This window comes from Shewanella hafniensis, assembly GCF_019655335.1.
GTDB classification, from domain to species: Bacteria; Pseudomonadota; Gammaproteobacteria; order Enterobacterales; family Shewanellaceae; genus Shewanella; species Shewanella hafniensis.
Window position 1 is genome coordinate 1 of record NZ_BPFD01000040.1, and the last position, 43,917, is coordinate 43,917.

Genomic DNA, 43,917 nt, shown 5'->3' on the forward strand with positions numbered 1-43,917 from the left:
TAATTGACTGATTGTGTACATTTGGGCCTTGCTCTCCGTACTTAAGTACGGTGGATTGTAATCCTAAAGCAGATAAACCCCAATAAAACCTTAACGTACGTTTTCGTTCTGTTGGACTTCATACCCCAAATAGCCGTTAATTTATCGACAAATGGATGGATTAGCGTTAACGCCTTAATGGCGCGATGCTAGAATACAAACAAGTTTAAGGCCCCAGAGTTTATCTACATCAATGGGGCCTTTTTATTCGGCGTAAGGTGTGTTCAATGAGTTTTAGTACATGGTTAGGTTTATTGGCTATTTGTTGTTTGGGGGCTATGTCGCCGGGCCCAAGCTTAGCTATGGTGGTGCGCCATACCTTAGGCGGTGGACGGGGCAAGGGTATAGTGTGTGCGTGGGCACATTCGATAGGCATTGGGATTTATGCGTTGGTGACGTTACTCGGCTTAGCGGTTGTACTTAAAAAGGCGCCCTTAGTCTTTAATGGCATTGCGATTCTCGGTGCTTTGTATCTGGCTTGGATGGGAGTTCAGGCGCTGCGTTCCAAGGGCGGTATGCAAGCTAAATTGGCCGCAGGGGAGGCGACAGATACCTTGACCGCCGCCCGTGATGGTATCGCCATTTCCTTATTTAATCCTAAAATCATGCTGTTTTTCCTCGCGTTATTCAGCCAATTCGTGATGGTGGCCGACAGCATGACGGCTAAAGCTTTAATCGTTTTTACCCCTTTAGTGGTCGATGGACTTTGGTATACGCTTATCGCTTTATTGTTATCCCACTCAAGCGTGTTGCCTAAACTACGGGAAAAGGCAGGGTTAATTGATAAGTTGTCCGGCGTGGTGTTAATACTGCTGGCGTTCCGCGTGGTGTACACGCTTTAGTTATTGATTGCAGGTCATCTGTTTCAACAAACAAAAACGCCATCAATCGATGGCGTTTTTTATGTTTTCGCTATGCATGAAAGGCGTGCTTAGCCTTTAAACGTTTGCACTGAATTGTCGGTCTCTTCTGCCACCGCTTCTTGGAGAATCGGCGGATTCGCGATGTGATCGTCTAAGTTGTCACTCAGCATTTCTTTGAATTCACTGCTAAACCATTCTAATGCGCTTTCTTTCTCGGCGCCGAGATCCGCTGATTTAATCGCGGCTTCGAAGGCGTTAAAACGTGCCGCGGCAAAACGCAGTGCCGTGCCAACCTTGCCTACATCTGCTTCTTGTTGGCTTAGCTGATTGGCTAAGGCAATAAACTGATCGGCAAGTTCGTAAATGGTGGTGTTGCTCGTGTCGGTCATAGCGTTCACTCTAAAAAGTAACAGATTAAAGTTGGATTCTAACTTAATTGACGTAAGAAGGAATCGTCAGGCATTAACTATTGGGATCTGTGTCGGTAATGACGACTCCGGTTTGGGAGTCATAACTGATCGAGAGTTTGTCGTTGGTTCGATAGAAATAAGTGCACTTGCCAGGGTTGGTATAGCTGGCTTTGTAGTCGGTTTCAGTCGTATCAACATTTAGGCGTGAGACACTCGGTTGGGTATTTTGGAATAATACTTCCCATACCGAGATACAGTCTTCGACATTATCGAGCGCCGGTGAGGCTTCATTACCAAAGATATAGTGTTGTGCAGGCCAGCCGAAGGCGTTGAAATCCACTTGTTCAGATTGCGCCGTGCCAAATACCGGTAAGTCTTCTTTTGGACCTGAACCCACTTTTACCGCCCAAACGGATCGCGCCAGATTGATAGCTGACTTAAAGCCACCGCCTGCGGCTTTGACTGTGGCGATTTGCGCATCTTGCTGCACATTGATAAATTTTGGCAGGGCCACTACCGCTAAAATACCGAGCACTATGATGACCACCACAAGCTCTATTAAGGTGAAACCCGTTTGATGTCGTTGCATCAATTTATCAGAATGTTGGATCATCATGGCGTATTAGACTGTGCGAGAATGGGCGCACTATAGCATTTAAATTCGAATGTTTTAAATTGAAAGTCTTAAAGCGAAACACAGCAAGCATAGTCTTATCAATTATCGACAAGCATAACCTTCAAACTTGCCATTCCACAGTAGGACTTTTAAGCTAACCCGATAATAAAATTGAGGAAGTAAAATCGTGACTCAGGCGACATGGCAAACATTTATCGATGAGCAAAGGGCTTTGCCTTATTTTCAGCAACTAAGTGCGTTTGTAGACAATGAACGCAGGGCTGGAAAAGTGGTTTATCCTCCCGAAGCCGATGTTTTTAATGCTTTTAGTATGACTCCGCTTGAAAAGGTCAAAGTGGTATTGATTGGTCAAGATCCCTATCACGGCCCAGATCAAGCCCATGGTTTATGCTTTTCGGTCAAGCGCGGTATTAAACCGCCGCCTTCCTTAGCCAATATGTACAAGGAATTAGCGACGGATATTGATGGCTTTACCATTCCATCCCACGGGGATTTATCCGCATGGGCGGAGCAGGGGATATTAATGCTCAATACGGTATTAACCGTTGAGCAAGGTAAGGCACATTCCCATGCCAAAGCGGGCTGGGAAGTGTTTACGGCTGCAGTGCTGGAATTATTGAATCGCCAGACACAGCCGATTATCTTCGTGCTTTGGGGCAGTCATGCCATCAAAAAAGGTCAAGTGATTACTGCACCGCAACATCAAGTGCTTACTGGGCCGCATCCTTCACCTTTATCGGCTTATCGGGGGTTCTTTGGCTGTGGGCATTTTTCTCAAGTGAATCAATTATTACTTGAGCGAGGCAAAGCGCCGATCCGCTGGCAGGTTTAATCTTAGGGTTGCGGGTTTGAGGCAATAAAAAAGGTCTTACTGAGTAAGACCTTTTCTTTGGGCTAAAAACGAATTAGCGAGTTTTCAGTGATTGCGGTCTACAGAAATTTTTGCAAGCGCAACTAAGGCTTGCTTGTAGTCACTATCGGGCAGAATCGATAATGCCTCGATGGCTTTCTCTGATTCTTCAATCGCTTTTTGCTGGGTGTAGTTTAACGCGCCGCAATGGTGTAGTGCTGCCACTATTTTATCTATGGCTTGTGTCCCATCGCCTTGCTCAATTGCTTGACGTATGAGGTGTTTCTCTTCGTCTGTGCCATGGGCAATAGCATAGATGAGTGGCAGAGTCGGTTTACCTTCAGCCAGGTCATCACCTATGTTCTTGCCTAGCTCATCACTGTCGGCGGTATAGTCGAGTAAATCGTCGGTAAGCTGGAAGGCGGTACCAAGATACTTACCATAGTTACCTAAGGCGGTTTCTTGCTCTGGCGTTGCACCCGCTAACACGCCCGCAAGCAGGGTGGCTGCTTCAAACAACTTAGCGGTTTTGCAATAAATGACCCGCATATAGCTGTCTTCTGTGGTATCAGGATCGTTGCAATTCATCAGTTGCAAGACTTCGCCCTCGGCTAACACGTTCGTGGTATCCGCCAACACTCTGAGCACTTTCATGCTGTCGAGTTCGGTCATCATCTGGAATGAACGGGTATAAAGGAAATCCCCGACCAGCACGCTGGCGCTATTGCCGAATAGTGCATTGGCGGTTTCTCGTCCGCGGCGCAATGTCGATTCATCAACTACATCATCGTGGAGCAATGAGGCCGTATGGATAAACTCAATAATCGCCGCTAGCTTTAGATGCGCTTCGCCTTCGTAGTTGACCGCACGTGCGGCTAATACCGACAGCAGAGGACGAAGACGTTTACCACCACCATTAATAATGTAAAAACCTAATTGGTTAATTAGGGCGACATCTGATTCAAGCTGTTTATATATCAGCTGATTGACTGCTTGCATATCAGTGTCAGCCAGTTGACGAATAGCGTTTAAATCCATAGTAGACTCTGGTTGTGGGGTCATTACGTACCGGCCCCTGTTTAGGCTCACGTGTTATAATGAAATGAATTTTACCTAAAATTCTGACATATGACAGCACTAGCTCAACTAATGTGAGAGTTAATCCGGTCTTTTTTTATTCTTTCCTAATTAGGGCTTGCCAGAGTTAGATTCTTCGCGTAAACTCCGCGCCCATTGTCAATAAAGTTTTTATAGCACCCTGCCTCATCCAAGAATGAGCCCGCGTGTTAGGAATTGGAGTAAAATAGCTATGTACGCTGTTTTTCAAAGTGGTGGTAAACAACACCGTGTAGCCGAAGGCCACACTGTTCGTTTAGAAAAGTTAGAAGTTGCAACTGGCGAAACTATCGAATTCGATCAAGTTCTTTTGATCGCTGATGGCGAAACAGTGCATGTTGGTGCTCCTTTAGTAGCTGGCGGTAAAGTCGTTGCTGAAGTTGTAAGTCACGGTCGTGGCGATAAAGTAACTATCGTTAAGTTCCGTCGTCGTAAGCATCACGACAAGAAAATGGGCCACCGTCAGTGGTTCACTGAAGTTAAAATTACTGCTATCAACGCATAATAGGAGTCTAACTCATGGCACATAAAAAAGCTGGCGGTTCTACTCGTAACGGCCGCGATTCAGAAAGTAAACGTCTAGGTGTTAAGCGCTTTGGCGGTGAATCAGTTCTAGCTGGTAACATTATCGTTCGTCAACGTGGTACTAAATTCCACGCTGGTGTAAACGTAGGTATTGGTCGTGACCATACTCTGTTTGCTCTGACTGACGGTAAAGTGAAATTCGAAGTTAAAGGCGCTAATAACCGTAAGTTTATTAGCATCGAAGCTTAATTTTCGAACCTAGCTTATACTGTTAAAGCCCCGCCATTGGTGGGGCTTTCTGTTTTTTGTGCTTCTATTTACGCCGTGTAGATGCTTGAGTTGGTAAATGATTACCAAGAATGAGCATTGACAGGTAAGATTGGGAGCAAAGTATCTCGAGTTTTTTGGCGACCAATGAAGTTAGACGGTATAATTGCTTCATTCAGTGGTGCCAGGAGTAAGTATGAAGTTTGTCGATGAGGCAGTAATTAGGGTCGAAGCAGGCGACGGCGGTAGCGGTTGTGTTAGCTTTAGGCGCGAAAAGTATGTACCTGATGGTGGTCCTGATGGTGGTGATGGTGGCGACGGTGGCAGTGTTTTCCTGCAAGCTGACGAAAACTTCAACACTTTGATCGAGTTCCGTTTTGAACGTTTTCACATGGCTGAGCGTGGCGAAAATGGTCGTGGCCGTGATTGTACCGGTCACAGCGGTAAAGATCTGATCTTAAAAGTTCCTGTTGGTACTCGCGCGGTCGATCATGATACTGAAGAAGTCCTTGGGGATTTAACGACCCACGGTCAAAAGCTATTGGTTGCCAAAGGTGGTTTCCATGGTTTAGGTAACACCCGTTTTAAGAGCAGTACTAACCGTGCCCCACGTCAAAAGACGTTAGGAACACCCGGTGAAGTGCGTAGCCTTAAATTAGAGTTGTTACTGCTGGCTGACGTTGGTTTGCTTGGCATGCCTAACGCGGGTAAGTCGACATTCATTCGTGCGGTTTCCCGTGCAACGCCGAAAGTGGCTGATTATCCGTTTACAACACTAGTGCCTAACTTAGGTGTGGTTAATCCACGTCCTGGTCAAAGCTTTGTGATTGCGGATATTCCTGGTCTCATCGAAGGTGCTGCCGATGGTGCGGGTTTAGGTATTCGCTTCTTAAAGCATCTTGAGCGTTGTCGTATTCTACTGCACATCATCGATATTGAGCCGATTGACGGAACCGATCCGGTTGAGTCTGCGCGCGCTATTGTTGGTGAGCTTGAGAAATATTCTCCAAAGTTGGCGAGCAAGCCGCGTTGGTTAGTCTTTAACAAAACCGATTTGCTGCTCGAAGAAGAGCTGCAAGAAAAGGTTGACCGTATCGTTAAAGAAATGGGTTGGGAAGGTGACGTTTACACTATTTCTGCCTACAACCGCGACGGCACTAATGAGTTGGCATTAAAACTCCTCGATTATATTGCGAGCCTGCCACCAGAAGACAATGAGGTTGACCCAGATAGTGAAGTCGAGTTCAAGTGGGATAATTATCATCAAGCCAACCTTGATTCATTAAATGAAGACTATGTTGATGAAGATGATGACGACGACTTTGATGATGACGACTACGACGTAGAAGTTATTTACCAGAGATAATCTTAACGTCCTAATTTTGAGAGTTCAGTGTACGCAGATACTCAAAATGATATTACTCGGCAAGTTGTGCGTGCTGCACAATTGCTACTGGCCTACGGCGCAGAATCTGATTTAGTTGAAGAAATCAGCCAGCGTCTAGGTCAGGCTTTAGGTCTTGCCAGCGTAGAACTCTCCATTTCCTCCAATTCTCTCGTATTAACCAGCTTGGTTCATGGTCGATGCATCACTACGACTCGTCGCATCCGTGAGCATGGCATTAATATGACCATAGTTTGTGAATTGCAACGCATCTGTTTATTAGCTGAAAAAGGGCTGTATGGCCCCAATGAAGTGCGTAAACGTTTGGCGCGGATTGAGCCTAAAAGCTATCCTCCAAGCTTAGTTGTCTTCATGATTGGCCTGTCTTGTGCTAGTTTTTGTCACCTGTTTAATGGTGATCTTATCTCGTGTGTGATTACCTTTTTTGCCGCAGCAGTGGGTATGTCTGTACGTTTAGCGATTGCTAAGCGGCATTTTAATTTATTGATTAACTTTGCCGTCACCGCTTTTGTCACCAGCATGTTGGCTCAGACGGGCTATGTGTTTGAATTGAGTGAAACCCCTAAGGCAGCTATGGCAGCGAGTGTGCTAATGCTAGTGCCTGGTTTTCCGATGATCAATGCGATATCGGATATGGTGAAAGGGCATATGAATGTCGGCATTTCCCGTTGGGGCCATGCGACCTTGTTGACCGTTTCTTCGGTCATCGGGATTACGATCGCGATGCAGATCGGCGGGATTTTCCTATGATGGAATTACTGATAACGCTGTTGCACGATGCTTTTTTCTCAGCAATCCCCGCCGTAGGATTTGCTATGGTGTTTAATGTTCCTAAACGATTTCTTCCCTATTGCGCTATAGCGGGAGCCATTGGTCATAGCTCGCGCACCTTAATGCTACAGTTTGGTTTACCAATTGAGTGGGCCACCTTTGCCGCGGCTGCTATCGTCGGGATTATTACCATAGGGTTTGGAAAACGCCACTTAGCCCCCCCTTTAATGTATGCTGTCGCCGCCATTATTCCTATGATCCCAGGTACTTATGCTTTTAATACTGTCATTGCCTTAGTGCAATTGACTGCCCAGTCGCAGGTGAGTCCTGAGCTGACGGCACAAGTGATTAGTAATGGCCTCAAAACCGTCTTTATTCTCGGGGCGTTAGCTGTGGGGCTAGCCATGCCGAGCTTGCTGTATTTCAGAACCCGCCCCGTCATTCAATAATTCTATTTCAATAAAACAGGAGTGAGCATGCGCATTGCTATGATAGCCGCGATGGCAAACAATCGAGTCATCGGAAAAGAGAATAAAATGCCATGGCATCTTCCAGAAGATCTACGTCACTTTAAAGCCATGACTTTAGGTAAGCCCGTGGTGATGGGCCGTAAGACCTTTGAGTCCATTGGTAGACCCCTTCCTGGCCGACATAATATAGTGATTTCGCGTCAAACGGATCTCGTTATTGAGGGCGTGACCTGTGTGACTTCTTTTGATGCCGCCAAACAAGCCGCTGGCGAGTGTGAAGAATTAGTGGTGATTGGTGGTGGACAGCTTTATGCCCAATTGCTGCCCTGCGCAGATACCTTATATTTGACACAAATCAAGCTAGAGGTAGAGGGAGATACATTTTTTCCCCACTGGGATGATGGAACTTGGAAAGAAACGGAATCTTTGTCTAGTATAAATGCGGATGGTTTGGAATATCGCTTTATCAACTTGGCAAAAAAATGTTAAATTGCAGCCTCTGTTGTGTACCCTGTGTGTATGGGGCGTCATTTTATCTAACGTATTGCATCATATCGGACATTTAGTTTTCACGGAAAGAAGAGATAGCCTATTTCGTTATCCTAGATTTCGAACGAGAGCTAAAGCCAAGAGGTCAATACCCTTTAGAGACGAGATGCAGCCCATACAAAATTGATAATAAAACTATAAGAAAGTATTAAGGAGTATCGGATGCGTCTTATGCCTGTAGCCTTGGCTACGTTAATTGGATTTAGCTATATTGCTGTACCAACCCCAGCTGTAGCGGGTGTTGACCCACTTGTAGCGAGTATTTGCGATTACGTAAAAGCTAACGATAAAAACCGTCTACGTAAAAAATTAAAAGAAAGCCGTGTTAAGCTACGTCAGATTTACAGTGGCATCAGTTGCGATGGTGCAAGTCTATTGCGTACTGCCTACGGCGCGAGTGCGAATGACGCTGGTGAGTTTGTTGCTAAACGTTTGTCTGTGACTGAACTGAGTGTCGCAGAGGCCGATGGTATGACTATTCAAGCTTGGGCCGAAGCAAACGGTCATGCAGATAGTCCTATCACTGCAGCAGTGAAAGAGCGTCTTGGCGCTGCAGCGGGCGGCGAAGAAGAGTAATCGCTGAGCTGAACTTGTTGCTCCGAACCAGCGGCACTTTAGCCCATTTTGCTGCTTAGTTTCATTCAGTGACGAGTATTAAGCGCTTTGGATTAAACGCTTTGCCTTGAATTAGATAAATGCCGAACTTAAGTTCGGCATTTTTTATGGCCTTAATTTGTGTAAAGTCGGTCAAGCTGGATGTTCGGTAAGATCGGGGAAGTGAATTATGCTCAAAAGAAAGGGCCGCTAAGCGACCCTTGGTTTAGAGGATTTTAATCATTAAAATTTAGACTCTAAATTCGCCGACTGAAGCTTGAAGCTCTTCGGCTAGCTTGGCAACTTGATGGCTAGATTGAGCCGTTTGATCTGCGCCGATAGCGGTTTCTTCCGAAATGGCTGCAATATGCTCTAGTTTTTCAGACACTTGCTGGCTGACTAAATTCTGCTCTTGAGCAGCATGGGCGATATGAGTGCCTGAGTCATAGGCCTTATGCACTGATTGACTAATTGTTTCGAGGGCAATATTGGCTTGCTCCGTTTTTTCAACGCAGGCATTGGCCTGAGCGCGTCCCATATCCATGGCGGCAACGGCTTGTTCTGCACCTTGCTGCAACACTTCGATCATCTGTTGGATCTCTCGGGTCGATACCTGAGTGCGTGAGGCTAAGCTACGGACTTCATCGGCAACTACTGCAAAACCACGGCCTTGTTCGCCGGCTCTAGCTGCTTCAATGGCGGCGTTGAGGGCGAGTAGGTTAGTCTGCTCTGCAATGCCGCGGATCACATCCAAGATTGAGCCAATTGATGCGCTATCAGACTGCACTTTATTGATCACTACTCCTGCCTTGGCGACTTCATCGGCTAAAGCCAAAATAGTCAGTTTGTTCTCTTCGGCAATGGCGCGCATATGCTGAGTTTCTTGGTCGGCTTGCTTGATTTGCTCAAGGGCTTGATCTGCACTTAACGACACCTGTTGCGCGCTAGAGCTCAGTTCTGTGGTTGCTGTGGCCACTTGGTCAACTTGGCTTTTTTGCTCTTGAATGCCCGAGGTGGTTTGCGCTGTGATTGCCGACGTTTGTTCAGCTGCCGCGGCCAGTTGGTTCGACCTATCCAAGATACCGATAATCAAACTGCGTAAGCTATCGACGAGACGATTGCAGTTTTTCGCCAGCTCCGCAAATTCATCGTGTCCAGAGTCATCCAGCTTATGGGTAAGGTTGCCTGAGGCTAAGACGTTAAGGGCATTGTTCACTTGGCTGAGTGAGCGTTTGAGCGGGTTCACTACAGCAAAACTCACAATGACAGCGACAATAATGGCAACTAACACCACAATCATGGTTTGTATGCTAGCAGAGTCAATCTTAGCTATGGTGTCGTTGCTCATATTGGCGGCAACAAGTTCGATGTTATTGCTCACGTCCTCCATGTTGGAATTAATAACTTTCACGTCTTTTTCGATAATACCGAGTTTGATTACGGCTTCTTTAGCATGGGAAAGTTGGCTCGATTTCAGCTGTAACATAGATTGCGGGCCAGTGACGAGTGCTAAAACTTTTTCGATATCTTTAGTGACTGAACTTAAGGTATCCGCATTGACGATACCTTGACCGTGACGATTTACATATTCAAGCTTGTTCTTAGTTTCGCTTATAATGTAGTCCAGTTCTTTAGAGATCAATTCGTGTTTATTGTCTTCTTCATTAGTCACTAAATCTGCAATAGTGGTGATGATATTCCCGAGGCTAGTATCAATCGCGCTGGCTGACGCGGCCAGGCTCTGTTCATCGGGATTTTGACTGCTTTCTAAATCAACAATATCGAGCAGTTCTGATGAGGCATCATCGGCAGCATTTTCGAGTTTTTTCTTTAGATTAATTAATTGTTCTTGCTTGCTTAATGAAGCCTCACGTTCGGCGATCATCGCAAGGCTGTCTCGCTCAAAGCTTGAGAAACTACCGTTTAGTTGGCTGATTAAGGTGGTGAGTTCTGGCTGGCTTTTCACTAATTGGGTGATGTTGGCTATTTCGTTTTTGAACTGAGTGCCATGATCATCGAACACTTTACGAATACTGGGAATATTGGCCGATTTAGGGGTGTGATAAGCAATCAGGATTTGTCTTTGCTGCTCGCTCAAGGTTTCACTGAGGTGATTGGTCGACTTAAGCGCAGGTAAGCTTAATTCTTGCATCATCGCCGAGCTGGCTTTTAGGCTGTTGTTGGTGAGGTAGGATGTAAATCCCAGCACCACGAGCAAAAGCGTGACAATACCAAATCCGCCAATCACTCTGGTGGCTACGTTAAATTTCATAGGATACTCCGATTTTTATTATATTTTTCCAAATGAAAACAGGGCGATTTCAGGGTTAGGCGGCTCAGTCTGTTATCGACTTTAAGCTGTTTTAGTTTAACTCTTTTTTAACTTTTTTTGGGTAATTTTTTGGTCTTTTTCAAGATGCCATAGGGTTAAGTGTTCACCCCAACAACAACCTGTATCTAAAGCCTTTAATTTAGTATCGCCAACCTTGCCCATCAGTGCTGCCCAATGGCCAAAAACTAAGGTGTGGCTCTGTCGTAGAGGCGAAGCAAATTCAAACCAAGGTTTGAGTTGTGGATTAGTACAGTTTTCAGGAGGTTGTTTACAATCAAAATCGAGTCTGCCATCGACATAGAGGTAGCGCATGCGTGTTAATGCATTGATGCAGTAACGTAAGCGTTCTATGCCAATTGCACCTGGGTCCCATTGTTCGGCGCTATCCGAATACATTTGTGCTATCAGTGCCTCAAGATAATCATCTTGTTTGAGTGCACGGCTGACGAGTGCGGTTTCTTCTCTTAATATCTCAAGCGACCACTGCGGTGGCACACCCGCATGACTCATGATGAGCTGGTGTTCGGGTAATTCACGCATTAGGGGTTGCTGTCTCAGCCAGTCAATTGAGGCTGAAATATCGGGTGATTCAAGAATGTCAGTTAAATTATCGCTGGGCTTTGCGCGTTTGAGCTTGCCGTGCAACGCCATTAAGTGGAGATCGTGATTGCCTAAAACCGTTTTTGCAGAATCACCTAAGGAGCGAAAAAAGCGCAGTGTAGCTAAGGAGTCTGGTCCGCGAGCAACAAGATCACCTACAGCCCAGAGTTCATCACGGGAGGGAATAAAATCGACCTTAGCGAGTAATTTTTGTAATTCAGCGAAACAGCCTTGAATATCACCAACAAAATAATGCGCCACAGTGCCCCTTTCCTAATGATATTAATGTAGTAAGCCTGGGGTCGCTAAACGGAAGGGACGGATCGTCGCTTGGAAACGCTCACCCGATTCGCTGACCATACCATAAGTGCCATGCATTATGCCAAGTGGCGTATCGAGCACAGTGCCACTAGTGTATTGATAGGCGGTATTTGGCGCTATGGTGGGCGTTTCACCGACAACTCCGGCGCCTTGGACTTCACTGGTATTGCCATTGGCATCTGTGATTATCCAGTGACGGGTCTCGAGTTTTGCCGCCTGCTCCCCTAAATTGATGATAGTGATGGTATAGCTGAAGAGGTATTTTTCATCCTCGGGTGAGGATTGCTGCTCTATATATTCAGTTTTAACTTCAACCCGAATGGAGGTGTCCAATGCGCTCATTCTTGTTCCTAGGCTTTGGTATAAGGGCACCTAAGTGCCCTGATATATTTATGCTTTTTTATCACAAACCATGTTAGCCATAGCAACATACTGCTGCACGCTAATCTGCTCTGGTCGTTGACTTGAGTCAATCCCTAATTGCTCGAACTCATCGTCAGATAACATGTGCTTTAAGTTATTACGCAGAGTCTTACGACGCATGTTGAACGCCGTAGTACAAAGGTGACGTAGTACGGTCACATCTTTGCAAGGGTATGGCTTGACCGCGTATGGTAGCAAGCGTACGACTGCTGAGTCGACCTTAGGTGCGGGCGTAAAGCTGTGGGGTGGCACTTCGAGAACCGGAACTACTTGGCAGAAGTATTGTGCCATTACCGTTAATCGACCATAGGCTTTACAGCCAGGGCTTGCCGATAAACGTAGCACCACTTCTTTTTGCAGCATAAAGTGCATGGTTTCAATCTGTTCGGCAAATTCGAACAGGTGGAACATTAGCGGCGTTGAAATGTTGTAAGGTAAGTTACCGAACACTTTCATCTTTTTGCCAGGCACACTCAATTGGCCAAAATCAAACTGCAGAGCATCACCTTGGTGAATGGTCAGTTTATCTTTAAGGACTGGGTGTTGATGCAAGCGTTCAACCAGATCGCGGTCGAGTTCGACGACGGTCAGATTATCCACTGCATCGGCTACAGGTTCGGTTAAGGCGCCAAGGCCAGGGCCGATTTCGACCATCACATGGTGATTATCGGGGGCAATAGCACCCACAATGCGGTCAATCACATTGCCGTCGGTAAGGAAGTTTTGTCCGAAACGCTTTCTGGCCGTGTGGCCTAAATGTACTTTGTTGCTCATTAATAATGTAATCGTTTAGTTCTTTGAGGATAACTCAATGGCTTTATTCAGAGCACAGACAAAACTGCCAATATCGGCTTTGCCTGTACCCGCGAGTGTGAGCGCCGTACCATGGTCAACCGAGGTACGAATATAAGGTAAACCTAAGGTGATGTTTACCGATTTGCCAAATCCTTGTGACTTGAGAACGGGAAGTCCTTGGTCATGGTACATGGCCAAGACGACATCGGCGTCCTGTAAATATTTAGGTTGGAACAGGGTATCGGCCGGTAAGGGACCGACAATATTCATTTGAAACTCTTCTCGTAACTCGTTGAGTGCGGGAATAATCACGTCGATTTCTTCACGCCCTAAATGACCGTCTTCACCTGCGTGTGGATTGAGTCCACAGACATAAATTTTCGGCGAAATTATGCCAAATTTGCTGATGAGATCGGCATGTAGAATCTTGATAATATGCTGTAGGCGCTGACGTGTTATCGCCTTTGCAACATAGGCCAGCGGGATATGAGTCGTGACCAGCGCCACTTGCAAACCCGGCGTTGCCAGCATCATCACTACATCGGGGCAATTTGCTTGATGGGCAAAAAACTCAGTATGGCCACTAAAGGAAATACCTGCTTGATTGATAATGCCTTTATGCACGGGGCCTGTCACGACAGCATCAAACTCGCCGCTCATGTTTTTCTCACCCGCATAACGCAAGGTTTCAACTACATAAGTGCTGTTTTGCTCATCGAGCTGACCACAAATCGATTCGCTCACTAACTTAAAGGGCGCTATGGTTAATGTGCCCGCTTCTTGCGGTTTAGGCGCTTGATTTGGCTGGTAAGGACGGAAAGTCACTTGCAAACCGAGTTGTTTAGCTCGGCTCGCTAATAATTCTGGATCCGCACAAACGACTAACTCAGCAGGCCAAGCCTGCTGAGCGAGTTGTACGACTAAATCGGGGCCGATACCTGCGGGTTCACCCGGGGTAACGGCAATACGTTTAGTGCTCAATTAACATTAACCTCGATTGGTCTCTGGCTGGAAGATTTCAATGTATGCGTCTGAGCGCATTTCGTCTAGCCAGTTTTGCAGTTCTTCGTTAAATTTGCGACGGAAGATCAACTGGTGCGCACGGTTGCTGTTGAACTGATCCGTGGCATCGGTTTTTCTGCGTTCTTCTAACTGAGTGATATGCCAACCGTGGGTGGTACGGAACGGCTCGCTGATCTGGTCGGTTTTTAAGCTATTAAGAGTTTGAGCAAACTCAGGCACATAAATGCTTGGTTCTGCCCAACCTAATTCGCCGCCTTTAGTGGCTGAACCAGGATCTTCAGAATATTGACGCGCAAGATCCTCAAACTTAGCTTCACCTGAGCGAATTTGCTTCAGGAATTGCTCAAGCATAGCTTTAGCACGGTCTTCCGACAGAATTGGTGATGGCTTAAGCAAAATGTGGCGCGCTCTGACTTCTTCGATTTCTTTGGTTTGTAGGCCACGAGCATCCATGATCTTGATGATATGGAAACCTGCACCACTCTTAATTGGACCGATAATGTCGCCTGTTTTCGCGCCGTTGATCACTTCGGCAAACAGGGTTGGCATTTCGTTGATGTTCATGTAGTCCCAAATACCACCTTCGAGTGCTTTAGGACCCGAAGAAGACGCAATAGCAGTGCGGCGGAAATCTTCACCACTCTTCAAACGCTCCAAAACGATATTGGCACGTTTACTCGAGGATTCCAGCTGTTCACTGGTTGGATTACTTGGCACGTCAATCAGGATGTGGCCAATTTGATATTCCACATCTTTCATCCCTTGTTCTTGGATGAGTTTGACTAGGCTGGTAATTTCCTGTGGTGACACTTGGATACGGCGTTGTACTTGAATACGTTGAATTTCACCTAAGGTGATTTCTTCGCGTAATTGCTCGCGGTATTGGCTAAAGCTTAACCCTTCGCTTTCAATTTTCTGTTGCATCTGGGCCACAGACATTTTTTGTTCGCGCGCGATGTTTTCAATCGCTTGGTCTAATTGTAAGTCACCGATATGCAGGCCGATACGATCTGCCATTTGCAGTTGTAAACGGGTCAAGATCAAACGTTCGATCACCTGAGTGCGCAGGGCACTGTCGGAAGGTAACGATTGGTTTGCCGTTTTGGCATTGGCTTTAACAGTGTCAATCATGTTAGCGATTTCACTTTCGAGCACTATGCCGTCGTTAATTTGGACCGCAACACGGTCGAGTGGCTGAGGTGCGGCCAATGTAGGTTGGCTGATAGCGAGTGCAAATAAAGCAAAAATCAGATGTTTACTGGGTTTCATCCACAAAATCCTTGGCACGTTCTAAGGTCAGGTTCGACGGCTTAATTGAAATAACTTTACCATTTATATCGAAATTACAGCGAGTTGCCCTAATGTAATTTTTTGGCGATGCATTTGAGTGCATGGTTAACCCTTTAGATCCGCTTTTATTAGCGTTAGCAAAAGGCAAACGGTAAGGCACTCATTAACCTGTTTGGACTCTCAGTCCTTGTTGAGGTTCAGCAATCTATCACAATTCTTTGCTAATTCCTCAGATAAAGCGGTTTTCTGTAGTTAAACAGGCCGTCATTGAGCATATCTGATACGCCTAATGGGCCAGAACCACCGAGTCCTTTAATGACTAAGTTCAGGTAGAAGCCGCTTTCAAATTGCTCACGGGAGTCGATAGCAGCAGAGCCTATGTTGTCGTCATAATTGGTTTTAATGCGGTAGTGATAACTAAATCGCACCGCATAACAGCATGATTCGTATTGAATACCTGTGTAGGTTTCAATGCCGCGGCTTTCGTTTAAGTCATAATACCAATTACCCACGAAGTAGAGATCGTCACTGATAGGCCAAGCACCACGAACGCCCGCTTGGGAGATGTTCACAGTATCATTGGTATTGGAGTTCAATAAATCAGGAACGTAACGATAACTAAATTGCAGTAATTTGTTTGCTTCGGGTCTGAAGTCTAAAGTGACTTCCGTTTTTTTATTTTCGCTGGTGTTGGTGTCGTACTGAATTGCCGCACCCATGTACCAATTATTCGTTAAACGTGTATCTAACTCGGCGGCTAGTACTGATGTAGATTGATTTGATTCAAAAATATTGTCTTCATAACCGACTTTACTGTCTTGCAAGTAAAAAATTTGCCCTAGGCTAAATTTAGTCGCTTCTTGGTTGTGATCGTCGAACAAGCGAGTTGTTAAACCAAGCGTAATTTGATTCGCATCGGAGATCCGATCCAGCCCCGAGAAGCGGCGATCACGGAATAGACCAAAATAGTCATCCTGCAATTGGGCCGTATCATAAATACCTATACCACGTTGGTCTTCGTAGCCGACATAAAGATATTGGAATTGTGGCTCGAGTGTTTGGCGATAGTTTTCATCGAAAAGCTCAGTAAAACGCTCGAAATTAATCTGACCATTAATCCGTACCTGTGGAATGGTTCGGCTTACTGTGTCGTCCAGATCTTCATTAGGATCGTTATTCTGTTGCCAATAATTGGTCTGCATTAACTTCACTTGGCTGGTGAGTGAGCCCGAAGGTCCGTGAATCGGCAGAGTCACGCTCGGTGCCATATGTAAACGCGTTGCCGTATTTACATTGTTGTTTTGATGGGAAAAATTAGTCAGCTCCGAATTAAAACCAAAATCTAAATTGTTCCAAAAATCAGCAGCACGATAGTTAAAGTTGACCTGAGGCATCACCTGATACGGTTTTTCATCTTCACCAAGTACTTTAATGTCTTGGACCCGAGTGCTGATATCCCAGTTACTTTCGAAGTAGCTGATTTCACCTATGCGCGACAATTGGTTGTCGGTAGCACGGTTCACATCTGACTTTAAATCATTGAAATAGTTGTTGTCTGACACGTCAGTAAAATTAGCTAAAACACGCCAATTTTTGTCGATAGCCCCTTGATGTTGCCAGTTATACAGGTAGCGATTAGGACTACCACTGATCAATTGATCGTTGCCAAGGTATTCAAAATTGACTCGGCCTTTCTGGGCATCACCGGCTAGATAACCAAACTCAGTCTTAGTGAATAATCCACGGTTAGACATATAGTTAGGTGTAAAGGTTAAATCATATTCAGGGGCAATATTCCAGTAATAGGGCGCTGAAAATTCGACGCCATTGGTAGTACTGGTGCTAAAGCTGGGGTAGAGGAAACCCGACTTACGTTTATCAGAAACCGGCACTGTCATATAGGGAATGTAGAATACCGGCACACCGCCGACTCTTAATTTGGCATTCCAAATTTCGCCCCATTCTTCTTCACTGTTGATCTTAATTTTTTCGGCTTCGAGCAGCCAAGACACATTGTCGGGAGGACAAGTCGTGAAGTTAGTATTGGTTAAAATTAAATTGTTATTGATGGTGATCTGCAGTTTTTCGGCATCGCCGTGAACTTGTTGGCCATGGATCCAATATTGTGCGCCTTTAAGGGTGGCACGGTTTGTCCGCATTTGAGCTTGTAAGGATTCGGCTGTAACGGTGAAGTTACTGTCTTGAAAGACTAAATTACCATTGGCATCAAACTGTTCAGTAGCTTGATCTAAAATCGCCTCATCGGCTGCTATGTGCCTATCGCCTTGGCTAAAAACCACATCCCCGCGGAAAATGGCTTGTTTGCCCATTTCGGCATCAGAGTTATCAGAGACAATACGAATTTTGTTGAGTTCAGCCGCACTCATCCCTTGGGTTTGAGATACGATACGGGGTACTGGCGGTTCGATTAAGCATTGGGATGCCGAAGCGGTTAGAGAGTCGTCTGCCAGGACTAATTGCGGTAACAGGCTCAGGGCCAGAAGGTATCGGATCTGCATCTTTAGGTCAGTAATTATGATTTCTTATTCTGGACAAGTATGGATGGGGAAAGTTGCAATTTACAAACGCAACGCCGCTTAATAAATCTCTCAATTTCTTAGCTGTTTCCAAATTATATGCCAGCTATAATAAAGCAATTTTTCTTTAAGAGCCATGAAATGACTTTATCCGATCCGAGATTTCTTTCCCTAAATCAGTGGCTGAATGGTTATTTTTCCGATGAGGTGACACCTGTATTGATTTCCGGTGACGCAAGTTTTAGACGTTACTTTCGGATCACTATGCCCGATGCCACCTTTATCGCCGCCGATTCACCGCCACAATTGGTACCCATCGCGCCTTTTATTGCCTTATCTAATGCCTATGCTGCCGCGGGACTGACAGTTCCAAAAGTGATCCATGCTGACGCCGCTCAAGGTTTTATGCTGATGAGCGACTTAGGCGATACCCAGCTGTTATCAGTGCTTAACACGCATAATGTGGCTGATTACTATCGTCAGGCGCTTGATTTATTGCCGCAGGTGGCCTCTGTGGTTACAAGTCAGCATTTTGTTAGTGGCCTAGTTGAGCCCTTACCGCTGTACGACGAAGCCTTTGTGCGCCGTGAATTGCACATCTTTACTGAGTGGCTTCTCGGCACTCATCTTAATTTGTCATTGGACGAGTCAGAGCTGCAAATGCTAAGCGATAGCTTCGATCTGCTTGTCGACAATGCGCTATCTCAGCCTAGTGTGGGGATGCACAGGGATTTCCATAGCCGCAATCTTATGCTGCAAGCAGGCAAATTGTGTGTGATTGATTTTCAGGATGCTGTCGTCGGCCCTGTGACTTACGACGCGGTATCACTATTGCGTGATTGTTATATTCGTTGGCCGCAGCCGTTAGTCGCAGACTTGATGCAGTACCATTATCAGCAAGCACTCGCGCTAGGTTTTATTCCCACACAGACCCCCGTTGAGCAATATCAAACTTGGTTTGATCTCATGGGCTTGCAGCGACACATCAAGGCGGTGGGGATTTTTGCACGGTTAAATTATCGCGACAGTAAACCTGCGTATATGGCGGATATTCCACTGACATTAACGTATATTGTCGACATTGCCATCCAGTATCCCGAACTCGTGCCATTTGCACGCTGGTTGACTCTTCGCGTGTTGCCTGCGTTTACAGCTAGCCAGTCTTTATCTGAGGTTAAGCAATGAAAGCCATGATCTTGGCCGCCGGACGAGGTGAGAGGTTAAGGCCGTTAACGGACAATTTGCCTAAACCTATGGTGCCAGTATTAGGTAAACCGTTGATTGTTTACCATATTGAAAAACTTGCCGCGTTAGGCATAGTCGATATCGTCATCAACCATGCTTGGCTAGGGCATAAATTAGTTGAGGCGCTGGGCGATGGTAGTGCTTTTGGGGTGCAAATTCGCTATAGCGCCGAAGAGAGTGCGCTCGAAACCGGCGGCGGCATTAAACGGGCTTTGTCTTTGTTGCGTGAGGGTGAAGAGGGTGAAAGTGATGAGCCCTTTTTGGTTATTAATGGTGATGTGTTTATTGATACCTTACCGCCAATCACGCAGCTTGCTGCCGATACGCTCGCTCATTTGTGGCTAGTGCCTAATCCTGAGCAGCATCCGCAGGGGGATTTCGCCCTGGATGGCAATCGAGTGCAGGAGCTTGGTGAGACTAAGTACACTTTTTCTGGCATAGGTATTTATCGGCCTTCGTTGTTTAATCACACGCCGCAGGGCGCGTTTGCACTCGCTCCGTTGCTTAGAGCGCAAATGGCTCAAGGCCGAGTCAGTGGCGCGCTGTTTGAGGGACTTTGGTGCGATGTTGGCACGATTGCACGCCTGCAAGGGCTCGAACTTAGATTACAAAGCAATACCTAAATATCCGTGTTGGCTTATCCATAGGATTTCGCTTACACATCAAATACATAATAGAAATCAGGAAATAAGATGCGGCTTTGGGGTAAGTTTTTTGGATTTGTCATTGGCTTTATGTTCGGCCGTATTTTTGGTGCACTGCTAGGTTTGTGGCTCGGTCATCTTTACGATAAGCGCGCGGCTTCGGGCGTGGGGTTTCGACAAGTGCTAGGGCAGGCTAAGAATCGCCAAGCGATCTTCTTTAATACCACCTTTGCGGTGATGGGGCATGTGGCGAAAGCGTCGGGACATGTGACTGAAACCGATATTCGCATCGCGACCTTGTTAATGGATCAAATGCGCTTAACCGGTGAAGCCCGTAAAGAAGCGCAGCAGGCGTTTCGCGAGGGGAAATCGGCGGATTTTGATCTGCGTAGCAGCCTACAAGCTTTCCGTGTTATTACCATGGGCCGCAAAGAGTTAGTGCAGATGTTCATCGAAATTCAGATCCAAACGGCATTGTCCGACGGTGAACTGGATCCCGCTGAACACGCTATCTTGATGACGATTGCCCAAGAGTTAGGTTATGGTCGAGCACAGTTAGATGAATTACTGAAGCGCTGGCAGGCGGAGTTTCGCTTTCATCAGACCTCAGGTGGCAACAAAACATCGATTACCGATGCTTACAGTTTGCTGGGGATTACTAACGAAGCCAGCGACCAAGAAGTTAAGCGAGCTTACCGTAAGTTGATGAACGAACATCATCCCGATAAGTTAGTCGCTAAGGGATTGCCGCCGGAAATGATGGAGCTGGCAAATCGTAAGGCACAGGATATTCAAGCGGCCTATGACAGAGTCAAGTCTGAGCGCGGTATGCGTTAGTCTTGATTGCTTTGGATTGTATAAAAGATAAGGAATTCATTATGAAACACACGCAAAGCCTGTTGCTGTTGGTGAGTTTGTTACCTGTGACTATGTCCACGCAGGCCGAGGTGTTTGTCGCACCTTTTGGCGGTTATAGTCTGGGTGGCGGTCAATTTGATGTTAATCAAATTGACGTCAACGCAGATCAAGCGGGCGACAAGAAAAATGTGAAGGTCGAGGAATCGAGCCATTACGGCCTGATGCTGGGTATTGGCACGAATGATCCCGGTAATATTTATCTTTTATACAGCCACCAAGCCTCTGAACTCAAAAGTGGCGGTTTGTTTACGCCCGATCGTCTTACCTCGTTAGACTTAGATTATATCCACTTAGGTGGCACTTTATATTTTCCCCGTGGCGATATTCGACCCTACGTCACCGCAAGTGCAGGGATCACCCGCATGCTGCCTGACGCTTGGTCGAGTGAAACGCGTTTCTCTATGGGGATTGGCGGTGGGGTAGAGTATCAAGTCACTCAACACTTTGGTTTGTTTGCAGATATTCGCGGTTACGCGACGTTTATCAACAGCGACAGCTCACTGTTTTGTAATGAAGATGAATGCCTATGGCACATTACGTCGGATGTGATGTGGCAGGCGCAGGCTAACCTTGGGCTCAAAGTCAGCTTTTAGCACTAACACATCGTTTTAAAAGGAGATTTAGCGGCATGAAGATAGTTGTACTCGATGGCGAAACTTTAAATCCTGGCGATCTCAGTTGGCAATCCTTGACTGAACTAGGCGAGTTTAGGTGTTTCCCCCGCACTGCGGGCGCCGATGTTGTCGTACGTGCTCAAGGTGCTGAGGTCATTCTCACCAATAAAACGCCGCTCAATGCCGAGACTCTGGCGCAACTTCCCGCACTTAAATATATAGGTGTACTGGCAACGGGCACTAACGTTGTCGATATCGCGGCAGCTAAAGCGCAAGGCATAGTGGTGACAAATGTGCCTGCCTATGCGCCCGATGCCGTAGCGCAGATGGTGTTTGCCCATATACTGCATCACACCCAAGCCGTGGCTGCCCATCATCAAGCTGTGGTCGATGGTCAGTGGGTGAATTGCCAAGATTTCTGTTTCACCTTAATGCCGCTGCAATCCTTAAAAGGTAAGACTTTAGGTTTAATAGGTTACGGTGATATTGGCCAGCAGGTTGGGACGCTCGCCCTTGCATTCGGGATGAAAGTGCTCGTCAATACCCGCTCAGTGATTAAAGATTTGCCCCAAGGTGCCACTTGGGTAACGCGTGAGACTGTGCTGAGCGAATCAGATATTATTTCGCTCCATTGTCCGCTTACTCCAGAAACTGAGCAATTTATCAATCAACAAACTCTCGCCTTGATGAAGCCTAATGCGCTGCTGATTAATACGGCGCGCGGTGGATTAATTGATGAGGCCGCACTTGCTGCAGCGCTTTCGCAAAACCGCCTATTTGCCGGTGTCGATGTATTATCGACCGAGCCGCCCAGCGCGGATAATCCCTTATTGCATGCACCGAATATCAGCATTAGTCCCCACAACGCGTGGGCGACTAAGGAAGCCAGACAAAGTCTACTCAATATTGCCGTGGCGAATGTGCACGGTTATTTACAGGGTGACGTGATTAACTGTGTGAACAAGTAAAGCGGTATGCGTCTTTCTCTCTTTTCATCATATCGACGTTAAGAGAGAAAGACCTGAATGGTTAGTTATGCTTGAGCCTTTCTTCTACGCATCCACCACACACCCAATAAACCCGTGATGGCTAATACGCCAAATACAACCGGCTTTTTCAGCTTGTGGTACAGGGCGTTCCATTCAGCAATTTCATTGGCCTGTGCTCGTTTTACTGCACCGTCAAAATCGGGTGCTTCACACTGCATACCAAAGTTTTCTGCCCAAGGCACAAAGGGGCCGTTGGCGACGTATTTTTTGTAATAGCGTAGGGCAAGTTCTTGATCTCGATACAATACCCAACCCGTGGCTTGGCAGAGTAGCGCGGCATAGGCTTGGCTGTTGTGGGGAACATGCTCCGATGCCTTGTTGGCCAGTTCTGCTGCTGTGTAGCGATAATGGAAGCGTTTATCGGGAACGGCTTGGCTGGCGTTTAATCGCAGTTGTTCTTTCTCTGCTAACTTGCTCGGTTCATTCCAATCGCTTAGATCGAATACCCCTTGGTAGATAGCGTAATCTGGAGCTAATTCAAACCCTAAGATTTCCATACCTTGGTGGCGGGCAAGTTCTGCCGCAGCCCAATAGGCCTTAGCGCTATCTATGCCTGTTGCATTTTTCGCCGCGTTCAGCTCAGTACCGTAGGCGAGGGCGCTGGCATTAAGATTCGGGTTAGGGAAATAAGCAGGCGCTTCAGCGATAGCCCCTTCACGTAATAATCTGCGACCTAACAAGTAGCGTAAGCGATTGTTAATCGGTTCTATATTATCGTACCAGTCGCTATCTTTAGGATATTCGAAGGCGATAAGCGGCACATGCTCGTCGATAAATAACTTAAGCTCAGCCGTGGTGAGCACGCGCTCCGCCACATAGGCTATGTCTTGCCAGTATTCGTCGCCGCTGGCGAGTAAGTGATTGAGCGCATCGACATATTCGCCGCGCTCTAGGGATAACACCCCTTGCTCGGCGCGAATACGGCAGTAAGTGGCTTTATCTTCATCGGCATTAATGGCTTGCTGCTGAGTCTCTTTGGCATCAACTGTAGCTAATGCTTCATCGGATTGTTTGGGGAAGTGACGCGCCGCCTGAGCATAGGCCTTGGCCGCCTCTGCTTGATCGCCCTTCTGTAGCATTAATTTAGCGGTTAGCCACCAAGTGAGGCCGCTGGGTTTCGCGAGCGTCAATAGGCGCTCAGCACTAGCGTAGTCCCCTAGCTGGTAATAAATTGCCGCTAATTTATCGCCATGGTTGAGCTGTAAACCATCGGTTGGGAACACTTTGAGGATTTCAGCTACCTTTGAGCCCATTTCCGAAAGCTGGCCATCGTAGGCAAATTCATTGGTGCTGCTTTGCCAATAGGCAATCAATAACTGCTGCACGCTTGTCTGTTGCAGCAACGGTTTCAGCTCAGCAATGTCTTTCCCCATCAAGGTACGGCTTAACATCAATAAAGAATCATAACCGCCGCTATCGCCCTGTACTGATTGGGTGGCATAGAGCTCAATAGCCTTATTCAGTGCATCAGGGTTAAGCATCATTTGTAGCTCAGTACCATCTGCACCTTGATTGGCAACTTGTGGGCTCCGCTGGCCTTGGTGCAACAGGATATAAGCCTGCTCACCTAGGCTTGCTAAGCTCAAGCGCAGGGGATCGGCGGCGCCTTGGGCGACTTCGGTTTGCAATTGAGTCAGGTAAGCGTTGGCACTATTAAAGTGCTCAGGATCCGCTGAGGTTTTACTTAAGATAAGCTCAATACGCGACAGCGAATAGAGTGCCCACAGGCTGCGAGATGCGCGTTCGCTTTCTGGTAATTTAATGATTTTGCTAAAATAGTTACTCGCTCTATCGTAGTCTTTTGCCTCAAACGCCACGGCGCCTAAGGTGTACCAGGTCAGCGCTTGGGGCAGATCTTTATCCAACTTGGCGGCCATTTGTTCGGCCTCGATTGGGCCTGTCGCATCCCTTAGTGTGTTCACTAAGATCAAATGGGCTTCACTTAATTCGCTGTTTTCAAAAGCACGAGTTTGTGACAGATAACGGCTATGCACTTCATCCCACAGATATTCCTGCGCAGCTGGCGCATCTTGATACTGCCAAGGCAAAGGTTTTGCGAGGGCGGTTAGCTGCTGGCTGAAAGAGGTTTGCGGTAAATAACTGAGATTACTCTGTCTGTCTTGAGTCAATTGCAAAGGGAAGTCGGGGCCGCAGGCCAATAGCATTGGCGAAAATAGGCTTAAACAGATAAGCGTGGTCTTTTTAAGCATAAAAGCCCGATTGGATTTTGCCATTGTGGACGATGATGTTGGCTTATGGCGCATAAATTCCCTGTAAATATAATGACTCACAACGTGCCCAGCCTATCACTTTCTGGCCGACAGGGTTGAGCATGTGTTTTTGAGTTTGTTTGTGTGCTTGCGGCATTGGCATGTTCGTCGCGCTTGGAGCAGTGTCAGTCGGCGCCAATGTGGCGGTATTTTCAGCTCGCCACTGCCAGATTAACAGCCCATTTTTTTGTTTCACGCGATAGCCATTTTGCGCATCATACCCGCTGCAAGCTTGTCCCGCTAGGGACAAACTCGCGGGAATGTCGCCAGCAATATTACCGCGATTAATTAAGCTCAATTGGAAGAGCTGTGGCTTGAGGATTTGTTGGCTTTTAGCCTTATTTTCAGTGGCTAATGTTGTTTGAATATCGTTATCGCTTGAGATCACTAATTCAATCTTGGCGGTAAGCTCACCTTGCTGCGCCACAGCGATTAAGGTATCAAGTGGCCAAACCCTTTTATCTCCTTCCAGCGGCAGCCTGAACCAGATAATGCCTTTAAGCTTGGCATCAGTGCGGCTTTGCAGTTTGTGCACAAAAGCTTGTAACACTTGCGGATCTGCCATCAGTTCCTCAACAGCATGGGAGTCATTGAGTTGACCCCGTAGCGGTGTTTCACTCTCCACTTTATAACCTGAAGCTGTGCTGATGACCGCCGAGCCGTAAGCGGGGAGCGCAATAAGGTAAGGCACAGTGCTGATATTTGAGAGTTGCTGCACCCACTGCCAACCTTGAGTCGCATCGAATAGCCCGAGGCGTGGATCGCTTACGCTGTGAATTTGCAGCACGAGTTCATCAATATAAGTGAGCAATGCGGGGAAATCGGTGCTATTGAGCCAAGCGGGCAGGGCGGTAATGCTGAGTTTGAGCTCTGCGGGTAGCTGCGCTTTAAGCTTCTTAAGAAAATCCCGATAGGTGGGCAGTTTGCTGCTAGCGCTGTCGTGGTCGATTTCAACACCTGTGATGTGTGTGCCTTTTGCTTGCCAACTGTTAAGTACTTGGCTGATTTTATGGATCACTGCTTCATCATTTAAATGGCTCAGCTGGCCATCTAAGCGGATCACGGCGACTTTAGGTCTAGGATCGGCCTGAAGCCAAGCATGATTGACCGCGACTTCAAACCAAATATCTGCGCCATTGGGTTTTGGGTGCGCTTGCAGCGCTAGAATGCGCAATCCTTGGAATACCCCTTGGCTTTGCGCTAATGCCGTTTGATTAGCGGGGCGCCATTGGCGCTGCCAGATATAGACTTCTTGCGCGAGTGGTTCGCGAGGTATTGCAGTTACGGAGGTGACTTCTGCTATATGACTGGCATTTAGGTTTGCTATGAGTTCACTCGGTTCCGATGCGGGCTGACAGGCGCTCATGAATACGGCGGCGCTCAGCAAAGCGCTTAAGAACCCTTGATTTCGGCTAATGTTTTTAACCAGATTGCCTATACCCATACTACTGCTATCGATTCCGTTTTGAGTGAGGCATTACTATGCCCGAAAAAGCCCGCTTTTACATCGCGGTCAAACTTCTGATAATGCCCATTAAGCTTGGTTTTCCTTTTGCTGCCTTGTTAATCAATCAGAACTCAGATCTCAAAAATCAGGATCGACTTGAAAACGCATCTGCTTACGGGTAACGGGATGCAGAAGCATCAATAAATCGGCATGCAGATGCAGGCGATTGGCGCGAGTGCCGTAGAGGTCGTCACCGACAATCGGTGTATTTAGCCCCTCTGAGTGGGCGCAGTGAACCCTGAGTTGATGGGTTCGGCCCGTTTTAGGATAAAGATACACGCGGGTTGTACGTGCCATTTCATCAAGTTGGCTCAATTCCCAATGGGTTTCGGCTGCTTTACCAAACTCATGGCAAACGAGTTGTCTCGGTCTATCGTCTAAATCGCCACGTAAGGGTAAAGAGATGTTACCCGTCGCCTGCGTATTTGCCATGACGGTAGGAATTCCCGCTAACAGCGCCACATAACGTTTAGTTACAGTGCGCTGGATAAATTGTTTTTGCAGCTGTTTATGGGCGTCTTTTGTCAATGCGATCACCATTAATCCCGAGGTCGACATATCGAGCCTGTGGACGATTAGCGGCCCTGTGGCATGGGGAAAGGTTTGGCGGATGCGCGAATACACTGAGTCTTCAATCTCTTTGCCGGGCACGGATAAAAACTCGGCGGGTTTGTTCACAATCGCCATCGCCTCGTCTTGATAGAGGATACTTAAGGTTTTGCCTTCGGCGGGGTTGGTCAGCAGCGGATTATCATCGACTACGAGTCCTTCGAGCATATGTCCCAAGATGGGTTGGCATTTTCGCAGGCAGGCGGGATAAAACTGCTTATGCTGGCGAATTTCTGATTTTGGCGGTGCGCCCCACCAAAACTCGGCAATCGCTAATGGCTTAAGGTCATGTTTAAAGGCGTAATGTAACAACTTAGGGGCAGCACATTCGCCCGAGCCTGCGGGCGGTGTTAACTCAACCGTGCCGTTAAATATGCCGTTAAGGCTTTTTTCTGCGCCGCGAATATTCAAAAAACGATACTGCTCAAACAGCTTTTGCTGCAGCGCCGCTGAGAGCTGTTTACGCTGTAGTCTTAACGCGTCGCACTTATCAGTGAGCAGCGTTAACGCTTGGCTGATGGCATGGATACGTTCATCCCAATAGCGTTTAATATCTCTTAACTGATTCTTTTCGTTAATGCTTTCTTGGCTGAGTTTGGCTTCAGTTATTGCGTTTTCACGCAAGGTCTCATCAGTCGGATTGGTAGCCAATTGGGCTGCGAGTTGATTGCGCTGCGCCTTGCGGGACTTACGGCCAGCTATCATCACTTGTCTGTGGGCGGCAAGTTTGACTTGCGCTTGAGCTTGTTCAGTTTCTAGCTCGGTTGATAGCCTCGGAATATCGGGATGGTTTTCTACTGCAAGTAGCTGCTCGTTAATTTGGTTGATTTGCAGGTTTTCAGCGTGGAAAAAATTGTCCTTAGCCAGCATATCAAATACAGGTGGAACGAAGCGCGGCCAATGATTTTGCTCGGCCAACTTACCCGAAAATGCCGACAAATAGCCCACTTCACCTTGCGGATTTTGTACCAGCAATACGCCGAACATCTTGCCAATGGCGCCGGTTAACTCACCCGTTAGGCCAAAGTTATGTTGCCAATCACTTTGAGTCTCAAGGTGTTGTTGTAATTCGTTGGCTGCAAGCACGCATAATGGATGCGGTTCGTAATAGAAAGGAAAGGTAAAACGTTGCGGCAGGGCATAGGCATCAATGGCTTGTGTGAAAGAGGTAAAGCAAGAAGGCTGAAGCTGCATTGGTTTCTACTACTTTTGGTTTCTATTACTAATGGTTTTTTGTTGCTGGAGTTTACTTAGATCACGCTCGAATTAAGCCACTGCTCGAAATCAATCGTCTTAATAAGCGCTCGCAATAAATTGCTTTGAACAACTCGCCCAAAATTAAACTCGTACCACAGGGCTTGTTTTGCTTGGCGTGCAATCTTAGGCCACAAGACAAAGGCGCTAGTTTACTCTGTCGGTTGGGGTGGGTCACTTTTTATTGGTAAAGGTTCTTGATGATGTACTGTGTTGGAAAAGGGAAATGGCGTTGCAGCGCATTTCCCTTTGATGTGTCGCTTGTGCTTGAAGCCAATTTAAAACCGATAAAACAGTTTAAAAGATGACCTTCACTTTACTGGCGCTATCGAGTGCTTTATTCAAGGCGCTGTCGATATCGATATCACGGGCAAGCGCGACACCTAAGCGGCGGCGGCCATCAATATCGGGTTTGGCGAATAATCTCAGCTGAGTGTTGACCGCCTCTAATGCGGCGGCAATCCCTTGATAGCGGATATTGCTTGAGGTGCCTTCGGCCAAAATCACTGCCGAGGCACTTGGACCATGCTGATGGATATTGGGAATCGGCAGGCCGAGAATCGCTCTAACATGCAGGGCAAATTCCGATAAATCTTGGCTGATGAGTGTCACGAGCCCAGTGTCGTGTGGCCTTGGTGAGACCTCGGAGAAATACACTTCATTGCCTTTAACAAACAGTTCTACGCCAAATAGTCCATAACCGCCAAGGGCTTCGACGACTTTGCTCGCGATCGCTTGGGATTTTGCTAACACTTCATCTGACATGGCTTGTGGCTGCCATGACTCACGGTAATCACCATCTTCTTGTCTGTGGCCAATGGGCGCACAAAAATGAATGCCATTGACTGCGCTGATGGTTAACAGGGTGATTTCATAGTCGAAGGGAATAAAACCTTCGACTATTACGCGGCCGCCGCCAGCGCGGCCACCTTCTTGAGCGTATTGCCACGCTTTATGACTGAGGGCGATATCGCGAATAACACTCTGACCTTTGCCCGATGAACTCATCACAGGCTTAACCACACAGGGCACGCCTATTTCGCTAATCGCTTGATTAAATTCGGTTTCAGTATCACAGAAAAAATACGGAGAAGTCGGTAAACCTAAGGTTTCAGCGGCGAGGCGACGAATCCCTTCTCTGTCCATAGTGAGCTTAGTTGCCCGAGCTGTGGGGATGATATTTACCCCTTCGGCTTCCATGTCCACTAAGGTTTGGGTGGCGATGGCTTCAATTTCTGGGATGACTAAGTGCGGTTTTTCTAACTCGATAACGGCACGCAGGGCTTTAGCATCGAGCATATTGATCACATGGGAGCGATGGGCGACTTGCATGGCGGGGGCGTTGGCGTAACGGTCAACGCCAATCACTTCAACGCCTAAGCGTTGCAGTTCAATGGCCACTTCTTTGCCAAGTTCACCGCAGCCGAGCAACATGGCGCGTCGTGCGCCCTCAGTGTAGGGAGTGCCTATCATGTGTGATTCCTTTATTCGCAGTTGTAGGGATTGCGTCATGGCGCGCAATTTAGCCATGAGTTTAACGCGAACGGCACATTAGAGCATGATGTAAATAAACAAGTGTGCTTTAGATCACTGGGTTTGGTGTTAACACGATTCAATTTGACTTGGCTGGAAGTGATTGTTTTTTGTTGTTCTATAATGTTGTTTAGTTGTTAACTTTAGCCTTGAGATATTCAACTGTGTTTGTTTGATTAGTGATCATGATGATTGAGGGGATTCAAATGTTTTTAGATTACTTTGCGTTAGGGATTTTATTTTTTGTGGTTGTCGTTATTTTTTATGGTGTGATTGCTATCCATGATATTCCATACGAAATTGCCAAAAAGCGTAATCACCCACAGCAAGATGCCCTGCATATTGCGGGGTGGGTGAGTTTATTTACGTTACATGCTATTTGGCCATTTTTATGGATCTGGGCCACCTTATATCGAGAAGATCGTGGCTGGGGATTTGGTACTGTGATGAAACGAGAGCAGGCGTTAGAGGAGGATGTGGGCACTTTACGTCAGACAGTAATAGCGTTACAAGCGAGACTTGAGCAATTAGAACAAGCAAGCGCCGCTGTTGAAGAGCCGAATATTACCAATAAAGTCGAGGTCTAAAATGGATCTATTACTGATACTGACCTATGCCGCCATCTGTATTGTTATTTTTAAAGTGTTTAAAATCCCGCTGACTAAATGGACTGTGCCTACTGCCGTTTTGGGGGGCGTGGTGCTCATTGGTGCCTTAATACTGCTAATGAACTATAACCATCCTTATTCACGTTTTGCTCGGGAATATTTTGTCACCATTCCTATTACCCCTGCGGTAAAAGGGTTAGTGACTCGTGTTGAAGTGCAGCCAAATACACCTGTTAAACAAGGAGATGTACTTTTCCGAATTGATCCCATCCCCTTTGAGGCCGTAGTAAAGCGTAAGCGTGCCGCGTTAGTCGCTGCCGAGTTAGAAGTGCCACAGCTCGCCGCGGCATTGGAATCGGCTAAAGCCAATGTTGAGCGAGTCAATGCTGATAAAGACCGTAATAAGTCTGCCTATGAACGCTATGAAAGCGGTCATCGAAAAGGAGGCGCTAATTCTCCCTTTACCGCATTGGAATTGGATAATAAACGCCAACTGTATCTTGCTTCTGAAGCGCAGTTAACTGCCGCAAGATCAGAAGAGTTACGGATGAGGCTTGCCTATGAGTCTAATATTGATGGCGTTAATACTAAAGTGGCTGGCTTGCAGGGAGATTTAGCGAGCGCACTCTATGATTTAGAGCAGACCATAGTACGGGCACCCGCTGATGGTATCGTTACGCAAATGGCGCTCCGTCCAGGGGCTATGGCTGTGCCTTTACCATTAAGGCCCGTGATGAGTTTTATCCCTGATGAGCAACGTTATTTTGCCGGAGCCTTTTGGCAGAATTCTCTACTGCGCCTGAAAGAGGGCGACGAGGCCGAAATTATTCTCGATGCCGCGCCAGGGAAAGTGTTTAAAGGCAAGGTGGCGAAAGTGCTACCTGCAATGGCTGAAGGTGAAATCCAAATGGGTGGTGTATTAGCGTCCTCCAGTCGTCTGTTTCAAAATGGTCGAGTGGTTGTTTTGATTGATATCGATGACGACGCTATTCGTAAAGAGTTCCCTGCTGGAGTGTCAGGCCAAGTGGCTATTTACACTGAACACTTTCACCATGTGGCTGTAATGCGTAAGGTATTACTCAGGATGCAAGGCTGGTTGAATTACTTATTTTTTGATGGACATTAGTGCCTAAACCGTTAAATCTTGTTTGTTGAGCACTTTGTTCGGTTCAGTGTAAAGGTTGGTGTAAAGTCCAGTTCGCTGGACTTTTTTGTGGCAATTTTTAGGTTAGTTAAAAGGGATGTGAAAGACATGCAAGATATTCGCGATTTAACCTCAGTGCTGCGCTCCAATACGCCAATTGTAGTGATTGAAACCTATGAAGAATATCGCGTGGTCGAGTTACTTAAGCGGGTCGCCAGTGTACTCTATCAACCTGTGTTTACCTGGAGCATTACCCAAGGTTTAGCACGGGTCGATAAACCTATGGCGGCACAAAAATTTAATAGCGAACCCACAGATTTGCTTGGACAAATTAAATCAACCTCGCAGCAGGGGATTTATGTGCTGTGCGACTTTCATCCCTTTGTGATTGATGCGCCAAAAAATGTCCGTTTACTTAAAGAAATCGCCCTCGAATACGAAACGCTGCAACACACATTAGTGCTGGTGAGCCATGCTTTTGATATCCCGCCCGAAATCAAACGTTATTGCGCCTATTTTCAATTAACTTTGCCAAGCACAGTGCAATTGCAAAACCTGATTTATCTCGAAGTCGATAAAATTCGTCATCAAGGCACGCATCTACAGGTCGATGATGCTGCTGTGGTCAAATTAGCCGATAATCTGCGGGGCGTGACCTTAGAGGATGCCCGCCGTTTGGTGCGCAAAGCCATAGTCGATGATGGCGCTATTACCTTGTCAGATATCGATGCCATCAATAAAGCCAAGTTTCAGTTACTCGACTTAAACGGTGTGCTGCAATTTGAATACGACACCAGTGATTTTTCGCAGATCGCCGGGCTGCATAATCTAAAAAAATGGCTCAAGCAACGTGTACCTATCGCGGCAGTCAGCACCCTTGGCCAAGCCGATAAGCCGACTTCTGTGGAACACACTAAGGCGCTCGATGCGCCCAAGGGGATTTTGCTGCTGGGTGTGCAGGGCAGTGGTAAGAGCCTCGCGGCTAAGGCGGTTGCGGGCGTTTGGCAACGACCTTTGCTTAGACTCGATATGGCATCCTTATATAACAAATACATAGGTGAAACTGAGAAGAATCTACGGCATGCACTGGAGCTTGCTGACATGATGTCGCCCTGCGTGCTTTGGATAGATGAAATTGAAAAAGGCTTAAGCGGCAGTAGCAGCGATGAGGGCACATCGACGCGGATACTCGGCACCTTACTCACTTGGATGGCGGAGCGTAAATCTGAAGTGTTTGTGGTGGCGACCGCCAATGACATTCAAGCTCTGCCGCCAGAATTGATGCGAAAGGGCAGGATGGATGAAATCTTCTTTGTCGATTTACCCGACGAAGCTATACGCAAAGCCATCTTCTTAATCCACTGTCAGCGCCGTGGAATCGATGTAGCGAGCTTAGATCTCGCTCAATTATCGGCCCGCAGCCAAGGATTTTCCGGCGCCGAAATCGAACAAGCCGTTATTGCTGCCATGTATACCGCAAGAAGCGTCGAGCGCAGTGTCGATCAAGTGCTATTACTTGAAGAACTCAGCAAAACACGGCCTTTATCTGTGGTCATGAGCGATAAAATCAATGCGCTTAGGCAATGGGCCGCAGGGCGAACCGTGAATGCCCATGAGTAAGATTTTTGCTTGGTACCATGGGTGCTAGCTCGTTCCGGCGGACGGTTTTGGCGGTATCACTGCCCAGTGATACCGCTAATATTGCTGATTTCAACCTTGATGATTAGATATATTGCTGATTTCAACCTTGATGATTAGATATCAAAGGCGAGACTGCCCGGTGCCAGGAATGGCCAGCTTAGACGCGTTGGTGAGCTTTCACCTTGTGCCCCAAAGAAGTAACCGGTTCTTGGGGTGGCGTAAACCATACTACCTTTTTGTAACCCGAGTTCATGCAGATTATGGTGGGTGAACTTGGCTTCCCACAACTCTTCGCTATGCCAGCCGTGTGGGGCTAATTCCAGTCTGACTTCGGCGCCAATGGGGGTCATGGCGACAATATCGAACGGCAAATTGGCCTGACTATTAGGCTTGTTTGACAGCGATAATTCGTGGCTGCGAACATAGAGCACGCCATCTTGCTGCAGTGCTTGTTGTTCTGGTGGTGTCAGAAATGCTTGGCCATTTTCCCAACGCTTTTGTTGCCAACTGGCTTCAAAGACATTGACGTTACCAAGAAAATCAAACACAAAGCGACTATTGGGATGCGAGTATAACTCAGCTGGTGTATTAATCTGCTCGATATGACCATTGCTCATCACAACCACTCTATCGGAGAGTTCAAGCGCTTCATCTTGATCGTGGGTCACAAATACGCTGGTGAATTTTAATTCCTCATGCAGGCTGCGTAGCCAGCGGCGTAGTTCTTTACGCACTTTGGCATCCAAGGCGCCAAAGGGTTCATCCAGTAGCAAGACTTCGGGTTGGGTTGCGAGTGCACGGGCCAAGGCAATGCGCTGTTTTTGTCCACCTGAGAGCTGTTCGGGGTAGCGCTGCGCGAGATGGCCTAGTTGCACTATTTCCAGCAATTGTGTCACACGTTTACGTATTTCTGCCGCTGAAGGTTTTTGCTTTTTGGACATGACTTCGAGTCCAAAGGCGACGTTATCGGCGACTGTCATGTGGCGAAACAGCGCATAGTTTTGAAACACAAAACCCACGCGTCTTTCACGCACATGCACTTGGGTGACATCTCGGTCACCGAAATAAATGTTGCCGCTATCGGCTCCCTCGAGCCCAGCAATAATCCGCAATAACGTGGTTTTACCTGAACCAGATGGTCCCAGCAGACCAATCATTTCCCCTTCTTGAATATCAAGATCCAGCGGGGAAAGCGCCTGAAACTTGCCAAATTTCTTGGAAATATTAGTAAGACGAATACTCATAGTTGGCTCTGCTCTTTATTGTCATTGGCGGATAAACTGCGTTGTTGTCGCCATTCAACGACGGCTTTTAGCATTAGGGTCACTAGTGCAATCAGGGCGAGTAATGACGCGCTCGCGAAGGCGGCTTCGGCCTGATAATCTTCATACAATAATTGCACATGTAAAGGTAAGGTATTGGTTTCACCGCGAATGTTGCCAGACACAACAGCAACGGCACCAAATTCGCCCACGGCTCTGGCATTGGTGAGGATCACACCGTAAATCAGTGCCCACTTGATATTCGGGAGCGTCACTCGGCGGAAGAGTTGCCACCATGAGGCACCGAGGATCACTGCGGCTTCTTCTTCCGATGCGCCCTGTTGTTGCATCAATGGAATGAGTTCTCTGGCGACAAAGGGACATGTGACAAAAATGGTGACTAACAGTATTCCCGGCCAAGCAAACATGATCTGCAGATCGTGCTCATAGAGCCATTCACCCAGCCAACCACTGTTGCCATAGAGTAGCAAATAGAGCAAACCTGCGACGACAGGTGATACCGCAAACGGAATATCAATTAGCGTGATTAATAACTTGCGACCTGGGTATTCAAAGCGAGTCACGCTCCACGCCAGCATGATCCCGAACACTAAATTGATGGGGACGGTGAGCGCCGCAACCATCAGCGTCAAACCAATCGCATGCAGCGAATCTGGCTGAGTTAAGTGGCCAATATAACGCTCCCAACCTCCGACAAACGCTTGCTGAAAAATACTCACCAGCGGCAATAGCAACAATAGCAAGCCTAAGAACACCGCGAGGGTAATCAGGCTCCACTTGATAAGAGGGGCTTCACCGACTCTTAAGGGCTTAAATGAGTTCATGTTTGCTCCTTATCGTCCATGAATGCGGCGCAGATAACGCGCCTGCCACAGGTTTATTAGTAGTAATAGCAGTAGTGAGGTCATCAGCACCACAGAGGCAATGGCGCTAGCGCCGGCAAAATCAAACTCTTGCAGGCGGACAAAAATCATTAACGATGTGATTTCGCTGATATAGGGCATATTACCTGCGATAAAGATAACTGCACCAAACTCACCTAGGCTGCGGGTAAAAGACAGTGCAGTCCCGACCATCAAGGCTGGCCACAAGGACGGCAAAATGATCCGCCAGAATACCGCACGATCCGAGGCGCCAAGCGTCATGCCCGCTTCTTCTTCATCGTGGGATAACTCTTCGAGAACCGGTTGTACGGTACGCACCACAAAGGGAATACTGGTGAAAATCATCGCGACCACTATGCCTAGCGGGGTATAGGCGACTTTTATGCCCAGTTCTGCCAGCACACTACCGATTTGGCCGTTTTCCGCATACAGGGTCGCTAAGGTGATACCTGCAACGGCGGTTGGCAACGCAAAGGGTAAATCCACCAATGCATCTAAGATACGTTTGCCGGGGAATTCATAACGTACTAGCACCCATGCGAGTAACAATCCGAAAAAGCAGTTAAATAGCGATGCCGCGAGCGCCGATAGTATGGTAACTCGGTAACTCGCCAGCACCCGAGGATCTGTGATGACGCCCCAGTATTCGGACAAGCTCATTGAACTGGTCTGCATAATCAGCCCAGTGGTTGGCAATAATAAAATCAGGCTGACAAACAGTAGGGACACACCTAAGCTGATGGTAAACCCTGGAAGAACCCGCTTATGGCGTAAACGCCCGTTATTAAAAATCACAGAATAATCACCCGGTCAGGTTAATTGAGTTAATCCAATACGCTGTATTTGCCGTCAGCGATCGGCGGTCTGAGTTAAAGACTATCTAAGCCAACTTCGTTGCTTGCAAATCATCACCCGTCAACGCGCTAAAATTGCTTAACCCGGGACTGAGCCCGGGTTGCAATGTTAACCTTTTATCACTGCAAACTGGAATTAGCGTTTGAGTAACTGATCGAGTTTGGCACCGTTAGCAAACTGGGTTTTCATGGCATTATCCCAACCCCCAATGATTTGCTCAACAGTGAGCAGGTCAACCGTAGGGAACTGCTTAGCAAACTCAGCCTGAACCGTTTCGTTGTGCACACGATAATTGAAACCGGCCAATAGTCGTTGTGATTCTTCGCTGTAGAGATAATTCAAATACTCAGTCGCTAGCTCTTGTGTGCCGTTGCGCTTAGCATTTTTCTCAACCACAGCAACGGGGAACTCAGCCAAAATCGATGTTTTTGGCACTATGACTTGGTAATCGTCTGCACCATACTGCTGGCGAATATTGTTCACTTCCGATTCAAACGTAATCAGCACATCACCGATACCACGTTCAACAAAGGAGGTGGTTGCACCACGACCGCCTGTATCAAACACTGCTACGTTGCCGAGGAATTTTTTCAGGAATTGGTCCTGTGAAGCCTGATTATCTTTACCAAAACTTTTTTGGGCATAACCTAAGGCGGCTAAATAGGTGTAACGCGCATTACCAGAGGTTTTTGGGTTAGGAAAGACTAGCTTAACGTCATCTCTCGCTAAATCGCCCCAATCGCTTACTTGCTTTGGGTTACCTTTACGAACTAAAAAAGCAATGGTGGAATAGTAAGGTGAACTGGCATTAGGCAGTAGTTGTTGCCAATTTTCTGGGATCAATTTACCGCGGTCATGGAGGATCTGTACGTCTGTTACTTGGTTAAACGTCACCACATCTGCGGGTAATCCCTGCAGAATTGAGCGCGCCTGTGCCGATGAACCTGCGTGGGATTGCTTAATCTCAACGGTTTTACCTGTTTTCTCTTGCCAATGTTTGGCGAAAACGGGGTTATAGGCACTGAATAATTCCCGTGCGATATCGTAAGAAGAATTTAGCAGGGTTTGATCTGCGGCAGCCACATTGAGTGACGTTGCCAGAAAGAGCGTACCCAGTAGGGTCTTTATCACTTTTATTTGCATTTGCTACTCCTTGAACTGGCAACTTTGTCAGCGTTATGACATATAGATTAGTTGAAGTAATTATTTATAAGAAGTCAGTTAAATAGAACTTTTTTGAATAAGTATGAGCGATTTATTGTATGCCCTAGATCATTTTCACTGTGTTTGTGCATGCTAACCCACTTAGAATAGGTTATTGCTTAGTTGTTTTTATCAAGTAAAGGATAATCCTAGTGTCTGACTTTCCGACAATTGAAGCCTGTATTGGGCAAACTCCGCTGGTTCGCTTGCAGCGGCTTAACTGTGGCACCTCAACTGTACTGTTAAAGTTGGAAGGGAATAACCCAGCGGGTTCAGTAAAGGATCGTGCAGCACTCAATATGATCATTCAGGCTGAACTTCGCCAAGAGATCAGCCCGGGTGACACGCTTATCGAGGCAACGAGTGGTAATACTGGGATTGCCCTAGCGATGGCGGCGGCGATCAAAGGATATAAGATGATCCTGATTATGCCGGAAAACTCCACCCAAGAGCGTAAGGATGCGATGCAAGCCTATGGTGCAGAACTTATGCTGGTGGATAACATGGAGACGGCGCGGGATTTGGCACTGCAGTTACAAACCGAAGGCAAAGGCAAGGTGCTGGATCAGTTTAATAATCAAGATAACGCGAATGCGCATTTCCTCACGACAGGCCCTGAGATCTGGCAACAGAGTCTAGGCAAAATTACCCACTTTGTGTCAAGTATGGGGACGACAGGCACCATAATGGGTGTGTCCAAATACCTTAAAAGTTGTAATCCTGACATCACTATCGTCGGCCTTCAGCCTGCCGATGGCAGTGCCATTCCTGGGATTCGGCGTTGGCCGCAGGCATATTTGCCAGGGATTTTTGATGCTTCTTGGGTTGATTTAGTGATGGATATTGAAGAGCAAGATGCAAAAGCCATGGCGAGAACCTTAGCGCGAGAGGAAGGGATTTGTGCAGGAGTCAGTTCGGGCGGTGCTGTGTTTGCTGCGCTTGAGATAGCCAGACTGAATCCTGATTCAGTGGTTGTGGCGATTGTTTGTGATAGGGGTGATCGTTATCTTTCGTCAGGGCTTTTCTCCTGAGTCTTAGATATTTCGCCTAAGATATTTGACGACAAGCATTCTTCATTAATAAAAATGGGCGAAATTCGCCCATTTTTACTCACTCAGCCTTGATCATTTTGTCGGTGGGAACTGCGCCAAAATTCGGCTAACGGCTTTGACGGTATCTTGGGCTTTCTCATTGCCGCCTGCATCGAAATCATAACTGTCGCTACCACGCCAAATGAGTGTTTTGGTTTTAGGGTCGACAATATCTATCTGAATAGTTTGAATTTTAGCGGTATCACTGCCCAGTGGTACCCCAACGCTAGTGCCAATTCCTATGCCCCCTGAACGGCCGAATGTGCCAGTGCCTAATCCAATCGATAACCCTGAATCCTTAGGTTTATCTTGGGTCAGTAGGGCGTAGGCGACGTTAAAGTCGGGGGCTTGGGTATTTTCGACAAAGCCTTTTTGAGTCAACTGGTTGTTAATTTCGACTTGAATGCGCTGGGCGCTGAGTGGGTCGTCTGTGGGCTGTGGCGTTAGCTGGGTAAAGCTGTGCAGTGTGCTGAAGTCGTAATTGAGATCGTAATCGTTTTTCGGTTTACTGCTGCAGGCGCTTAATAAGGCAACAGCGACGAGCAGACTGGCAAAGTGACGGTATCCCATGATAGTGCTCCAAGTTGTACAAACTCTGTTCAATGTGCCTTGATTAAGGTTGTTTCTGCAAGTACTTTAGATAAGTGTGTTGTATTTGAATCGCTTTAAACGCCACTTTGCAGCTTCATTTTTAGCAAAGGTCGATTATCCATGATTCATTTGGGCATACCGCATCGTGAGAACAGCTCATTTTGACAGAGGAATAGCGGCGGGTTATGGAACAGTTAGCCTTTTTTGATATCCCCAGTCCCTGTATCGGTGTGTGTCAAACTGATGCGCGCGGTTACTGTAATGGTTGCCTGCGAAGCCGTGACGAAAGATTCAATTGGTTAACGTTTTCAGATGCGCAAAAGTATGATGTCATTCGGCTGTGCACTCAACGTAAACGCCGTCGCCAGTTGGCGATGATGAAAGCAAGGCAAGCGCAAATAGAGCAAGAAAGGGCGGCGTTAAATCCGCAGTTGAATTTTGAGCCTGAGCCCGAAGCCGATCTGGATTTTGGTGGCTTCGAGCTAGACTAATAGTTTGAATTGCAAGTTAACTAGGCCAGTTAAATAGTCTTGTTTAACTCACTTGTTTTACTGGCTTGTAGAATTAGCGCGTTAGATGAATAACAGAACCGCAGCCGTTTAATCCCTATCCCAATCCCTATTACAGCTTGCGCTTCTTCGGCCAGATTAAATTAAATCGGGTATGTTGCGCATCGCTAGTGACGCTCACATTCCCTTGATGCCGCTGCATAATCCGTTTAATGATCGCCAGTCCCAAACCGTGTCCCTTATTGCCATTTTGCACCGATTGGCTGCGATAAAAAGGCTCGAACACTTTAGGTAAATCTACTGCTGGTATAGGTTCGCCGTCGTTACTCACACTTAAATTGACCCTATGCTGGGTCTGCTTAACTTCAATAACGATTTCAGTACGGGCAAAGCGTTGGGCATTGGTCAGTAAATTCTGCAGCGCACGTTCAATTAATGCGGGTTCCCCAAACAAGGGCAGTTTTTCGACTTCTGTTTTAAGGGTAATAGGTGTTGGGCTCAAGCTTTCTAGACGCTTAATGCTTTGATTGATGAGATTAATTAAATCGTACTCATCTAACTGGATACCTTCTCGCTGGGACTCTAAGCTGGCGTAGGTTAGCAGTTCCTGAAGCAAGTCTTCCATTTCTTTGATATCGAGCTGCATCTCATCGAGAAAGTCTTGGCGCTTTTGTTCGTCCGAATCAGGCTGACAATACATGGGCATGAGTGCAAGGGCGAATTTGAGCCTCGCCAGCGGCGTGCGGATCTCATGGGATACCGCATTAGACAGGTGTTTCTGGTTTTCTATCAAGGCACTAATATGCCGCGCCATTTCATTAAAGGTATTGGCTAAGGGTTTGACTTGGGAACGATTTGATAGGGTAATTCGCGTGTCCCATTTCGCTTCGCCAAACTCTTTAGTGGCCTTACGTAGTATGCTCAAATCCCGAGAAAGCGGGCCAACCCAAATTAGCGCAACGAGGGCGAGTGATAAATAAAAGAACAGGGTGAACAGGCTGCGAAGGTTGCCTCTAGGATCGATGTCCAGCGGCCCTGCCATTAAGACTTGATCGCCGACTCGGATAAATTGCAGCAGAATATCGTCATTGGTCGTGGTAGTGAACACCTTGCTTGTGCTTAGCGCTTGATTGTCTGCCAGCGCGACTTGATCGGCACTGAGCAATTGCAACGGCATCACAGGATTGGCAGGGATCGCCTCCAGATACCTTTGGCGGGTATCGGGAGGCAGTTCCGCTAACAATTGCGCCAAGGCCACTAATGGCGCATCGAGGGCGTTATTGTCATCCACATTTTTCTGCCACAAGCTGTCGAGTGTCCAGCCAATCCCAAGCACGCTGAGACTGAGTAGCAGATATAAACTGATAAAGAGACGTTTCACTGTATGTGTGCTTAGTTATTCCAGGCTTCAGGCGCAAAGAGGTAACCTTGTCCCCAAACGGTTTTAATTCTGAAAGGTGTCTCGATATTATCGTTGAGTTTTTTACGTAATCTAGAGATACGCACGTCAATTTTTCGATCTTTACCGTCAAAATCAATATTGAGTAACAGCTGATAAATATACTGACGGCTGAGCACTTGGCCCGCTTGTGAGGCCAGTAACCACAGTAACTCGAATTCATGGCTGGTGAGATCGATTTCAGTTTCATTGAGGCGAATCGCGTGGGTATGCGGGTCGATACTCAGTTTACCAAAGGTCAAGCAGTGGGATTCCGCCTGAGGTGGTTGATTCTGACGGCGCAGTAAGTTGTTGATCCGCGCCACTAACAGGGCAGGATCGACGGGCTTAACCACATAGTCATCGGCACCGAGTTCTAGTCCTTTGATTTGATCTTCGCTTGAGCCAAGTGCGCTCATCAATAGGATTGGGCCAGCAAAATAGTCGGGCAGTTTCTCACACAGGGTGAGGCCATCCATGCCCGGGAGCATAATGTCTAACAGTATGATATCTGGCTTGTAATTGATTAATCGCGTTAATACTGTGTCGCCACGGCGTTCAACTTCAACATGCATACCATGGGATTTTAGGTAATCTACAATCAAGTTTGCTAGGCGAACGTCGTCTTCAACCAATAATACTCTGTGGTTCGATTGTGGGCTTGTCATTAAAATAAACTCCAAGGGTTGCGGTAACGTCTGCGAACCTGAGGTTGTGATGCAGAAGTGATTTTAAGTTTGGCACCAGCCAAAGTTTGGTTACTGTCTTTACTCACCATGACAAATTGAATATCCGTCATAGTGTGGATTTTCATGCTTAACGTATGGGTTGAAACTGAATCACTGCACCATTTGGGATAGGCGGCATTGTCGGACAAAATACAGATAAGCTCATCTTTGGCGAGTTCCCACTGCAGTTCAATATAGACGTCGCAGGCTTCTGTTTCTGAACTGGTAATACAAATTTCAGGTGTGAGTTTTAATGCCGCATCGCGAGTTTTAGCTTGAGCAGAACTTGGGCCCATCAAGCCGAGGCTTAGACCAAGAAAGCAAAGCAAGCTTAACTGAGGCAGCGTCACTAACGTTAGAACCTATAGGCTGCGCCGATAAAGTAGGTGCTGCTATAGTCTTGGTCTAACAAGGGACTGGCGGCAATCTCATCGGCAATTAGAGTGTAACGAACTGCCAAGAGTAGATCCCAATTGTCAGTTAATATATAACGGGCCGTCATTTCCGCACCTTTATCCCAACCTGATTTTGCTTGATATTGTTCACTCCAATAGGCGTTTTCACTTGGCCTAACGCCATAATAATAATCCACTACTGCTTGGCTCTTCCAATCAAACACCAGTGCGAATTCAAAAATGAAACGATCGTAATCCCAGCCATAGGTCCATTTTATTTGTGCTTCTGAACCTTGATGAACATTAAACATATCATGGGTGTATGCCAATCGAATAATGCCGAGTCTGGTATAGATGAATGCTTCGGCACCGCCAAGTAGGGTGAAGTTCCGCGTCTCTAAAGAATTAAATTCACGTTCGGGCTCAGTCGACAAAGACATGTTATTTATGGCTTTGGCTTCAATTTGTGTACCGCGGTTCAAAAAGATATTCGATGGATCCCATCGGTAGAAATAGGCTCTATCTAAGCTATAACTGGTGACGAGATTGAACGTGAAGCTTTCTTGCTCGGCTAAGGTGTAGCCTAAATTACCATTATCGAAGAACCAGTGTTCGCCGTAGTAGGCCACTGTAGGGATAAAGAACAGTGGAATATCGTCAAAATCCTTGAGTGGATTGCTTTTTTGCCCCCAGCCAATGGCGACGCCAAGATCCCAGTTGTTCATCTCAATGCATTGATTTTCTGATGCACAGGCTTCTTTCGCCATTCCAACAGAGGGCAAAATACTTAAACTTGTAATGAGGACAAAAAGAATGCGATACATGATTTAACGATTAAGGGCTGAGGTTAACAATACAGAAAAACAGATTAGCATTTTATGCCCAATCCAACAGTGGTTTCATTCGCAGGGATGCAAAATGATACAGCTATCAATTAAATAGTAAATTTGTAGATCGCACAATACCTTGATAGTCATGCTAAAAGCCTATTTTTGTGGCTTTCGTACGGTTAATTGTAGATGTTAAATTTTGTATTCGATAGGTTTCGTCTGTAACTGAAATGATGTTAATTGTGAGCAATATAGCTTTTTTCTTGAAAAGAATAATGCCATTCGCGGTTGTGAACGGCATTTAATGAAGCTGAATAACGCGATGTTGCGGTAATAACACAGAGATTAGAATGAAGATTAATTAACCTCAGTAACCGACTTGTAGCCCATTTCTGTCAGTTGATCGTTTACACAATCAAGCACATATTGTTTTAGCTCTGCATTTTCGACTTGATCTTCAGAGGCCATCTGCTGGCACACTTCTTTCAGCTGAGCGATATCGGCTGCTGGTGCAGGCGGTAAAGAGGAGTCGTCAGCAAAGGTCGTGAAGCTAACTAATGCCAATAGGGTGAAAACAGCTGATAACTTATTCATTTTATTTCCTTTAGTTATGTATTGTTAACCACAGATTAAGAAGCATTCTCTTAATACCACTGCGCCAACACCAGCAATTTATCACTGCTATTCTGTTTTAGATATAAATAATTTTTACCTTTTGGGGTTAAGGTTTTTTAGCTTGTTTTCCTTTGATTCGCTTCAAGTAAATCTGATGTTTAAGTGCTGAACCATTGGCTTAGCATTAGCCATTATCCCAACTGATATACCTGTTTAGCTTAGTATCGGCGATAAGGGCTTTATACAAAGCTTATGCGATGATGGCGTCGCGTTTAATTTATGGATTAGCTTCTAGGGAAAATCTGGCCCCGAGGAGTCGGTATTTTTAAAAAGTGCCACTTACATCACCTTAATCATGGATTTGCGATGGAGTGCTATATTCTTACTGTTTTAACCCCAATTTTGATTAAGGTTTTAAGGGGGCATAATGTTAAACCATGCGGCAGTTATAAAAAGTTGCATTAAATGCGATATGAAGCAGGTTGTAGCAGGTTGACTGCCTAGAATATTGAATTGAAAAGAATTAATTTTTAACTCAATTTCTGATGTGGTTTTCTTGCTAATATTATTTATTTAAGTCTTTGTTTTTAATTTATATTTGTTCTAACTTATTCATTTTTAATGATTTCATTGCCAAGGTTG

General features: G+C 46.6%; 43 protein-coding genes. 19 read left to right on the top strand and 24 right to left on the bottom strand.

The window, feature by feature from the left end:
* Positions 1-266 precede the first annotated feature (266 nt).
* On the top strand, positions 267-881 hold the full coding sequence (locus K5Q99_RS12490; RefSeq protein WP_220777044.1) for a LysE family translocator: 615 nt from the start codon (positions 267-269) through the stop codon (positions 879-881).
* Between the two features lie 89 nt (positions 882-970).
* Here K5Q99_RS12490 and K5Q99_RS12495 read toward each other — a convergent pair whose 3' ends face one another.
* Positions 971-1,291: a DUF3144 domain-containing protein gene (locus K5Q99_RS12495; RefSeq protein WP_220777045.1), complete on the bottom strand. Its 321-nt coding sequence runs from the start codon at positions 1,289-1,291 to the stop codon at positions 971-973.
* A 73-nt stretch (positions 1,292-1,364) separates the two neighbouring features.
* Positions 1,365-1,928, bottom strand: a complete 564-nt coding sequence (locus K5Q99_RS12500) for a pilus assembly FimT family protein (protein WP_106649674.1) — start codon at positions 1,926-1,928, stop codon at positions 1,365-1,367.
* Positions 1,929-2,115: 187 nt separating this feature from the next.
* Between K5Q99_RS12500 and ung the strand changes: the two genes are divergently transcribed.
* Positions 2,116-2,781: a uracil-DNA glycosylase gene (gene ung, locus K5Q99_RS12505; RefSeq protein WP_220777046.1), complete on the top strand. Its 666-nt coding sequence runs from the start codon at positions 2,116-2,118 to the stop codon at positions 2,779-2,781.
* A gap of 84 nt (positions 2,782-2,865) precedes the next feature.
* On the opposite strand, the gene ispB is transcribed toward ung, so the two are convergent.
* Positions 2,866-3,837 (bottom strand): octaprenyl diphosphate synthase, encoded by a 972-nt coding sequence (gene ispB / locus K5Q99_RS12510; RefSeq protein ID WP_220593014.1) that lies wholly within the window; start codon positions 3,835-3,837, stop codon positions 2,866-2,868.
* Positions 3,838-4,108: 271 nt separating this feature from the next.
* Here ispB and rplU point away from each other — a divergent pair, with 271 nt between their 5' ends.
* The 7 genes from rplU to K5Q99_RS12545 all read left to right on the top strand — a co-directional run bounded on the left by rplU (position 4,109) and on the right by K5Q99_RS12545 (position 8,478).
* The gene (rplU, locus tag K5Q99_RS12515; RefSeq protein WP_006080526.1) at positions 4,109-4,420 is read left to right on the top strand and encodes a 50S ribosomal protein L21; all 312 of its coding nucleotides are present in this window, start codon (positions 4,109-4,111) and stop codon (positions 4,418-4,420) included.
* A 14-nt stretch (positions 4,421-4,434) separates the two neighbouring features.
* A complete protein-coding gene (rpmA, locus tag K5Q99_RS12520) occupies positions 4,435-4,689 on the top strand; it encodes a 50S ribosomal protein L27 (RefSeq protein WP_006080527.1) in 255 nt (84 codons plus the stop codon).
* 214 nt (positions 4,690-4,903) lie between these two features.
* Positions 4,904-6,073 (top strand): Obg family GTPase CgtA, encoded by a 1,170-nt coding sequence (cgtA, locus tag K5Q99_RS12525; protein WP_106649677.1) that lies wholly within the window; start codon positions 4,904-4,906, stop codon positions 6,071-6,073.
* Positions 6,074-6,100: 27 nt separating this feature from the next.
* On the top strand, positions 6,101-6,862 hold the full coding sequence (locus K5Q99_RS12530; protein WP_220777047.1) for a threonine/serine exporter family protein: 762 nt from the start codon (positions 6,101-6,103) through the stop codon (positions 6,860-6,862).
* Positions 6,859-7,332, top strand: a complete 474-nt coding sequence (locus tag K5Q99_RS12535; RefSeq protein WP_106649679.1) for a threonine/serine exporter family protein — start codon at positions 6,859-6,861, stop codon at positions 7,330-7,332. Before K5Q99_RS12530 ends, K5Q99_RS12535 begins: the two co-directional genes overlap by 4 nt.
* Before the next feature lie 27 nt (positions 7,333-7,359).
* Positions 7,360-7,842, top strand: coding sequence for a type 3 dihydrofolate reductase (gene folA / locus K5Q99_RS12540; protein ID WP_220777048.1), 483 nt, complete (start codon positions 7,360-7,362; stop codon positions 7,840-7,842).
* Positions 7,843-8,064: 222 nt separating this feature from the next.
* Positions 8,065-8,478 (top strand): DUF3718 domain-containing protein, encoded by a 414-nt coding sequence (locus tag K5Q99_RS12545; protein WP_220777049.1) that lies wholly within the window; start codon positions 8,065-8,067, stop codon positions 8,476-8,478.
* Between the two features lie 268 nt (positions 8,479-8,746).
* On the opposite strand, the gene K5Q99_RS12550 is transcribed toward K5Q99_RS12545, so the two are convergent.
* The 7 genes from K5Q99_RS12550 to lptD form a co-directional block, all read right to left on the bottom strand.
* On the bottom strand, positions 8,747-10,768 hold the full coding sequence (locus K5Q99_RS12550) for a methyl-accepting chemotaxis protein (RefSeq protein ID WP_220777050.1): 2,022 nt from the start codon (positions 10,766-10,768) through the stop codon (positions 8,747-8,749).
* A gap of 96 nt (positions 10,769-10,864) precedes the next feature.
* Entirely contained in the window at positions 10,865-11,689 is an 825-nt protein-coding gene (locus K5Q99_RS12555) for a symmetrical bis(5'-nucleosyl)-tetraphosphatase (protein ID WP_220777051.1), read from the bottom strand.
* A gap of 21 nt (positions 11,690-11,710) precedes the next feature.
* Complete coding sequence (apaG, locus tag K5Q99_RS12560; RefSeq protein WP_028761528.1) at positions 11,711-12,091, bottom strand: Co2+/Mg2+ efflux facilitator ApaG/CorD; 381 nt, start codon at positions 12,089-12,091, stop codon at positions 11,711-11,713.
* A gap of 48 nt (positions 12,092-12,139) precedes the next feature.
* Complete coding sequence (gene rsmA / locus K5Q99_RS12565; protein ID WP_106649684.1) at positions 12,140-12,946, bottom strand: 16S rRNA (adenine(1518)-N(6)/adenine(1519)-N(6))-dimethyltransferase RsmA; 807 nt, start codon at positions 12,944-12,946, stop codon at positions 12,140-12,142.
* A 15-nt stretch (positions 12,947-12,961) separates the two neighbouring features.
* Positions 12,962-13,948, bottom strand: a complete 987-nt coding sequence (pdxA, locus tag K5Q99_RS12570; protein WP_220777052.1) for a 4-hydroxythreonine-4-phosphate dehydrogenase PdxA — start codon at positions 13,946-13,948, stop codon at positions 12,962-12,964.
* A 6-nt stretch (positions 13,949-13,954) separates the two neighbouring features.
* A complete protein-coding gene (surA, locus tag K5Q99_RS12575; RefSeq protein WP_106649686.1) occupies positions 13,955-15,259 on the bottom strand; it encodes a peptidylprolyl isomerase SurA in 1,305 nt (434 codons plus the stop codon).
* A gap of 242 nt (positions 15,260-15,501) precedes the next feature.
* On the bottom strand, positions 15,502-17,799 hold the full coding sequence (lptD, locus tag K5Q99_RS12580) for an LPS assembly protein LptD (protein WP_220777053.1): 2,298 nt from the start codon (positions 17,797-17,799) through the stop codon (positions 15,502-15,504).
* Between the two features lie 159 nt (positions 17,800-17,958).
* Here lptD and K5Q99_RS12585 point away from each other — a divergent pair, with 159 nt between their 5' ends.
* The 5 genes from K5Q99_RS12585 to K5Q99_RS12605 all read left to right on the top strand — a co-directional run bounded on the left by K5Q99_RS12585 (position 17,959) and on the right by K5Q99_RS12605 (position 22,206).
* Entirely contained in the window at positions 17,959-19,002 is a 1,044-nt protein-coding gene (locus K5Q99_RS12585; RefSeq protein ID WP_246604482.1) for an aminoglycoside phosphotransferase family protein, read from the top strand.
* Positions 18,999-19,685, top strand: a complete 687-nt coding sequence (gene murU / locus K5Q99_RS12590; RefSeq protein ID WP_220777055.1) for an N-acetylmuramate alpha-1-phosphate uridylyltransferase MurU — start codon at positions 18,999-19,001, stop codon at positions 19,683-19,685. Before K5Q99_RS12585 ends, murU begins: the two co-directional genes overlap by 4 nt.
* A gap of 69 nt (positions 19,686-19,754) precedes the next feature.
* Positions 19,755-20,543, top strand: coding sequence for a co-chaperone DjlA (gene djlA / locus K5Q99_RS12595; protein ID WP_063883715.1), 789 nt, complete (start codon positions 19,755-19,757; stop codon positions 20,541-20,543).
* A 41-nt stretch (positions 20,544-20,584) separates the two neighbouring features.
* On the top strand, positions 20,585-21,217 hold the full coding sequence (locus K5Q99_RS12600; RefSeq protein ID WP_220777056.1) for an outer membrane beta-barrel protein: 633 nt from the start codon (positions 20,585-20,587) through the stop codon (positions 21,215-21,217).
* A gap of 35 nt (positions 21,218-21,252) precedes the next feature.
* A complete protein-coding gene (locus K5Q99_RS12605) occupies positions 21,253-22,206 on the top strand; it encodes a D-2-hydroxyacid dehydrogenase (protein ID WP_220777057.1) in 954 nt (317 codons plus the stop codon).
* Positions 22,207-22,271: 65 nt separating this feature from the next.
* Here K5Q99_RS12605 and K5Q99_RS12610 read toward each other — a convergent pair whose 3' ends face one another.
* From K5Q99_RS12610 to purT, 4 genes are all read right to left on the bottom strand, one after another.
* The gene (locus K5Q99_RS12610; RefSeq protein ID WP_220777058.1) at positions 22,272-24,551 is read right to left on the bottom strand and encodes a hypothetical protein; all 2,280 of its coding nucleotides are present in this window, start codon (positions 24,549-24,551) and stop codon (positions 22,272-22,274) included.
* Positions 24,541-26,001, bottom strand: coding sequence for a DUF3142 domain-containing protein (locus tag K5Q99_RS12615; protein WP_220777059.1), 1,461 nt, complete (start codon positions 25,999-26,001; stop codon positions 24,541-24,543). The genes K5Q99_RS12610 and K5Q99_RS12615 overlap by 11 nt, the downstream gene beginning before the upstream one ends.
* Positions 26,002-26,142: 141 nt before the next feature.
* Positions 26,143-27,867 carry an RluA family pseudouridine synthase gene (locus K5Q99_RS12620; RefSeq protein ID WP_220777060.1) on the bottom strand — a complete coding sequence of 575 codons (1,725 nt, stop codon included), beginning with the start codon at positions 27,865-27,867 and terminating at the stop codon, positions 26,143-26,145.
* A 357-nt stretch (positions 27,868-28,224) separates the two neighbouring features.
* Complete coding sequence (gene purT, locus K5Q99_RS12625) at positions 28,225-29,400, bottom strand: formate-dependent phosphoribosylglycinamide formyltransferase (RefSeq protein WP_220777061.1); 1,176 nt, start codon at positions 29,398-29,400, stop codon at positions 28,225-28,227.
* A 266-nt stretch (positions 29,401-29,666) separates the two neighbouring features.
* Here purT and K5Q99_RS12630 point away from each other — a divergent pair, with 266 nt between their 5' ends.
* The 3 genes from K5Q99_RS12630 (at position 29,667) to K5Q99_RS12640 (ending at position 32,832) form a co-directional block, all read left to right on the top strand.
* The gene (locus K5Q99_RS12630) at positions 29,667-30,047 is read left to right on the top strand and encodes a DUF3302 domain-containing protein (RefSeq protein WP_220592210.1); all 381 of its coding nucleotides are present in this window, start codon (positions 29,667-29,669) and stop codon (positions 30,045-30,047) included.
* A gap of 1 nt (position 30,048) precedes the next feature.
* The gene (locus tag K5Q99_RS12635) at positions 30,049-31,194 is read left to right on the top strand and encodes an HlyD family secretion protein (RefSeq protein WP_106649697.1); all 1,146 of its coding nucleotides are present in this window, start codon (positions 30,049-30,051) and stop codon (positions 31,192-31,194) included.
* A 126-nt stretch (positions 31,195-31,320) separates the two neighbouring features.
* Complete coding sequence (locus tag K5Q99_RS12640) at positions 31,321-32,832, top strand: AAA family ATPase (RefSeq protein WP_220777062.1); 1,512 nt, start codon at positions 31,321-31,323, stop codon at positions 32,830-32,832.
* 134 nt (positions 32,833-32,966) lie between these two features.
* Here the strand turns inward: K5Q99_RS12640 and K5Q99_RS12645 are convergent, their stop codons facing one another.
* From K5Q99_RS12645 to cysP, 4 genes are all read right to left on the bottom strand, one after another.
* Positions 32,967-34,097, bottom strand: a complete 1,131-nt coding sequence (locus tag K5Q99_RS12645) for a sulfate/molybdate ABC transporter ATP-binding protein (protein WP_220777063.1) — start codon at positions 34,095-34,097, stop codon at positions 32,967-32,969.
* Entirely contained in the window at positions 34,094-34,960 is an 867-nt protein-coding gene (cysW, locus tag K5Q99_RS12650) for a sulfate ABC transporter permease subunit CysW (RefSeq protein ID WP_011846041.1), read from the bottom strand. Before cysW ends, K5Q99_RS12645 begins: the two co-directional genes overlap by 4 nt.
* Positions 34,961-34,969: 9 nt before the next feature.
* A complete protein-coding gene (gene cysT, locus K5Q99_RS12655; protein ID WP_220777064.1) occupies positions 34,970-35,815 on the bottom strand; it encodes a sulfate/thiosulfate ABC transporter permease CysT in 846 nt (281 codons plus the stop codon).
* A 195-nt stretch (positions 35,816-36,010) separates the two neighbouring features.
* Complete coding sequence (cysP, locus tag K5Q99_RS12660; protein ID WP_220777065.1) at positions 36,011-37,018, bottom strand: thiosulfate ABC transporter substrate-binding protein CysP; 1,008 nt, start codon at positions 37,016-37,018, stop codon at positions 36,011-36,013.
* Between the two features lie 212 nt (positions 37,019-37,230).
* On the opposite strand from cysP, the gene cysM reads away from it, so the two are divergent.
* A complete protein-coding gene (gene cysM, locus K5Q99_RS12665) occupies positions 37,231-38,109 on the top strand; it encodes a cysteine synthase CysM (protein ID WP_220777066.1) in 879 nt (292 codons plus the stop codon).
* A gap of 93 nt (positions 38,110-38,202) precedes the next feature.
* Here cysM and K5Q99_RS12670 read toward each other — a convergent pair whose 3' ends face one another.
* Positions 38,203-38,739 (bottom strand): DUF4136 domain-containing protein, encoded by a 537-nt coding sequence (locus K5Q99_RS12670; protein WP_220777067.1) that lies wholly within the window; start codon positions 38,737-38,739, stop codon positions 38,203-38,205.
* Between the two features lie 206 nt (positions 38,740-38,945).
* On the opposite strand from K5Q99_RS12670, the gene K5Q99_RS12675 reads away from it, so the two are divergent.
* Positions 38,946-39,251 carry a DUF1289 domain-containing protein gene (locus K5Q99_RS12675; RefSeq protein ID WP_006085794.1) on the top strand — a complete coding sequence of 102 codons (306 nt, stop codon included), beginning with the start codon at positions 38,946-38,948 and terminating at the stop codon, positions 39,249-39,251.
* A gap of 130 nt (positions 39,252-39,381) precedes the next feature.
* Here K5Q99_RS12675 and K5Q99_RS23040 read toward each other — a convergent pair whose 3' ends face one another.
* The 5 genes from K5Q99_RS23040 to K5Q99_RS12700 form a co-directional block, all read right to left on the bottom strand.
* On the bottom strand, positions 39,382-40,650 hold the full coding sequence (locus K5Q99_RS23040; protein WP_106649703.1) for an ATP-binding protein: 1,269 nt from the start codon (positions 40,648-40,650) through the stop codon (positions 39,382-39,384).
* Positions 40,651-40,661: 11 nt separating this feature from the next.
* Positions 40,662-41,375 carry a response regulator gene (locus tag K5Q99_RS12685; RefSeq protein WP_006080570.1) on the bottom strand — a complete coding sequence of 238 codons (714 nt, stop codon included), beginning with the start codon at positions 41,373-41,375 and terminating at the stop codon, positions 40,662-40,664.
* Positions 41,375-41,785, bottom strand: coding sequence for a DUF3019 domain-containing protein (locus tag K5Q99_RS12690; RefSeq protein WP_106649704.1), 411 nt, complete (start codon positions 41,783-41,785; stop codon positions 41,375-41,377). The genes K5Q99_RS12685 and K5Q99_RS12690 overlap by 1 nt, the downstream gene beginning before the upstream one ends.
* A gap of 5 nt (positions 41,786-41,790) precedes the next feature.
* Complete coding sequence (locus K5Q99_RS12695; RefSeq protein ID WP_220777068.1) at positions 41,791-42,654, bottom strand: MipA/OmpV family protein; 864 nt, start codon at positions 42,652-42,654, stop codon at positions 41,791-41,793.
* 363 nt (positions 42,655-43,017) lie between these two features.
* Positions 43,018-43,254, bottom strand: a complete 237-nt coding sequence (locus K5Q99_RS12700; RefSeq protein WP_012088493.1) for a hypothetical protein — start codon at positions 43,252-43,254, stop codon at positions 43,018-43,020.
* Positions 43,255-43,917: the final 663 nt, after the last annotated feature.

What these genes read in the sequence shown, in the direction of transcription:
- K5Q99_RS12490 (WP_220777044.1), top strand. Translation starts at nt 267, where the DNA reads ATGAGTTTTAGTACATGGTTAGGTTTATTGGCTATTTGTTGTTTGGGG.
- K5Q99_RS12495 (WP_220777045.1), bottom strand. Translation starts at nt 1,291, where the DNA reads ATGACCGACACGAGCAACACCACCATTTACGAACTTGCCGATCAGTTT.
- K5Q99_RS12500 (WP_106649674.1), bottom strand. Translation starts at nt 1,928, where the DNA reads ATGATGATCCAACATTCTGATAAATTGATGCAACGACATCAAACGGGT.
- ispB (WP_220593014.1), bottom strand. Translation starts at nt 3,837, where the DNA reads ATGGATTTAAACGCTATTCGTCAACTGGCTGACACTGATATGCAAGCA.
- rplU (WP_006080526.1), top strand. Translation starts at nt 4,109, where the DNA reads ATGTACGCTGTTTTTCAAAGTGGTGGTAAACAACACCGTGTAGCCGAA.
- rpmA (WP_006080527.1), top strand. Translation starts at nt 4,435, where the DNA reads ATGGCACATAAAAAAGCTGGCGGTTCTACTCGTAACGGCCGCGATTCA.
- cgtA (WP_106649677.1), top strand. Translation starts at nt 4,904, where the DNA reads ATGAAGTTTGTCGATGAGGCAGTAATTAGGGTCGAAGCAGGCGACGGC.
- K5Q99_RS12535 (WP_106649679.1), top strand. Translation starts at nt 6,859, where the DNA reads ATGATGGAATTACTGATAACGCTGTTGCACGATGCTTTTTTCTCAGCA.
- folA (WP_220777048.1), top strand. Translation starts at nt 7,360, where the DNA reads ATGCGCATTGCTATGATAGCCGCGATGGCAAACAATCGAGTCATCGGA.
- K5Q99_RS12545 (WP_220777049.1), top strand. Translation starts at nt 8,065, where the DNA reads ATGCGTCTTATGCCTGTAGCCTTGGCTACGTTAATTGGATTTAGCTAT.
- K5Q99_RS12550 (WP_220777050.1), bottom strand. Translation starts at nt 10,768, where the DNA reads ATGAAATTTAACGTAGCCACCAGAGTGATTGGCGGATTTGGTATTGTC.
- apaG (WP_028761528.1), bottom strand. Translation starts at nt 12,091, where the DNA reads ATGAGCGCATTGGACACCTCCATTCGGGTTGAAGTTAAAACTGAATAT.
- rsmA (WP_106649684.1), bottom strand. Translation starts at nt 12,946, where the DNA reads ATGAGCAACAAAGTACATTTAGGCCACACGGCCAGAAAGCGTTTCGGA.
- surA (WP_106649686.1), bottom strand. Translation starts at nt 15,259, where the DNA reads ATGAAACCCAGTAAACATCTGATTTTTGCTTTATTTGCACTCGCTATC.
- lptD (WP_220777053.1), bottom strand. Translation starts at nt 17,799, where the DNA reads ATGCAGATCCGATACCTTCTGGCCCTGAGCCTGTTACCGCAATTAGTC.
- K5Q99_RS12585 (WP_246604482.1), top strand. Translation starts at nt 17,959, where the DNA reads ATGACTTTATCCGATCCGAGATTTCTTTCCCTAAATCAGTGGCTGAAT.
- murU (WP_220777055.1), top strand. Translation starts at nt 18,999, where the DNA reads ATGAAAGCCATGATCTTGGCCGCCGGACGAGGTGAGAGGTTAAGGCCG.
- djlA (WP_063883715.1), top strand. Translation starts at nt 19,755, where the DNA reads ATGCGGCTTTGGGGTAAGTTTTTTGGATTTGTCATTGGCTTTATGTTC.
- K5Q99_RS12600 (WP_220777056.1), top strand. Translation starts at nt 20,585, where the DNA reads ATGAAACACACGCAAAGCCTGTTGCTGTTGGTGAGTTTGTTACCTGTG.
- K5Q99_RS12605 (WP_220777057.1), top strand. Translation starts at nt 21,253, where the DNA reads ATGAAGATAGTTGTACTCGATGGCGAAACTTTAAATCCTGGCGATCTC.
- K5Q99_RS12610 (WP_220777058.1), bottom strand. Translation starts at nt 24,551, where the DNA reads ATGCGCCATAAGCCAACATCATCGTCCACAATGGCAAAATCCAATCGG.
- K5Q99_RS12615 (WP_220777059.1), bottom strand. Translation starts at nt 26,001, where the DNA reads ATGGGTATAGGCAATCTGGTTAAAAACATTAGCCGAAATCAAGGGTTC.
- K5Q99_RS12620 (WP_220777060.1), bottom strand. Translation starts at nt 27,867, where the DNA reads ATGCAGCTTCAGCCTTCTTGCTTTACCTCTTTCACACAAGCCATTGAT.
- purT (WP_220777061.1), bottom strand. Translation starts at nt 29,400, where the DNA reads ATGATAGGCACTCCCTACACTGAGGGCGCACGACGCGCCATGTTGCTC.
- K5Q99_RS12630 (WP_220592210.1), top strand. Translation starts at nt 29,667, where the DNA reads ATGTTTTTAGATTACTTTGCGTTAGGGATTTTATTTTTTGTGGTTGTC.
- K5Q99_RS12635 (WP_106649697.1), top strand. Translation starts at nt 30,049, where the DNA reads ATGGATCTATTACTGATACTGACCTATGCCGCCATCTGTATTGTTATT.
- K5Q99_RS12640 (WP_220777062.1), top strand. Translation starts at nt 31,321, where the DNA reads ATGCAAGATATTCGCGATTTAACCTCAGTGCTGCGCTCCAATACGCCA.
- K5Q99_RS12645 (WP_220777063.1), bottom strand. Translation starts at nt 34,097, where the DNA reads ATGAGTATTCGTCTTACTAATATTTCCAAGAAATTTGGCAAGTTTCAG.
- cysW (WP_011846041.1), bottom strand. Translation starts at nt 34,960, where the DNA reads ATGAACTCATTTAAGCCCTTAAGAGTCGGTGAAGCCCCTCTTATCAAG.
- cysP (WP_220777065.1), bottom strand. Translation starts at nt 37,018, where the DNA reads ATGCAAATAAAAGTGATAAAGACCCTACTGGGTACGCTCTTTCTGGCA.
- K5Q99_RS12670 (WP_220777067.1), bottom strand. Translation starts at nt 38,739, where the DNA reads ATGGGATACCGTCACTTTGCCAGTCTGCTCGTCGCTGTTGCCTTATTA.
- K5Q99_RS12675 (WP_006085794.1), top strand. Translation starts at nt 38,946, where the DNA reads ATGGAACAGTTAGCCTTTTTTGATATCCCCAGTCCCTGTATCGGTGTG.
- K5Q99_RS12685 (WP_006080570.1), bottom strand. Translation starts at nt 41,375, where the DNA reads ATGACAAGCCCACAATCGAACCACAGAGTATTATTGGTTGAAGACGAC.
- K5Q99_RS12695 (WP_220777068.1), bottom strand. Translation starts at nt 42,654, where the DNA reads ATGTATCGCATTCTTTTTGTCCTCATTACAAGTTTAAGTATTTTGCCC.
- K5Q99_RS12700 (WP_012088493.1), bottom strand. Translation starts at nt 43,254, where the DNA reads ATGAATAAGTTATCAGCTGTTTTCACCCTATTGGCATTAGTTAGCTTC.